Raw genomic sequence first — 48,104 nt, forward strand, 5'->3', positions numbered from 1 at the left:
TACTTAAGCAGTGAAGAGCCGCGCATTCTAACCACACTTCCTACTCTCGTCAAGATATTATTTCTATCCGCGCAAACTTTCTTTTACCTACTTGATAAACATGCTTGGCTGGCGCAGAAATTACCGCTTTGGGATCTTCCAGTTTTTCACCATCAATTTTTACCGCACCCTGCTTAATCAGCCGCAAGGCCTCAGAAGTGCTTTCCACCAACCCTGCATTTTTTAGCACATTAGCAATTGGCATTCCCTTGTCATCCACCCTAATTTGAACATCCTCTATATCGTCCGGCAATGCGCCACGCTGAAACCGCGCCTCAAAATTCTCCAGCGCCGTCTTTGCAGCGAGTAGCCCATGAAACCTAGCAACAATCTCCTGAGCAAGCGCTACTTTGTAATATCTAGGATTTTCACCCCCTTCGCAAGCAGCGCGCCAACCTTCTATTTCTAGCATTGACTTAAAGCTCAACAACTTAAAATAACGCCACATCAGTTCATCGGAAATCGACATAATTTTACCAAACATATCATCAGGCGCGTCCGCAATCCCTATATAGTTATTAAGCGACTTGGACATTTTCTGCACGCCATCAAGCCCTTCCAAGATCGGCATTGTCAACACGACCTGTGGTTTTTGCCCATAACCTTCCTGCAATTGCCGCCCCATCAACAAGTTAAACTTCTGATCGGTACCGCCCAGTTCAACATCGGCTTTCATTACCACCGAGTCATAGCCCTGTATTAATGGGTATAGGAATTCGTGAATCGCAATAGGCTGACCACCCTTATATCGCTTACTAAAATCATCGCGTTCCAGCATTCTGGCGACGGTATTTCTGGCCGCCAACTGAATTAATTCGGCACTCGTCATCGCCCCCATCCATGCCGAATTGAATTTAACCTCGGTTTTATCCGGATCAAGGATCTTAAAGACCTGTGCCTGATAGGTTTTTGCGTTTTCCGCCACCTCTTCACGGCTCAAAGGCTTACGCGTGACGTTTTTGCCAGTCGGATCGCCTATCATTGCGGTAAAATCGCCAATCAAAAATTGCACGTTATGACCGGCATCCTGAAACTGCTTCAGCTTATTAATGAGCACCGTGTGCCCCAGATGCAAATCGGGTGCTGTAGGATCGAATCCAGCCTTAATGGTTAAAGGCCGATTTTCCTCCAGCTTTTTGATCAAATCAGATTCCAGCAAAATTTCTTCAGCGCCGTAACGCAACTGAGCCAAGGTTTCTTGCAACAATTTATTCTCCCGATAGCCTTAAGTTTTGGGCGCGCATTATAAGTGATGCAATTGTACGGAAGGATAAAAAATGGCCTTTTGTTGGCCTTATGCACCAAAATTGCCTACAATGAAACGCTCGACAAACAATGAAGTGTGATTACTGTGAAGAACAGAATACTCAAGTCGGTGCTGTTAGGCACCTGCACCGTTGTTGCCGCAAGCGCAAGTTACGGATTGATACCGCATAAAGGTTTTGAAGACGCAAAGACCCTGGAGCAAGACAGACTGATCTCATCCAAGATCAACCAATACACCAAATACGTAGCACCACCCGAAGTACAACATCTCGATATAACCGAAGAACTGGAACATACCGTCAAATCGGGTGAAAACCTTTCCAGCATTTTCTCAGCCTTAAATCTTAGCCGAGAAGATTTGCACAAGATTATCCACGCCAACGCCACAGGCAAGCAGTTCGCCGATGTCGAACCTGGCCAAGACGTTGTCGCCACCCTGAATGCATCCGGCGAGCTGGAACAACTGACTTATAGTAAAAATCCTTTCGAAACATTGATCGCCACGCGGCACGATGACGGATTTGACGTGGAATTGCTGAGCAAAAAAGTCGATTACCAACTCGCCAGCAGCAAAGGCACGATTGATTCTTCGCTATTCGAAGACGGCAAGGAAGCAGGCCTACCGGAAAAACTAATCCTGAAACTAGCCGACATTTTTGCCTGGGACATCGATTTTGCATTGAATTTAAGAGATGGCGACCAATTTACTGTCGTCTATGAAAAACTGTTTGTGGACGGCAAAGAGTTTGACACCGGTGAAATTCTCTCGGTTGAATTCGTCAACCAGGGTAAAACATACACCGCCGTGCGTTTCGAAGATAACCAAGGCAATACCGGCTATTACACCCCTGACGGCAACGGTTTGCGTAAAGCCTTCCTGCAAACCCCAATGGACTTCGCCAAAATCAGCTCGCATTTTGATTTGCACCGCAAGCATCCGATTCTGAACACCATCCGCGCTCACAAAGGTGTCGATTATTCCGCGGCCATTGGTACACCGGTTAAAACCACCGGGGACGGCAAAATCGTCTTCCGCGGCGTGAAAAACGGCTACGGCAATGTAGTGGAGATCGAACACGGCCAAAAATACTCGACTTTGTACGCTCATTTGTCCGGCTTCAAGTCCGGTCAAAAACTGGGTAGTGCTATCAAACAGGGGGATGTGATTGGTTACGTCGGTAAGACCGGCTTGGCCACCGGTCCGCATTTGCATTATGAATTCCGCATTGGCGGCGAGCACGTTAATCCGGTTACCGCGAAAATACCGCGCTCTATGCCCATGGATAACGCTTTACTAGCAAAATTCAAAGCACAAACTCAGCCGTTTATAGCGCAACTGAAGCAAGCCAAAGGCGACGCGTTGGTAGCTCAAAACTAAAACAGTGTCCGAGCTTTATATTGGCTTAATGTCAGGGACCAGCATCGATGGTATTGATGCTGGCCTCGTCGATTTTAGCGACGGCAAGATACAACTTATCGCTTTCCATTACCAACCATTTTCCGCCGAACTCCGGCAAAAAATTCACCATCTTAGTCAACCGGGCCAACTTATTCTGCTAACGGATTACGGCTCGCTCGATAGCCAGATCGGCCGCCTATTTGGCGAAGCCGCGCAGGCTCTACTGGATAATGCCAATATTCCGGCCAGTTCGATCAAGGCAATAGGCAGTCACGGCCAAACCGTTTATCACGCGCCTGAGACTGACAATGGCTTTTCTCTACAAATCGGCGACCCGAATCGCATCGCCGAAATAACCGGCATCACCACCGTCGCAGACTTCCGCCGCCGCGACATCGCCGTCGGCGGCCAAGGCGCTCCATTAGTTCCAGCCTTTCATCAAGCAGTTTTTAACGATGTCACGCAAGCTAGGGTGATCGTCAATATTGGCGGTATTGCCAACATAACGGTATTGAACGATAAACCGGTCATCGGCTTCGATACTGGTCCCGGCAATGGCTTGATGGACTGGTGGTGTCAAGAAAACTGCAATCAGCCTTATGACCGCAATGGCAACTGGGCAGCCACGGGTAAACCTTATCCAGCCCTGCTCGACGCATTAAAAGACGACGACTATTTCCGACTGACGCCACCGAAAAGTACCGGTAAGGAATATTTCTCGTCAGCGTGGCTAAAACAAAAACTCCGCTTATTCAACAATCTTAAGCCGGAAGATATTCAAGCCACGCTCTGCCAGTTCAGCGCCGAGACCATCGCCGATGCCATTCGCCAATATGCACCCGACACCCTGCAAACATTGGTCTGCGGCGGCGGCGCGCATAACGGTCAATTGATGACTCTGTTGCGGAAAGGCCTGAATATGCCGGTAATTTCAACAGCGGAAAATGGAATCGATCCGGACCATGTAGAAGCAATTGCGTTTGCCTGGCTGGCACGACAAACCTTGAATAATTTGCCGGGAAATTTGTGTAACGTCACGGGCGCTAGTACGCCCGTGGTTTTGGGTGGGATTTATCCGGGTAAAAACGGATTAAGCTGAGAAAGACGAGCCGCAACCGCAGGTCGTCGTCGCGTTTGGATTGCGAATCACGAATTGCGCACCAGACAAGTCTTCCTTGTAATCGATTTCGGCACCGCTAAGGTACTGGATACTCATCGAATCGATCAGCACCGTCACGCCGTCTTTGACGATTTGCGTATCGTCTTCATTGACATCTTCGTCAAAGGTAAAACCATACTGAAATCCGGAACAGCCGCCACCGCTAATATAAACTCTGAGCTTAAGATTATCGTTACCCTCTTCCTGAATTAAACCCGCAACTTTATGAGCGGCACTGTCGGTAAAAACAATAGGATCGGACATATAAAACTCTATAAGCAATTGAAAGACTGAATGATTATGACTATACCCAGTAATTCAGTCAAGAATTATCAACTATATTTTCCAGGCCAGCGATTAAAGCCCTAACGAAGCAACAACTGAGCTAATATTTGCGCTAGATTTAGTTGGAACTTTATAACAAACTTCATAGCTTCGCCTAAAACCAGAAAGTGTCGATAGTCTAAAGACCCCAGTCAAAATCGTCCGACAAGGAGACGTACCATGCTTATCACTTTCCTCAGACACGCTACCGCAGAAGATGGCGGCTTATCGATACCCGATGCGGATAGAGCCTTAATCGATAAAGGCGAAAAGCAGGTGAAACGCTTGGCGGCATTTTGTTTAGCCAACGGCTTGGTTCCGGGATCGATTTATTGTAGCCCGCTGCTACGCGCTCAACAAACCGCAAGGATACTCAACCAACGCCTGCCCGACAGTCCTGCACCCCAGACCGTTGAGTGGCTGGGCATCGATACTTCTGCATCAACCATACTCAGAGAGCTTGCCAAACTAGCCGAGCAAGGTCTGGACGACGTTTGGTTGGTCGGGCACGAGCCGGACTTCTCGGTTACCATTTCCGGTTTGTTAGGCACCGCTACCGACAGCATTGTCATCAAAAAAGCCTCCCTAACCCGCCTGGATGCCGATTTATCGGATCAAGCGTCCGCTAAATTGCTGTGGAGCATCCCCTGCTCATTGATGCGCTAAGGACCAGCCCAACCAAATTTCAAGCCAATTGTTCGCCCAGTTCCTTCAGTGCTGCCAGGGTTTCGGCATCGGTAACCGACTCCGCAATCCGCGTATGCAATTTCTCCGCATAGCGGGCTGATGCCAAACCAGCCTTAACCAAACCAAAGTCCTGAACAAAGCTATCGATTTGCCGCCAGTCGTCGCCGGTCAATATAGCCTTTTCCGTAGCAGAAGCCATCCTGGTCCAGCCATCAATGTCCCCGGCAAATTTTTTGTAAATAGCAATTTTTTCCAGATTAATCATTGCTCATCTCAGACTGCGCAAAGCACTCTAAGCGAAGATCTCTTCGTCCGCCAGATAACAACCAGGATCCTCGGCCCAAAAATCGCCAGTCATTTGTTGAGCGCGAACGCGGGTATTGCCGTTGCAGATACTTTGATAATGGCAATCACCGCAGCGGCCTTTCAGCGGCCGGGGCGATGCTTTCAATCCTGCCATCAGTGGATCAGTGATGTCCGGCCAGATTTCAGAGAACGGTCTTTTGCGGACGTTGCCCAAGCCGTAATGCCACCAGAACGTGTCCGGATGGACATTGCCCAAATTGTCGATATTGGCAACGTTTACGCCAGAAGCATTGCCGCCCCATTGCTGTAATTTGGCCCGCATATGCTCCGTTCGCTCGGGAAAACGGCGCTTGACCCAGTGCAGAAAATACACTGCATCGGCGTCGTTGTTGCCGGTCACCACTTCGCGATGCAAACCTTGCTGCTCCCAGCTTAACGACTTTTCGAACAAGCTGTCCATGACCTTGCGGGTTAATTGAAACTCGGCGTCGTCCTTACGATTCTTATTGCCCCGACCGCCGTAATTTAAATGCGACAGGTAGAATTTGTCGATGTCTTCGTCGTCCATCAATTGCAACAGACCTTCGAAATCGTGAGCGTTGTCTTGGGTCAGCGTAAACCTGACGCCGGCTTTGATGTTGTGTTCCCGGCATAAACGAATACCGGCCAGCGACGCGTCGAACGAACCTTGTTTCTGGCGGAATGAGTCATGAGTCTGACCAATGCCATCCAGGCTGACGCCGATGTATTGGTAGTCGATAGCGGCGATTTGCTCGATGTTACTTTCGTCAATCAACGTACCGTTGCTGGACAAGGCCACATAAAAACCCATGTCGCGGGCCCGCTGCGAGATGGCAAAAATGTCCGGATGCAGCAACGGCTCGCCACCGGACAGGATCAATACCGGCACTTTGAAAGCCTTCAAGTCGTCCATCACCGTGTAAATTTCCGGCGTACTCAGCTCGCCAGGGAAATTGATGTCGGCCGACGTGGTATAGCAGTGTTTGCAGGTCAGATTGCAGCGGCGAATCAAATTCCAGATCACCACCGGCCCCGAGGGCTTGCGCGGTGCGGTCAGCGGGGTTGGATGCAGCAGTTCGCGCATGTATTGGCTCAGTCTGAACATACTCTATCCCCCGATTCGCAAACCGGTCTTTTTTAAAATTTTGGTGCTGTACAGCACCTCGTGGCGGTGCGCCTGCTCACCCAATAATTCGGCGATGATTGCTATTTGCTGTTCGGCGTCAGCTTCAACTTTGCCGTGCACCATGGCGAACAGATTGTACGGCCAATCAGGCCAATGTCGGGGGCGCTGGTAACAGTGGCTGACAAACGGCAGTTTTGCCACCTTTTGCCCAAGTTCGTCGACATAGCTATCGTCCACATCCCAAACCGTCATACCGTTGTAGCGATAACCCAGTTTGTAATGGTTGGGCACTGCGGCAATACGGCGGATGACCCCGGTCTGCTGCATCTCGGCAATGTGCAACATCACAGCTTGGGCAGACAAACCCAGTTGCTCGGCAACGGCTTGATACGGTTCGCTAACCAGCGGTAAGCCGGCCTGGGTGGCCTGGATAATTTGTCGGTCTGTCTCATCGATTGACATCAGGCTTCCAATTGCAAACCAACGAAATATTCGCTGATTTTCGGCATGTTGTAGACCGGCAATCCGGTCTGCCGCTCGATTTCGGCAATCACACTTTGCACCTGTTCCGGCTTTTCGGTAGCCAGCACAAACCACATGTTGAGTAAATGATTACGGGCATAGTTATGCGCCACTTCCGGGAAGGCGTTGACGATTTCGGTGACTTCGTCGAAACGTTCGTCAGGCACTTTCAGCGCTGCCAAAGTCAGAGCCCCACCCATTTGTTCGGCGTGATACATCGGCCCAAACCGCGATAGCACTCCGTCGGCCAACATGGCTTGCAATCTGGACAGCAATTCGGCTTCCGGAAGGCTCAATTCCTCGGCAACCCGCTGGTAGGGCGATGCGCAGATAGGAAAACCTTGCTGCAAGCGGTTGACGATGGCTTTGTCTATGGCGTCCATGATTAGGCGAAGTGCACGCCGAAAGACAGTTTGTTTTTAATCTCCTCAGCCCTACTCTGTCCAGCAAGAGAGGGGCTTAGCCCATCGCCATTTGCAATGGGGCGAGCATATAAAGCCCCGCGCTGCTTGAAGCAACGCCGACTAAACAAGACTTCAAATGGATATTCACATAAATTGCAGGCATGCCGCAGCTCTGCCCATTGTTCCAACACCACTTCCCGGCTCTTGCCGTGGATCATGCAATACAGGTTGTAGGGCCAGACTTCACCTTGGCGCGGGCGTTGATAACACAGATTCACGCAAGCCTGCTGGCTGATCAAAGCACCAACCCGAGCCACCCACTCGTCGGGCACATCCATCACGATCATGGCATTAGCCCGATAGCCGAGCTGACGATGCTTGACCACTACTCCCCAACGCTTGATCAAACCCTGAGTCTTCAAGCGTGCAAGGCGCTCGATTACGTCCTGCTCGGTGATTGCCAATTGCTCGGCTATCGCCGCATACGGCCTCGCTGCAATCGGTAATCCCGCTTGCACGGCGGCAATCAGTTGAAAATCGATAGCGTCAATCATGCAAATTCAGCTCAAATCCCAGGTTGATGAAATAGTCGGCCAACATCGGCAGCAACATCGCAGGATAACCGGTTTGGGTTTCGATATCCGCAATAACGGCTTTAAGATGGGGTTCGCTATCGGCAATCAACACAAACCACAAATTGAAACGATTTTCGCGCTCGTAGTTGTGATTGACTTCCGGATAGGCACTGACCAATTCGGCAACTCGCGCCAAGTCTGTGTCCGGCACAGCCATCGCCACCAACGCGCTGTTACCTATGCTATTGGGCGCGATCACCGGACCGATGCGGCTGATCATCTGCTGCTCGGATAAGGTTTGAAACGCATTCAGCACCTCGTCCTCGCTAACCCCGAGCTGCTCGGCGATGTCTCGGTAAGGGGTCGGACTCAACGGAAAATCCTGCTGATAGTCGTTGAGCAGACGTTTATGCAAGGGGGCTAGCATGTTTTACCAGCCTATGCGATTGGCGCGATCAGTGAAAAAAATCCCGCTGGGTTTTTGCACCGGCAGACGGGCCGTCTCTTGAAAAGTTTCGGTATCGTAGACCATCACCCTATCCTCATCGCGCACCGCCAGCCAGACCGATTCACCGCGAGGACTGAATTCCATGTGCAACACAGCCTTGCCGGGTTGCAGGGTTTTAACGACATTAAAGTCTTTCAAATCGATCACTTGCACGATCTGATTGTCCGGGAAGGCGAAATTCACCCACACCTGCCGCCCGTCAGGCCGCGACGTGACGAATACCGGCTGGCCGGCCACCGGGATGCGTTTCACCAACTCCCACTCGCGGGTATCGATCACCAACACTTCATGCAGCCCCACAGCCGGCACCAGCAACCAATCGCCGGCGACTGTCCAGCCTTCCAAGTGCGGCATTTTGTAAACCGGCATTTGCTCGTCGTCCTTGCCGTAATCTTCCAGAATATGTTCGACACCTTTTTCCGGTTGCCACAGATCCAGCAAGGACAAACCTTTTTCGCCGAACAAACCGGCGGCATAGAAATGACCGTCCGGCGTCAATAAAGCGTCGTAAGGTTGTTTGCCGATGTCTTTAAATTTTTTCACAACGGGCTGACGCGGATTTTTAGCGTCGATAAGCCAGATTTCGTTGCCTTCGAACAGACTGCACACGAAGCGCTGGCCCGGCGCATCGACCAAACCGACCACTTTGGATAATTTATTGTCTTCGCCATAAACCGCAGGAATCTCGGCCAGTTGCTCCAAGGTATCCGCCGAGAAAATCTTCACGCCGCCCGGTGTGTAGTTAGACACGGCGATTAATTTGCCATCCTGAGAAATTGCCCCGCCGATACTGTTGCCGGCCTGAATCACCCGTTTATCGATTTTATCTTGGAGTAAATCGATCTTGGTCAAGCCGCCGTCGCGACCGAAAACATAGGCATAACGCTGATCGCGGGAGAACACCACCGAGGCATGAGACAAGTCGCCTAAGCCTTCGATACGGCTCAACGAGGCTGGTTTGGTGGTATTGACAATCTGGATGCTGCCGGTTTCGCGTTCTATCACTACGCCGAGATCGCCGGTGGCTCTAAGCTCCGCATGACTGGGTAACGCAGACGACAACAAGAAAATCAGGAGACACCGGGAATAAGAAAGTTTCATAGGGCGCGTGTTATTTAGCGACGATCATTCAAGAAGTCAATCTGCCATTAGGTTGTTAACCTACTAACTGCGAAAACAGATACCGGCTATCAGCGCTTTCTTAGTTGTTGAATCAGCCAAGCAGTTTCATCGACTGTCAGAAAGTTCTTCCAGGGCGGCATCGCCGTCCCAGCTCGGCCGTTTTGGATAGCATCTATCAACAATGCATCGCTTTTGTCTGCCAATACTTCCGGCATCAACGATGGCCCCAAGCCGCCTTTCGGTGGCAGGCCGTGACAAGAGCCGCAATCATGCTTGAGCATATTCAACAACTCCTGCTGCCTTTGCGGATTAGGTTGGTCCGCAAAGGCGCAGGTTGACAGCAAGCCGAGCAACAGCCAGCGATAACCCATTATTTAAGGTTTAACGCTGCCGTAATACGCGGCGATGTCGTTGATTTCCGCATCGGTCAAGGAACCGGCAATTGCGTTCATGATGTCGGATTTCCGCGTCTTGTCGCGATATTGTTTGATCGCGGTTTTCAAATACTCGGGATCGCGGCCGCCCAACGGTGGAAACGGCGCGTCGGCGCTGGGCATCCGGATACCGTGACATTGCGCGCAGACCGCGCCAGCCTTGGCTTGACCGACATACAAACTGGTAGCCTGTGCGCTACCGGTAGCCATCAGTCCCGCCAGCAGCGACACGATAAAATGAGTCATCTTCATTTTGATTGCTCCATTTCGTCAGGTGACAAGCCGCGAGTCATGTATTTAACCCGGCCGCGGGAGAAGATACCCGCCGGACTTTCCATCGGCACGCTTGCGACTTTTTGCAAGGTGTTGGAATCGTACACCACCACTTCGTCACCGTTGTAACCGGCGCTGATATACAGGAATTTACCGTCGGCGCTATATTCCGGGAAGTAAGCGTGACCGCCAACATCCAGCGTTCTAGCAACTTCCAGGGTTTTCTTGTCAATCAACTGCACAGTGCGGGCGCGTCTGTCTTTGCTGATGATGTCAACCGCGACATAAGGCGCGTTGGCATGTGCAGCCGGCGATTCGGTGCCGCCGGAAACAGGTACTTGTTTGACTACTTCCATTTTGTCCAAATCCCAAACGCTGACCACGGTTTTATCGCAATCGCCGAAGTTGGTACCGAAGCCTAAGGTACGGCCGTCAACTTTCACCGCTGAACCGCCGCCAACGTGCGGTACGCAGCCGGCTTCCAGTTTTTTGATAATCTCGCGTTTTTCCAGATCGATGGCCGCAACGATGCTGTCGTCGTAGGACGCGATCATCAATTTTTTGCCGCCGTGAGTCAGGAAGGCGTCGTGCAAATGCCGACCCACTTTCTCGATACGGGTAACCGGGAAACCTTCTTTATTCAAATCAATCACCCAAACCTGACCGGCATTTTCCAACGCAATCGCGAAAATATCGGCATATGGTGTACCGATGATCATGCCGGAGTCGGAAGATACATGTTTACCGTCGGGATCGATGCCTTCCAATTCGAAGGTTTTTAGCGGCTCCAAGGTATCGGCATTCAGAATCACGGCGTTATGCGGTACGAAAGAACCGGCCATGATGTATTTACCGTCGCGAGATACGCCCATGCCCGGGCCGTTCCAGCCGGTTTTGATGCTGCGCACCGCTTGCATGGAATATAAATCCACTTTAAAAATCTCGGCGGTATCGGTTTTGACATAAGCCCAACGCGGATTGGCCGGGTTAAAGTCAATGATATGCGCGGCGGTGCCTGTGGGTACTTCCCCAACTTTTTGATGGGTAGAGCTGTTGATGAAGATGGCTTTGGAGCCTTCGCCGCGACCGTATTTGCCGCGAGCGGCCACGCCAATCAAGTTTTCGAATTTATCGTCGATTTGGAAGGTTGGCTTGGTTGGCAGCGTGCTTTCATCTTTAACATAGACTTTAAGCGACTTTTTCATGTCGTCGATAGTCCAGGCCGGGTTAGGCTGTTTGGGGGTTTCTTGCAGATGCTTAATCACGCCGCGAATTTCGTCGTCATCGAGCCTGCCGTAGAACGGAGGCATCAAGGTATCGAAGCTTCCGGCCATCACAATGGTCCGCAACGCGGTGGGACTGCGACCCTTCAAGGTGGCCGAGTTCAACGCCGGCGCCAAATAACCGCCGTGATCGGAACCGTGGCAGCTGGCACAATTGTCTTGATAGAGTTTGTGGAAGTCGTCGGATTTTGCCAGCGCCATTCCGGATGACAACAGCATGGCGATGGAACTCGCCAGTAGGGATTTATTCAGCATTTTTATAGTATTTTTCATTTAAAATTCCTGCCACCCGCAAGTTAAAAAAAAGAGCCAACTTGGTGCATTAAACCATAAAAGACCAGGACGAACAGCCACCCGATTTAGCATGGTAAAATAACAGCTTGTTGACTCCAGGCCGATGTTATAAAGTAAAGTTTCGATTCGCTATCAATTTACTCCTTAATCCATAGCCTTGTCAACCTAGTGGGTCACGATGAGAATGCAATTTATGCAACAAACTGATATTTACGAACTTATTGAGTGCATGACCACATTGATTCGCTCCGAGGAGCGAAAAAAATGTACGGAGCTGGGCTTGCAGCCGGTACACTTCCAGGTGCTCAATTACCTCTCGCGCTGCAATAAATACAGCAACACCCCTGCGGCTGTTGCCAATTATTTGGGTATGACTCGCGGCACTGTGTCGCAATCGCTGATTATTCTGGAAAAGAAGGGTTATATCGGCAAAACCCCGGATGCCAACGATAAACGCGTGGTGCATTTACAGTTGCTGCCGGACGGCGCAGCCATACTTAAGCAAGCGCGACCGTCTGATTTATTCCACGGCGCCACCGCCATCTTGCAAAGCAGCGATTCGCCGCCGTCAGACGCCAATGTCTTTCAGCAAGCTCTTACCGCGTTGCAAAAGGCGAATCAGTCGCAATCGTTCGGCGTGTGCAAAACCTGCCGCAATTTCAGCGAAAAAGACGGCGGATTTTTCTGTCAGCTTACTCAGGAAAAGCTCAGCACAGACGATAGCGAACAAATTTGCCAGGAACACAACCCTGTTTGACTATCCGAACGGACCGCAGATAGACAATAAACAAATCTTGGCGCAGTTTATAGTCCGCCATTCATGAGTTCGCTTTGAGATTTAATATGTCTATACCTCGCATCGCGTTGACTCCCGGCGAACCGGCCGGCATCGGTCCGGACTTGTGCATACAACTGGCACAGCAGGAACAAGCTTGCCAACTCATTGCCATTGCCGATCCGAAATTATTGCAGCAGCGGGCGGAACAACTCGGCTTGTCGCTGACAATTCAACTTTTCGACATCGATCAAAACGTCAACAAACAGCAAGCCGGCACGATAACCGTACTGCCAATCAGCTTAAGCGAATCAGCCGTTTGCGGACGGCTCAATCCGGCCAATAGCCGATACGTTCTGGAAACCATCCGCCAAGCGACCTTGGGCTGCATGAGTGGCACATTCGCGGCCATGGTAACCGGGCCAGTGCATAAAGGCGTAATCAACGACACCGGCATTCCCTTCAGCGGCCACACCGAATTTATCGCCGAAATCACCGGCGGAACCCCAGTCATGATGCTGGCCACACCCGGCCTGCGCGTCGCTTTGGCAACCACTCACTTACCTTTGTCAGAAGTAAGCGCGGCAATCACCCTGGATTCACTGGAGACGGTCATCCGTTTGCTGAACCGCGATCTAAGGCAACGCTTTGCGATAGAGAAACCGAAAATATTGGTCTGCGGCCTCAATCCGCATGCCGGCGAAAGCGGGCATCTGGGCCGCGAGGAAATCGACATCATCGAACCGACATTGGAACGCTTGCGCTGCGAAGGCATCAACCTTTACGGCCCATTACCCGCCGACACCTTGTTTACCCCTAAATACCTGGAAACCGCCGACGCCGTATTGGCGATGTATCACGATCAAGGCCTGCCGGTATTGAAATACAAAGGCTTCGGCCAGGCCGTAAATATCACGCTCGGCCTGCCCATCGTCCGCACCTCGGTTGACCACGGCACCGCTCTTGAATTGGCTGGTACCGGCAAAGCCAATCTCGGCAGTTTGCAGTTTGCGTTGCGGACTGCGCTGGATATGATCCCCCACTTATAAAACTAAAAATGACCCACACCGCCCGCAAACGCTTCGGCCAGAATTTTCTGCACGATCACAGCATCATTTACAACATTCTAGCCAGTGCCCATCCGCTGGCTGGCGAACATTGGGTGGAAATCGGCCCCGGCCTGGGTGCGCTAACCCTGCCCTTGCTGGAATCCGGCGCTAAACTCGATGTCGTTGAGTTGGACCGGGACTTGGTCAACCGTCTGCAAAAACAGTTCACCAGCCATAGCAACTTAACTGTGCACAGCGCGGATGCCTTGGACTTCGATTTCGCCGCACTGGCGCAAGCCGGCGAGAAGCTGCGCATCATCGGCAACCTGCCTTACAACATTTCCACGCCGCTGATGTTTCACCTCTTGGAAACCACCGATTGCGTGGAAGACATGCTGTTCATGCTGCAAAAAGAAGTCGTGGAGCGGATTTGCGCCGAGCCGGGCAGTAAGAAATACGGCCGGCTGAGCGTGATGATGCAGTATTACTGCGAAACCGAGTTGTTATTCGAGGTGCCGCCGGAAAGCTTCGATCCGATTCCGCAAGTGATGTCGGCCATTGTCCGGCTAACCCCGCACGCCCAGCCGCCGGTCGAGATTGCGGATCTGAAAAGCTTTAGCCAATTGGTGACTCAGGCTTTTTCGCAACGCCGGAAAACCATCCGCAACTCACTGAAAAACTTCATCTCAGAGCAGCAGATCATCGACTTGGGAATCGACGCCAATCTGCGCGCGGAATCGATCAGTCTGGCCGAGTTCGCACTGCTCAGCGCACACAGCCAAGCCAACACCACCAGCTAGATTCACAACGCCCCACGCCGCCGACTCGACAAGATTTGACGGCATTCACAGGGCAAGTGCGATAAAATGCCGGATTTTTCCGCCAGGCTCACGAACTGATGCGCTTGAGCCGGCTCTCTTTATATAGCAAGGCAACCAGCCTGATTCATACACTGGAGTGATTGATATGCGCATTATCCTGTTAGGCAGCCCCGGTTCGGGCAAAGGCACCCAAGCCCAGTTCATCACGGAGAAGTTCGCGATTCCGCAAATTTCCACCGGCGACATGCTGCGCGCCGCCGTCCGCGAAGGTACGCCTCTGGGTGTCGAAGCCAAGAAAGTAATGGATGCCGGCGGATTGGTGTCCGACGAGATCATTCTCGGGCTGATTAAAGAACGTATCGCCCAGGACGACTGCAAAAACGGCTTTTTGCTGGACGGTTTCCCTCGCACCATCGCTCAGGCTGAAGGCTTGGCGAACATGGGTGTGGAGCTGGATTATGTGATCGAAATTGCCGTGGACGATGAGGAAATCATCAAACGCATGAGCGGCAGACGCGTGCATATGGCGTCGGGCCGCACCTACCATGTAGTGTTCAATCCGCCCAAGCAGGAGGGCCTGGACGACGCCACCGGCGAGCCTTTAATTCAACGCGACGATGACAAGGAAGAAACAGTGCGCAAACGCCTGAGCGTTTATCACGAACAAACCAAACCGCTGGTCGGCTTTTATTCGGCAACCGCTCCCGGCGTTGCCCTATCTCCTGCATCCATGCAGTCGTCCGCACCCGGTCAAAACGCTAAATTCGCGTCGATTGCCGGCGTTGGCTCGGTCAGCGACATCACCACTAAATTGCTCGCCATTTTGGGCTGAGCAGTATTGTTAACTTCTTTATCGGAAACTTAGATGGCTGGTAAAACCTTATACGACAAACTCTGGGACGACCACGTCGTCCATACCGAAGACGACGGCTCCTGCCTGATTTACATCGACCGGCAGTTGCTGCACGAAGTGACTTCGCCGCAAGCTTTCGACGGCTTACGCCTGTCCGGTCGCCAACCTTGGCGTATCGCCAGAAACCTGGCGGTTGCCGACCACAACGTGCCGACCACCGACCGTGACAAAGGCATCGCCGATCCGGTTTCAAGATTGCAAGTGGAAACGCTGGAAAACAACTGCAAAGAGTACGGCATTACCGAATTTGATATGGCCGATATTCGCCAAGGCATCGTGCATGTGATCGGCCCGGAACAAGGCGCCACCCTGCCCGGCATGACCATAGTCTGCGGCGACTCGCACACCTCCACCCACGGCGCTTCTGCGGCGTTGGCGTTTGGTATCGGCACCTCGGAAGTTGAGCACGCGTTGGCAACTCAATGCTTGGTGCAGAAAAAAGCCAAAAACATGTTGATTAGAGTCAACGGCAAAACCGGTCCGGGCGTCACCGCCAAGGACATCGTACTGTCCATCATCGGCCAAATCGGTACGGCTGGCGGCAATGGTTACACCATCGAATTCGGCGGCGACGCGATCTGGTCTTTGTCCATGGAAGGCAGGATGACGGTCTGCAACATGGCTATCGAAGCGGGCGCTCGCGCCGGTTTGATCGCAGTCGACGACATTACTATCGATTATTACCAAGGCCGTCCTTATGCACCCAAAGGCGACGACTGGAACATGGCGGTACGTTATTGGCAAAATCTGCGTTCCGACAGCTACAGCGGCGATTTATTCGATAAAGTCATCGACATCGATGCCGCTGGGATTAAACCGCAAGTCAGCTGGGGTACTTCGCCGGAAATGGTGGTGGCAGTCGATGCCAATGTACCCGATCCGGCCCAAGAAGCCGATCCGGTCAAGCGCCAAAGCATTGAGCGAGCCTTGCAATATATGGGCTTGCAAGCCGGCCAGAAAATTACTGATATCAAGCTGGACAAAGTTTTTATCGGTTCCTGCACCAATTCGCGCATCGAAGACTTGCGTGCCGCTGCGGCTGTCATTAAAGGCCGCAAAAAGGCCGCTTCAGTGAAACAGGTATTAATCGTGCCCGGCTCGGGCTTGATCAAACAACAAGCCGAAGCAGAAGGTCTGGATAAAATCTTCACCGCAGCCGATTTCGAATGGCGCGATCCCGGTTGCTCCATGTGTCTGGCGATGAACGCCGACCGTCTGGAAGCCGGCGAGCATTGCGCGTCGACTTCGAATCGTAATTTCGAAGGCCGACAAGGCTACGGTGGCCGCACCCACTTGGTCAGCCCTGCCATGGCAGCCGCGGCGGCGATTGCCGGCCACTTTGTTAACATTGCGGAGGATGTCGCATGAAAGCTTTTACTACCTTGACCGCTTTGGTTGCTCCACTGGACCGCGCCAATATCGATACCGATGCGATCATCCCCAAACAGTTTTTAAAGTCCATCCGCCGTGCCGGTTTCGGCCCGTATCTGTTTGACGAATGGCGCTATCTGGATAGAGGCGAACCGGAAATGGATTGCACCAACCGGCCGCTTAACAAAGACTTCGTGTTGAACCAGGCAAAATATCAAGGCGCGCAAATCCTGCTGACCCGTGAAAACTTCGGTTGCGGTTCCTCGCGCGAGCATGCGCCTTGGGCTTTGGAAGATTACGGTTTCCGGGCGATTATCGCACCGAGCTTTGCCGACATTTTCTTTAACAACTGCTTCAAGAACGGCATTTTGCCTATCGTGTTGCCAGCCGAAACCGTCGATCAGTTGTTCAAAGAAGTGGTCGATGGTTATCAGTTAACCATCGATTTGCAAGCGCAAACCATCACGACGCCCAGCGGTCAAAATATTGGCTTTACCGTCGACGAAAACCGCCGCTTCCGCCTGATGAATGGTTTGGACGATATTGCGCTGTCGCTACAACACGCCGACAAAATCAAAACCTACGAAACCGAGCGCGCCAAACGCGCACCGTGGTTGTTCAAAGACGCGTAAGCTCCATTGAAAGGTAAAAAAATGCCCCAAAAAATTGCAGTCCTGGCCGGTGACGGCATCGGACCGGAAATTGTTGCCGAAGCGATCAAAGTCTTGAGTTTTATCAACACCGACATGAATCTGGGTTTGGTATTCGAGAACGCGTTGATAGGCGGCGCCGCTTACGACGCTTTCGGTACGCCGCTACCGCAAACCACGCTGAATCTGTGCAAAAACGCCGACGCAGTGTTGCTGGGTGCTGTGGGTGGTCCTAAGTGGGAACCGCTGGCACATGCGGTACGTCCGGAACGCGGTTTATTGGGCATTCGCTCAGAGCTAAATTTGTTCTCCAATCTGCGCCCGGCGATTTTGTATCCGCAACTGGTCGACGCCTCGACCTTGAAACCGGAAGTCGTCTCGGGTCTGGACATCATGATTGTGCGCGAACTGACCGGGGGCATTTATTTCGGCCAGCCGCGCGGCGTGCACGTGGCGGAAAACGGCGAAAGAGTCGGCATCAACACCAAGATTTACAGCGAATCGGAAATCCGCCGCATCGCGCATTCCGCGTTCAAGATTGCGCAAAAACGTCACAAAAAACTATGTTCGGTGGACAAAGCCAATGTGCTGGAAGTAACAGAATTGTGGCGTAGCGTGATGACCGAAGTGGGTAAGGACTATCCGGACGTGCAATTGAGCCATATGTATGTCGACAACGCCGCGATGCAGCTGGTGCGGGCACCGAAACAATTCGACGTGATCGTTACCAGTAATATGTTCGGCGATATTTTGTCCGACATCGCGGCGATGCTGACCGGCTCTATCGGCATGTTGCCGTCTGCTTCGTTGGACGCCAATGCCAAAGGCATGTACGAACCCATTCACGGTTCCGCGCCGGACATAGCAGGCCAAGGCATTGCCAATCCCCTGGCAACCATTTTGTCGGTGGCGATGATGCTGCGTTACACCTTTAACCAACCGGAAGCCGCCGAGCGTATTGAACGAGCGGTGAACACCGCATTAGATAGTAAAGTCAGAACTGCGGACATTTACTCGGAAGGGATGATCAAAGTCAGCACTTCCGGCATGGGCGATGCCGTACTCAACGCCTTAAAAGGATAAGCAATATGTCTAAAACTTATGATGTAGCAGTCGTAGGCGCCACTGGCGCGGTCGGCGAAACCATGATTTCCATCCTGGAAGAACGCAATTTTCCGGTCGGCAAAGTCTATGCCTTGGCCAGCGAACGCTCGGCCGGCAAACGTATACCCTTTAAGGGCGGCTCGCTAGTAGTGGAAGATCTGGCCAGTTTCGATTTTTCCAAAGTGCAGATCGGCCTATTTTCGCCGGGTGCATCCGTATCGGCGGAATACGCACCAAAAGCCGCAGCGGCAGGTTGCGTGGTGATCGACAACACTTCGCAATTTCGTTACGACGACGACATTCCGCTGGTGGTGCCGGAAGTCAATCCGGAAAAAGTCGCCGAATACAAAAATCGCGGCATTATCGCCAATCCCAACTGCTCGACCATTCAAATGTTGGTGGCGCTGAAACCGATTTACGACGCCGTCGGCATCAGCCGGATTAACGTCGCCACCTATCAAGCCGTTTCCGGCACCGGCAAGGAAGCAATCGAGGAACTGGCGACGCAAACCGCCAATCTGTTGAACGCCAAACCGGTAACAGCCAACGTCTATCCAAAACAGATTGCTTTCAATGTGTTGCCGCAAATCGACGTATTTATGGACAATGGCTACACCAAGGAAGAAATGAAAATGGTTTGGGAAACTCGAAAAATCCTCGGCGATGCCGATATCCAAGTTAATCCGACTGCGGTTCGAGTACCGGTGTTTTTCGGTCACTCGGAAGCCGTGCATATCGAAACTAAACAGAAGATCTCCGCAGAGCAGGTTCGCGAACTGTTGGCCGCAGCCCCCGGCGTCACTTTGTTGGATGAGCGCGAGAACGGCGGCTACCCGACGGCGGTAACCGAATCGTCCGGTAATGACGACGTGTTTGTCGGCAGAATTCGCGAGGATATTTCTCATCCGACCGGCATCGATCTATGGGTCGTTAGTGATAACGTCAGAAAAGGAGCTGCTTTAAACAGCGTGCAAATAGCCGAAGTGCTGGTAAAAAGCTACATCTAGTCTACGCTTAGCTCTGTGTTTTATAGTGGGTCAGTAAGTACCGAGGTATTACAAGTGAAGGAAAGCAATGTGAGCAATTTAACTAAAGCCTTAGCGGTTGTGTCGTTACTGGCACCAGTCAGTGCCCAACCCTTAGGTATCGGCGAAATTGAATTACATTCTGCCCTAAACCAAAAACTCAATGCCGAAATCAGACTGAGCGTAGCACCGGGGGAAAACCCGGCCGATGTCACGGTGAAATTGGCCCCGCCGGAAAAGTTCGACCAAGCCGGCGTGGTGTGGAATTATTTTCTTTCCAAGATCAAGCTGGAACCGGTGGTCCAATCAAACGGTTCTATCATTGTAAAAGTGTCCTCGCGAGAAGCATTGACCGAGCCGTTTCTGGATTTCCTACTGGAAGTGACGTGGCCGCAAGGCAGCATGATGCGCGAGTTCACCTTACTCATCGACCCGCCGACGGCTTATAACCAGCCGGTCACTCCTGTCGCGGAAACTAGCGGTTACAGCGCCGAACCCATTGAGCCATTAGAGCGCCCGGTAAGGAAAACTCGAACCGCACCCAAACGCGCAGTGCGTGCCGCTCCTGCCGACAACATTACCCCACAAACGCCCACCAGCGGCGAATTTGGCCCGATCCAAAAATCAGACACTTTGTGGAGTATCGCCACCCAAGTGGGCCAGGAAAAGAACATTCCGACCCAAAAAATGCTGACCGCTTTGTACAGAGCCAATCCGGACGCATTTAACAACGGCAATATCAATTCCTTGAAAGAAGGTGCAACGTTAAAGATTCCTGAGCCGGATGCAATTATGAATCCGGCACAAAGACAAGCACAAAATGAGCGAAAAGTGACCAATAAGCAGGTCAAGCCGGAAACCGCTCAAGCCGAAACGACCAAGAAAGCGCTTGAATTAGTAGCCCCCACCGAAGCCAAGGCTGCCGGTACCGGTTCGACAAAAACCGAACAAAACTCGGCTGCGGCAGCTAATCCGGCTTTAACTAGCGCTGCTGATCAAACCAGCGATGGGAAAGATCTGGAGCTGCAAGCTCGCATCGAAAAACTGGAACAACAACTGGGAATGATGCAACAATTGCTGGCCTTAAAAGATCAGCAACTGGCCACTTTACAAAACAACAAACCAGCACAGGCCGAGCCTAGCCCGCAGCCCGCGCAACCGACTCCTCAGCCGCCAGTCGTCAGCCCCGAGCCCCCAACGCCGGCCGTAACGCCCACGCCGCAACCACCGGTTTCCGAACCTGCCGTCGTGACACCACCGGCGCCCAAACCCATTGCTCCGCCCGCGCCTAAGGTTACCCCACCGCCACCTCCACCGGTTGTTGCGGAAGACGAAGGCTTATTTGGCTCGGACGCTTATTACTGGGTTGCCGGCACCTTAGGCACTGGTATTTTTGGCTTGCTGGGCTGGTTACTATGGCGCAAACGTAAAATCGACGAGCGCACCAACACCGAAAGCATGTTCGCCTCGGCCAGCCAAATTCGGCTGCCCGATTCGGAAAGCAGCCTTTCCGTACCGATTATGGACATCAGCAGTACCGACGAATACGACGTCGGCACTGTAGGCGAAAGTTCGTTTATCAGCGACTTTACCCCTAGCGATTTCGATGCCTTCGATACCGATCAAAACGAAGTCGACCCCATCTCGGAAGCCGACGTTTATTTGGCATATGGCCGCTACCAACAAGCGGAAGAACTGATTCGTCATGCGATAAGCGAACAGCCTAACCGCGACGAATGCAAACTGAAATTACTGGAAATCTATTACGCCAGTGAAAACAAAGACAGTTTTGCCAGTTATGCGCAAGAACTAGCCGATGCCGGTAAACAAGCAGATAAGCCATTCTGGAAAAAAGTCACGGACATGGCTAAAGAAATCGCCCCTGATTTAGCCTTGTTTGGCGGCAGTTTTGCCGCTACCGCTGCTCCCACCAGCAACAGCGATACTAGCTTGGGCTTAGCGAGCTCCACTGCGGCCGATACGGAAATTATCGATTTAGATAAAAGCTTTGCTTTGCTTGATGACGATTTGTCGGATCTGGATATCGATAAGGATTTGGCGCTCGAGGATAACGGACTGGATTTTGACTTGGGAAGCTTCGGCGGCAGCGCTAAATCACCGGATCAAAGCAAGCAAGCTGATGCGAATATCGAGAGTATCGATTTCGATCAGCCATCTGCTTCCAAATCTGCTGCGGATAGTGCCGAAACAATTGAAAGTATCGCGGTTTTCGGCAACGGCGACATAGAGTCGTTCGACTTCGACTTTGCGCTAGATACTGACTCGGAAAAAGCCGAAGCGGATTCGGCTGCCTTGGAACTGGAATCTCTGGATTTCACCAATTTTGCAGGAATAGGTGCAGATACTGAATCCGGACCTGCTGACAGCGCCGAGGACATAGAAACAAAATCGCCTAGTGCGCTGGACGCTTTAGAGAGTTTCGATTTTAACTTCGATATTGACAATGCCGACCACGTAGCAACAGCCGACAAAACCAACGCGGATGCCTCAAATGCCGAGACACCAACAGCTTTAGAGTCATTCGACTTTAGCGATTTCGATGACATCAAAAAGACCGCTTCAGACCTTTCGGATAAAAGCGCAGAAGCCCTGCCGGACGCAGAAAGTTTCGATTTCGACTTCGACAGTATTAGCTCCAAAACATCCGCTGACGATAGCCTAAGCGTCGAACCGGAGCTGAATTTAGAATCGCAGTTGAAACTGGAAACATTCGATTTTTCCGATTTTGACAATATTACCCCTAAATCAGCGCAATCTTCAGACAAAGCTTTGGAAACGCCTGCGCAATCAAGCGGCGAGTTTGATTTTAACTTCGACTTCGACGCGCCAATAATCAGTACCACGGACAACAACGAGTTTGAATTGGGAGTTTCCGATTTGACCGATATGGACGAATTCGAAACCAAAATCGATTTGGCTAAAGCTTATATCGACATGGGCGATACCGAGGCGGCAAAATTGATAGCTGAAGATGTATTGTCCAAAGGCTCAAAACAACAACAGCAAGCCGCACAGGCTTTACTTGACGAACTTAAATAAGCATCGATTACAAACCGATTTTTTTTGAATTGTTAGATCCCGTATTTTAGGAAAAATCGGTTGCTGCTTAGTTATTTCACAGGCTGATTACCACTAGCGTTTTATCCCCTAACTATCGCCGGTCTAAGCAGACCTCGCCAAAGCCGGCAACATAATTCACCCTGCCGACCTGATACGGCCTAGCGTTTTCAGCGCGAGGCCACGTTCCAAAACAGCTTGCAGTATTAAGTCGCCTGCGCTTGCCGACGTGCCACGAGCTGCTTCCAGCATCAAAATTGGTGCTATGCTGGCACATTAAACCAATCAAGACGCAATCCGCCATTCATAAGACATGCCCAGCATCGTTATCACCACTCTCAACGCCCGCTATATTCATACTGCTTTTGGCTTACGCTATCTCTACGCCAACATGGGTACCTCACAAACTGACACAGCCTTATTAGAATTCGGCATCCAGCAGCGCCCGATCGAAATTGCCGAAAAACTCCTGCAACAACAAGCGCGGATTATTGGCTTTGGTGTTTATATCTGGAACGTGGCGGAAATCAGCGCGGTGGTAGCCATCCTGAAACAAGTCGCACCGGAAATTATCATCGTACTTGGCGGTCCAGAAGTCAGTCATCCGCCGGATTTACCGAGCGTTGCCGAATTAGCGGACTATATCGTCACCGGCAACGGCGAAATAAGCTTTCCGCAATTATGCCGACAATTGCTGTCAGGACTTAAACCAGCAGAAAAAATCGTGACCGGCGAAATGGCCGCATTGGACATCTTGGCATCGCCATATCCACACTATACCGACACCGACATCCGTCAACGAATTATCTACGTGGAAGCGTCGCGCGGATGCCCGTTCAAATGCGAATTCTGCCTGTCGTCCCTGGACACCACCGCCAAACCGTTTAATTTAAAAGGCTTTTTGCGTGAAATGGAAATTCTATACCAGCGCGGCGCGCGACATTTCAAATTCATCGACCGTACTTTCAATCTAAAAGTAGACAGCAGCGTCGCTATCCTCGAGTTTTTTTTGGCACGCTTGAGCGAAGATTTATATTTGCACTTTGAAGTGATTCCGGACAATTTGCCAGAGCGTCTGCAGCTGGCCATCAGGCAATTCCCGCCTGGTGTGCTGCAATTTGAAGTGGGCGTACAAACCTTCGATCCTGCCATTCAACATCTGATCAGCCGCAAACAGGATAACCAAAAGACCGAAGCCAATTTAAGCTGGCTCCGACAGCATTCCAACGCCCATATTCATGCCGATCTAATCGCCGGTCTGCCTGGCGACACCCTTGCCGGCTTCGGTGCCAGTTTCGATAAATTGTTTGCGCTGAATCCGCAAGAAATTCAGGTCGGGATTTTAAAACGCCTGCGTGGCGCGCCAATCAACCGACACAATGACGGCTACAAGCTACGTTATGACCCACAGCCGCCCTATGCCATTCTCTGCACCCACGACATAGGCTTTACCGACTTACAACGCATTACACGATTCGCCCGCTTTTGGGATTTGATCGGTAACTCCGGCCGTTTTGCCGCAACTTTACCGTTAATTGTCGCCGATCAACCGTTCGTCCGCTTTTTACAATTCAGCGATGCGCTATACGCCTTAACGGACAGCACCTGGCAAATTGCTTTGAAGCGCTTGTTCGAATTAACCTATTCCGTCATGACCGACACACTGCTTGTGCCAGCATCCGATGCAATGGCAGCTTTAGATCAGGACTATCGAAGAAGCGGCGAAAAAAGCCCACCGGCGTTCTTGCAACAAGCCACGACAGTGAATGCAACAAAGCGCGGCGTGGCGAATAAGCGGCAAAAACAATACCTATAGCTCTCGCCTATTAACCCGGCCCGTAAATACCGTCGCTCCCGCGAAAGCGGGAGTCCAGCGACTATACTGAATTCGCTTCGCGGTCTAACGGCTCCCGCCTTCGCGGGCATGACGAATCCAGGGAATTTAAAGGCAATAATCTTGCATAGCATGGGTTTTACAAGGTGTTGACCTCAACCATCCGCACCCGGCAACGGACGTACGGTTGCATAGCCGTCCCGATAACTAGGATACAAAAAGCGGTAACCCAAAGCCTTGAGTCGGGTGTTGCGGCAGCGTTTGTTTTGCGGGGCATCCGGGGCTACTGACAACGGCGAAGGGTGAGGATAAGCAAATTGTTCGGACAACCAACTCATCACATCCCAAAGCGGGGCCGGCTCGTCATCGCTCGCCAGGTAACAAGGTTCCAAGGCTAAACCGGCGAGTTGTTTTTCCAGTAAAAATAGCAAAACCGCCACACAATCCTCGGCGTGAATGCGGTTGGTATAACTGGGCGGTTGTTGCTGAACGCTCTCCCCTTGCTCCGCTCGGCGCACCAACCAATCACGACCGGGCCCGTAAATACCGGAAAAGCGCACGACGCAATTGCGATTACTCGCAGCCCACAACCGTTTCTCCGCCGCTACCAGCCACCGGCTAGTCGCGCTAACCGGCTCAGCCATACTGGTTTCATCGACCCATTCACCGCGATTCTGCTCGTAAACACTGGTTGAAGATACCATCAACCAACTCGGTGGCTGTTCAGCCGCCGCAAAATGCGCCAACAAATTGCTCAGACCGACATCGTACAGAGTCTGATACTCTTCGGCCTGTCGGCTATCGGGAGCCACTATAAATATCACCGCATCAAAACTGCTTGGCAAGGATACCAATGACGAGGCCGATCTTATATCGGCAATAAAAATCGGAAACGGAGTTGAGATAGCCGGCGCGCTGCGCTTCAGCGCGGTTACCTGATGCCCCTGCTGATGCAAGCGCAAAGCCACCGGATAGCCGATATCACCACAACCGATCACTAGTATTTTTGCCATAGTCTTACCCGGGAGAATCTTCATATCGCCTATTATGGCCTGCCACAGCAAGATAAATCCTATAAAAACCGTGCCCCGATACATTCGGGTTGATTTCACTGGGGTACCCGATTTCGCGAGAGCGGGGAGAATCGTATCGTTGGAAGTTCGCTAAAAAGATTTTCCTGTAGTGAAATATATTGCCGGTTTAGCTCACAGCATTTTTTAAAACGCTTCTGGCAGACCGGCCTGGAATTTTCAATAGGCATAAAAAAACCGGATGGAGTACTAGACTCCAACCGGCCTAAAAGCCCAATGACAACTTGGGTTTAAACGACCTGTTTACGACGACCGATATACAAAAAACCCAACATAGCACTAGTCATAAACCATACAGAGGCAGGGAGAGGTACGCCTGAGACAGGGTTTTGATTGGCCGCTGCTTGAATATCGACGCCATACAGAAACACCAAGTTATTAGTCAGCAAACCAGGTTTAAGAAAGCTTAACAGGTAATCATCACCCGCTAATGCAAGACTACCGGATTCGCTGATCCAACCGCTTGTGGTCCAAAGAGCCAACTTAAAAGGACTGGCGGATGCGTAACTTTTAAAACCGGTAAAGGTTTCCAAAGGTGTAGCACTGGCCAAACTAGCTCCTTCAGAAAAGATACCGAAGGTCTCTCCTGAGGGAAATAGGGAACCAGGAGCGAAAAACTCGCTATCCCCTGAAGTCGATTCCCAAATGACGCCTGCCGAACTTGCAGTCGAAACGGCAAGCAGGCAAACAGCAAGCCAAAGTTTTAAAGATAAAAGCGTTTTCATGGATTGTTCTCCATTTTTACTAACGTTAACAAACGGCTATCCTTTAGCCACCTTATACTCCGAAGCCGATATCGCAGAGCGACATCGGCTTTAGCAGAGTTCTGTCTGCTTACAACGAGTCTTTAACTCTTGTAAGCATCTATTGCCGAACATTCTTTAATCGCAAGGCAATAGCTTAAAATGGTTAATCCCTGAAACAGAGATCAAGTTCAATAGATGAATTGATATATTCAAACGAATTTACTGAAACGGCGCTTTTTACCCAACTACTTGAATAACCACCCTCGGCTACCTATGACGTATCGTCGCAGCGCACTGTTTCACGCATTGCCGCGAATCTTTACTCCGGTTTCTCCCGAGACTTATCCATATTTCAACCGTTACAAACAACTCAGTGCGAGCTCCACTGCCTGATATAAATCGCTTCCGACTCTACCGCGCAGCGTAATGCGCCACACCCCATTGCTATAACAGAAACCACCTTCAACTCTCTGAAGAGTCGTGCATCTGTCCGACAAATCGGTTGTTCAAGACTAAAAACTGTACTAGGAAATTGGTTATGCGTAGATTCTACAACCGGCAACTTAATCCTTTATTAACAAAAGATTAAGTTTTGATTAAAGCCTTCAGGATATGAAGTCCACAACTCGCGGATTAACAAAAACTCAACATGGTAGATGCCCCTTCTGTTTGCGGAAACCTAGGGCTGGTGGGTAAGAAACCTTCCATCAATACTCTCCCTTGTTACGCGAGGTTCGCTTAGCATGCATGCACAGGTATCATGCCACTTTATTTTGTTCCCGGAAGGTCTAGCCAGCTGGACAACAGCATCACCACCAAATGGAACATGGACCACTCTACCCACAACAAAATCGTCAGTTTTATCTGGTCTATTGCCGACGACTGCCTTAGGGATGTATTTGTGCGCGGAAAATATCGCGACGTCATCTTGCCAATGTTTGTCTTACGCCGCCTCGATTAACTGCTAGAGCCCAGCAAACAAGCCGTGCTAGAAGAAGTGCGCTTCCAACGCGAAGACACCGGCATGGCCGATCTCGATCCGATTGGTTTGCGCGATGCCTCGGGCTATGTGTTTTACAACACCTCCCGCTTTACCCTGAAAACCCTGCTCGGCAACCATTCGTAACTGGAAGCAAATTTAAAGAACTGCCTGGACGGCTTTTCCGACAACGTCAAAGGAATTGTCGTGGCCTGGAGCATTCCAAGCTGAATGTGCAGATTGGCCTGGACGACAGTGAAACCGAATTGGACCCGCAAAATCCTATTCTGCGCGGTGCTCGCACGGGCGGCAGCGATAAAAATCCGCTGGACGAAATCATCAAAGCCTTTAACGAACGTTACTTTGCCGACTGGAAAGCCCCCCCGGAAGAGCCGCGGGTGAAGATCATTAACATCGCCAAGCATGTCATGGATCATGCCGATTATAAGGCGCAGGCGGAAGACAGTCCTGATGCACAGAATCGGCAGCTGGCATTGGAGAAACTGATTCAGAATACGATCAGCATCGAACGACGGGAATTGGATTTGTATAAACTCTACGCCTCAGGCCCTGATTTCAAGCAGGCATTTGATTTGACGAGCGAGGGTGTTGTTCAGCCAAGGAAGCAGTCTGTAAGAGCTTTTATGGCGTCCCGGAGACGATTCGAACGTCCGACCTGTCCCTTAGGAGGGGACCGCTCTATCCTGCTGAGCTACCGGGACCTGGGTTGAAATTTTACCACAGGGCAAAAGGCTAAGCTTTCTGTTTTCTAATCTCTACGCGTTCAAGCGACGTGATGAAATAGGACAGCTTGGATTGGCTTTTTGAAGACAAATTTTCGAATAGTCCGCCGATTTGCACTTTGGCTGATGACGCCGACACCGGCTTTACAAAGCGCACGGACAGATCAAAATCCATTACATAATCTTCAAAAGTAATTTGACAGTTTTTGACGGTATCGCCGCGCTGCACTCGCGCTCTGTTAACGGGAACGGTAATACCCGCTCCGCCTCTGGATAAATCGAACAGACTACCTCCGACCGAAATACCTGTGCGTTGCACAACACCGGAAAACGGAATATCGATACTGCTTATTTCCAGACGCGGGGTACGCCGCCGCTGGGGATAAAACACCCGATCAGGAAAGGGGGCTTTGTAGTAATTGATTCCTCGTGAATGACCGACTTCGATTCCCGTCAGATTAAACGATAAATGGATACCTTTATGAAATGTAGAGAGTTTCAACGAGCGACTAAGCAACAAAAAATCGTTACCGTGTTTAGGCATCAGCTCGTCGAGAATAATGACTTTCTTATCCAGTTTGACTGCGAGTACAGAGGAACTAAAGTCCTCGCCCTCCACCTGAACGGTACATAGCGGCGAACTATTTTCAATTTCACCCAGCAACTTGGCAATCTTGTCGGGATCAGTAATAAAGTTGGGGTTCTCAAAACTTAATAGCTCGTCATCATCATCTTGAGCGGGCTCCGGTGGCAACGGTTTTGAAAATAAATGCTTGAGTTTTCGCAGCATATGAGCGACCTGTCTGGTTATTCGTCGCTCAGTCTACACCGAAATTAATGTATGCGAAAACAGCTCGTTGCGGGTGACGCCATCGGGCCCGTAGGTGGCGGCTAACGGCGACTTACCTCTTAAGATTTGCAGTGATCTTTGCGTATGTCGACTCAATAACGCGATGCTGGCACCGTTTTGTTCGTTAATTGCGCGACAGGTTTGGGAGAGTCTAACGATGTGATTCCAATAACTCCAGGACTCGGAAATATTGATGCCTGCGGCTTTGGCTTTGACAAGATAGGCTTTGATGCCATCGTTACTCACCACCAATTGCTCGGTGGCGAGCACCTGGCCTAATTGCTTGGTAAATTGCTCAAGCTGGGCAACCAGATCTTTTTTGTGTGTAGCGATTGCCGAAATGGCATCCGCATCGGTTTTTTGCTTCAGGCTTGCGGCTTCGGCGTTTAGTAGCTCCAGCAAACTTTGCGTCGCTTTTAAACCGTTATTTAGTAGTTTCTCGGTGATTTGGTAAGTTTTCTCTATCATGACGTTATGTGCTATTGCTTAGTTGACCTTCAAATTGCAACATTTTCTCGGCAACGCGCTCGGCGTTAACTTGATAGCTGCCGTCCTGTACGGCGGCTTTTATGGCCGCCACACGGTCTTCGTTCACCACGGAGGCGGCAGCGCTTGAAGCTGTGGCCGATTTAATGTCCAGAGCGGTCGCGGTGATGTTGACTGTGTCCGTGGAGGCGCCGGCGACGGGCTTCTCTTTAAACTCGGCCGAGTCCTTAACCGCTGATTTTGCCGGTAGCGGTGTGCTAACAGATTTGCTGGTGATAGGGTCGATAGCCATGACGGAATTCCTAAATTAGTTTTATCTGTAGCATTTAGCGGCATCATCATAAATTCCTTTAATGCTTTATCAAAAATAAACCGATACCTGACCGGAATCGACCACGGTCGCCTGGATTACGCGTTGCGAAGACAGGTTTTTTACATTGATTTTCTGACCTTTGGCGCCATCAGCCATCGCCGTGCCAACCGCGCTAATCATTACTCCGGCCTTGCCTGATTGAATATTTACCCGCTCGCCCCGCTTGACCAATGTCAACTCGGTAACATGCAGCTTGCTTAACACGCTGCCGGCGGGAATATTGCGTACCGCCTGCTTATCGACGACGTCATCCAGCTCGGTCAGATATCCCTGTTGCAACAAGCCGATATCGCGGGTTTCCGCACTCAAATACTCGGCACGAATCACATCGCTGCGCTGTAAAGATCGATTCAGGACTAATACGTCTTTAAATGACCTTACCGATACCATGCTGTAAATCGTCCAGCCTTTTTCGCCGTGACAACGCACTCCCACCGTATTCCTACCCGGCTTTATCTCGCCGGATTGGGTAAATACTTGCAAAGGTTGTTCGCACTGCGGCAATTGCAAACGCGGATCGATTTGCGCACCGCCAATTTCATACTTGCCACCAGGAGCGAGATTGGTGTTGATGTACTGGCTAACGGCATCCTGTATTAACGGCACCGATTGCACCGGTCCCGCTAACGTTGTTTCGCAAACCAACAGCAAAATCACTCTCAAATTTTTGATCTTCATTGCAGTCGCCATTTTTTTGACTTTTGCAAGGATAAAGCACGAAACATACCAGTAATTTTATAAAGTAAAAAAAAGCAAAGTGTCTATAATTGCAAGCAGCATATTTCAGGGGGTTTTATGGCCGGAGTCTTAGACGGAGTCGATCAGCGCACCAAACTGGCGGGGCACAACAGATTCGAACTCTTGTTGTTTAAACTTGTTAGTAAACAACGATTTGGAATTAATGTTTTCAAAGTTCAGGAAGTGATTCAATGCCCACCCTTAACTCAAATTCCCAATTCACATTCGGTGATTTGCGGGGTCGCGCACCTACGCGGCAAGACCATTCCCGTGCTGGATTTGTCCATGGCCATAGGCATGAGACCATTGGTGCGCGACGCCGGCTGCTACGTCATCGTCACAGAATACAACCGTTCCATTCAAGGCTTTCTGGTCGGCTCGGTAGACCGGATCATCAACATCGGCTGGGAACAAGTAAAAGCCCCACCCACCGGCACCGGTAAAGAAAGCTATCTAACCGCAGTGACTGAAATCGACGGCGAGTTGATCGAAGTTATTGACGTCGAAAAAGTGATGAAAGAAGTCATCGGCGGCCGCGAAGAAGCTTCCGCGGAAGTCATCGACATGGAAGTAACCAGCAAAAATGATCACATCCTGGTGGTGGACGATTCATCGGTAGCCAGAAACCAGGTTAAACGTGTCTGCCAACAAATCGGCATTGAGTGCACGCTGTTAAAAGACGGCCAAGAAGCCTGGGATCATTTAAACGCGTTGGTGGCGGACGGCATCGATATTCAAGACAAATACTCGATGATCATTTCCGATGTAGAAATGCCGCGCATGGACGGCTACACCCTGGCCACCAAAATAAAAGCCGACCCCAACATGAAGAAAATCTATTTGATTTTGCATACTTCATTAAGCGGGGTGTTTAACACGTCAATGGTCCAAAAAGTGGGTGCTAACGAATTTCTGGCCAAGTTTGATCCCGACTCGCTGATGAACTCCATCCAGCATCAACTCAAACTTTATCATGCCGCCCATTCCTGACCGACAATCAACGCGCCGCCTGCCCTCAAAACTCAGATATGTTGAACCAGGCTGAACCGGGTAGTCCGGCGGGTAAAATTATCGACATTTCCGCCGCGGAGTATCAAGCCATACAACAGTTCCTCAGCCAAAGTTGCGGCATTGAGTTGGGTGACAGCAAACAATACCTGGTAAAAAGCAGATTGTTGCCATTGATGGGCAAATTTGAATTCTCAAGCTTCGCCGAACTGGCCAACAGCCTGCAATCAGCTTCATTTTCCGCGCAAAAAATCAAAAGCGCCGTAGTCGACGCGATGACCACCAACGAGACCTTCTGGTTTCGCGACGAACGGCAATTCGTCGAACTAAAAGACAAAGTCTTACCCGGCTTGCTAAATAGCAAAAACGGCAACGTAAGAGTTTGGTCCGCCGCGTGCTCATCCGGTCAGGAACCCTACTCGATAGCCATCTGCGCACTGGAAGCAATCAAAGGCTCTACCAAATCACGCTCCGTGCAAATTATCGGCACGGACATCTCCGAAGCCATTCTTGAGGAAGCCAAGAGAGCAGTTTATTCGGAAGCCGCGCTGTCGCGTGGCATGGATAGCGCCGCAAAAGTGCGATATTTTCACAAAAATTACGACGGCTACTTACTTAGCCCCGAAGTCAGCCAACTCGTGCGTTTTCAACAATTCAATCTGCTCAAGTCATTCACTGCCTTGGGCCGTTTTGACCTGATCTTCTGTCGCAACGTCTTGATCTATTTCTCCGATCAAGTCAAACGCGACATTCTCACCCGCATGGCCGACAGTCTGGAACCGGGCGGCTATCTGTTCCTCAGCAGCACAGAAGCGATGCCGATAGGTTTGGACAGCTTTGAATTGGTTCGCTCCGGCTTAACCAGCTACTTCAAAAAAATCGGTTAGCCCTCTCGCCAGTTTATTGACGACTTAAGCAAGCGGCAGCATTTTGCCGCCACGCCTGAAACACTGTTTTTTGACACTCACGTCAGCCATTAAAATTGCTATACAAATGAAATAAAAGCATATTTATTTTATGGCACATATACTGCTTTTAGGTTTAAAAAACCCAAAGGTGGCAATTATGGCTATTAATTTCGACAGTGCCTTAGGCATACATCCGCAAGCGTTAGCGTTGCGCGAAAAGCGCAGCGAGATTCTGGCTTCAAACCTGGCCAACGCCGACACGCCCGATTACAAAGCCCGCGACCTGGACTTCAAATCGGTGTTTCAACAAGCCCTGGCCGGGGACGGCTCGGAACTGAAGCGCAGCCAGCAAGGCCATCTACCTAGTCACAATAATGTACTCGGCGCCGACCTGCTCTATCGCAATCCGCAACAAGCTTCGCTGGACGGTAATACCGTCGAATCGCACATCGAGCAAGCTAAATACGCGGAAAATGCCGTGCAGTACGAAGCCAGCTTGCGTTTTATCAACAATAAGTTTTCCGGGCTGATGTCGGCCATTAAAGGGGAATAACCATGTCTTCATTTCGCATCTTCGACGTCGCCGGCAGCGGCATGAACGCGCAAAACCTGAGACTTAATCTGGTAGCCAGCAATATTTCCAATGCCAGCAGCGTCAGCAGCAGCATCGACCAGGTCTACAAATCCCGCCAACCGGTGTTTGCGGCCGAACTGAAAAACGCGATGGACAAGAACAGCACCGCCAGCGGCGTCAACGTACTCGGCGTCGTCGAAAACCAGGCGCCGCCGGTGATGGAGTACGCCCCCAATCATCCGCTGGCGGACGCCACCGGCTACATCTATAAATCCAACGTCAACACCGTGGAAGAAATGGCCAATATGATGTCCGCTTCCCGCTCCTACGAGAACAATGTAGAGGTGTTGAACACCGCTAAAAACCTAATTCTGCAAACCCTGAAAATGGGACAGTGAGGCATTTATGAGCAGCGCAATCGATACATTTAATAGCCTCGGCTTGGCCACTACCGGTTCCGGCACGGCAAAAGGCGTGCAAAAACAAACCTTGGGACAAGATCAGTTTCTGAAACTGCTGACCACGCAAATGACCCATCAGGACCCGATGAAGCCCATGGACAACGGCGAATTTCTCGGCCAAATGGCCCAGTTCAGCACGGTATCCGGCATTCAGGATCTACAGGCTTCGTTCAAGGATTTCGCCAGCTCGCTCAGCTCCGACCAAGCCCTGCAAGCCGCCGGCTTGGTCGGACGCCATGTTTCGGCTCCCGCCAAGGAAGCCCTGCTTGGCGCCGGCGGCAGTGTCTCCGGCGACTTCGAAATGCCCAGCAGCTCGCCGAATGTCAGCGTGAAGATCATAAACCCGCAGACCGGCGCCATCGTTAGAGAACTCGATATGGGCGCACAAGCGGCCGGTACTACCACCTTCGAATGGGATGGCAAGGATAGCAGCAAGCAACTTGCCGATCCGGGCGTCTACAAAATTCAAGCTGAAGCCAAAATTGGCGGCGTCAATACGGTATTGGCCACCAACATCAAATCGCTAGTGAAAAGCGTGACGTTGGGCGGCGGCAGCGGCGGCCTGCAAGTCAATCTCGATGGCGTCGGCACCGTAAAATTCAGTCAAATCAAACAAATCTTGTGAAGGAGAAGGCATCATGGCTTTTACAACAGCATTAAGCGGCTTAAACGCCGCATCCAACAACCTGGCGGTGACCGGCAATAATATTGCCAACGCCAATACCGTGGGCTTTAAAAAATCACGCTCGGAATTCGCAGACGTTTATGCGTCCAGCCTGGGCGGCGTCAGCAACACCACTGCCGGCGCTGGCGTCAGAGTTGCCAACGTCGCCCAGCAATTCAATCAAGGCAGTTTGTCGTTCACCGACAACAATCTGGATTTGGCGATCAGCGGCGAAGGCTTCTTCACCATGGCCAAAAGCCCAACAGAAACCAATGACATTACTTATACTCGCTCCGGCGAATTCAAACTGGATAAGGACGGCTATCTGGTCAACAATCAGGGCAAATCGCTGATGGTCTACAAACCCAACGGCACTGCCGTCGCGGATGGTTTCAGCACCGGGGTAACACAGCCAGTTCAGATCAATACCCTTACCGGCCTGCCCAGCGCCACGGACACCGTATCGCTGGCGGTGAATCTCAATGCCAACGAAACAGTTCCGACGGTGACGCCGTTCGACCCAACCAACAATAACTCCTACAACTCGCAAACCTCGGTGACCGTTTATGATTCGCTGGGCTCGCCGCATATTCTGTCTACATACTATGTGAAAGGCGCCTCAACCGCCTCAACTACGGATTGGAGCGTTTACCACTATATGGCCGAACCGGCCACACCGACAGCCAGAACCTCGATCAATGCCGGCACCTATGGCACTGCGGTTGCCGCTCCGGCCACCCCCTCCACATTGCCGACGCCGGCCGTGATGACCTTCGACTCCTCCGGTAAATTACAAACCCCGGTATCCGGTAGGTTCGCCCTGAGTGACTACACCATATTGCCGGCAACCGGCGCGGCACCGGTTAAGGTGGGTACCATGGACTTCTTCGGATCCACTCAGGTTCAGGAAAAGTTCAGCGTGAATACGATGACGCAAAACGGCTTACCGGCCGGACGCTTGACGGGCATTGATATTGACGATGAAGGGGTAATATTTGCCCGTTTCAGTAACGGCGGCTCACAAACCATGGGTAAAGTCGCATTGACACGCTTCGCCAATACCAACGGCTTGGCCAAAATCGGCGATACCGCCTGGGGACAAAGCGCCAACTCCGGGGAACCGATTCCCGGTGAAGCAGGCGCGAATAACTTTGGTCTGATTCAGGCCGGCGCGTTGGAAAGCTCGAATGTCGAGTTATCCGCGCAATTGGTCAACCTTATCGTCGCCCAACAGCATTACCAGGCCAATGCCCAGACCATTACTACGGAAAACAGCATCATGCAAACCATTCTGCAAATTCGGTAATTCATAGGAAACCGCCATGGACCGTAGCCTTTATATCGCGATGAACGGCGCCAAGCAGACCTTGCTGGCGCAAGGCGCCAACGCCAATAATCTGGCCAACGCTCAAACCACCGGCTTCAAAGCCGATTTCGAGCAATTCCGCGCGATGCCGGCTTTCGGTCCCGGCTACCCCTCAAGGGTTTATTCGATGACCGAACGCCCCGGCACCAACATGGCTAGCGGCAGCATCCACACCACTGGCCGCGACCTGGACGTCGCGATCAACGGCCAGGGCTGGATCGCGGTGCGGAATACAGAGGGCCAGGAAGCCTATACCCGCGCCGGCGATCTTCGGCTAACCCCCGAAGGCTTATTGCAAAACGGCGCCGGACTCTCAGTGCTCGGCGAAGGCGGTGAACCGATCACCGTTCCGCCCGCTCAAAAAATGGAAATCGGCACCGACGGCACCATCTCCATCGTCCCGCAAGGTGTCAATGCCACCAATAGCGTCATTGTCGAACGGATCAAGCTGGTCAACCCCGATCCGGCCAATCTGGAAAAACGCGAAGACGGCTTGATGCACGCCAAGCAAGCCGGCGCCATCCCGCCCGACGCCAATGTCACGCTGATTCAAGGCTCGCTGGAATCCAGCAACGTCAATGCTTTGGCGGCAATGGTGGAAATGATAGAACTCTCTCGAAACTTCGAATTGCAATCCAAAGTCATGAAAAACATCGACGACACATCCGGCGCCAGCGCCAAGTTGATGCAAGTGGCATAGTTTCTGCATTACTCCTGATAAGACAAAAAATTGTCAGATTAGGAGATTGTCATGACAGAACGAGCATTATGGGTCGCAAAATCCGGTTTGGATGCCCAACAAACCCGCATGGCGGTTATTTCCAATAACCTGGCCAACGTCAACACCACCGGCTTCAAGAAAGCCAGACCTATTTTCGCCGACTTGATGTATCAAAACGTCCGTCAGGCCGGCGCGCAGTCCACCCAAAACACCCAATTACCCACCGGCTTGCAGCTTGGCACCGGGGTGCGTACGGTGGCTACCGAAAAACTGCACACCCAAGGCAATATTCTGCAAACCGGCAACTCGCTGGATATAGCGGTAAGCGGACGCGGTTTTATGCAGATTTTAATGCCCAACGGCGACATCAACTACACCCGCGACGGCTCGTTCAAAATGGATTCGACCGGTCAGGTGGTGACCTCCAACGGCATGCCGCTGGAACCCGCTATCACCATTCCGCAGGACGCGTTGAGCATCACGGTCGGCCAGGACGGCACGGTTTCAGTGACCCAACCGGGCGCCGCGGCAGCCAATCAGGTAGGACAGATTCAGATTGCCGACTTCATCAACACCGCAGGCCTTGAACCGATTGGCGACAACCTGTTCCGCGAAACCGTCGCCAGCGGCGCACCGATCATCGGCGCGCCCGGCGAAAACGAGCTGGGCACTTTGATACAAGGCTCTCTGGAGACCTCGAACGTCAACGTAGTGGAAGAACTGGTCAACATGATAGAAACCCAGCGCGCTTACGAGATGAACTCCAAAGCCATTTCCACCACCGACCAAATGCTGTCCTTTGTCACGCAACAACTTTAATTCAGGACAAAGCTCATGACCAAATTCATCACACGGCAAGCAGGCGGCAAAATTTTGCTGGTAGCGGCAATCGCGTTACTGGCAGGCTGCGATACTTTGCCGAAACGCGACCCCGACTTCGCTCCGGTACAACCCGCCGACCTGCGCCCGCCCCAACAAAGCAACGGCGCGATTTACCAGGCCGGCTACGACATGCGCTTATTCGAAGATCATGCCGCGCGCCGGGTTGGCGATATTTTGACCGTAACATTCGACGAGAACACCAACGCCACCAAGCAAGCCAACTCCAAAGCCAGCAAGAACAGCGATATTCAAGCGTCGGGCAGCGCCCCCACCATTTTTGGTTTAGCCAGTTCCGCGCTGCTGGGTCACGACCTGGCAACATCCATTGACTACAGCATGGACCGCAGCACTGAAGGCAAAGGCGACGCCCGGCAAAGTAACAGACTGACCGGTGGCATCAGTGTCACCGTGGTCGACGTACTCCCTAACGGCAATCTGCGCGTACGCGGCGAAAAACGCGTCACGCTGAACGACGGCAGCGAATATATTCGCCTGTCCGGCATAGTGCGTCCGATCGACATCAACGTCGCCAACACCCTGCCCTCCAGCAAAGTGGCCGACGCTACCATCATGTATACCGGCGACGGCGCCTTGGCAGACAGTAACAAACCCGGCTGGATTTCCAGGGTATTATCCAGCCCATGGTTTCCCTTCTAGCCTGAGCTGACGGAGAATGCAAATGAACAAAATATGTCTAATCGCCATGCTCTTATTAGCCAACGCCGCCCAGGCGGAACGCATCAAAGACATTGCCTCCATCGCCGGCGTGCGCAGCAACCAATTGGTGGGCTACGGCCTGGTCACCGGTCTGGATAAATCCGGCGACAAAACCAAATTTACCGGCCAAAGCTTGCGCAGCATGATGGGTAAGCTGGGCCTGACCTTGCCACCCGATACGGACCCCAAATCCAAAAACGTCGCGCTGGTCAGCGTTCACGCCGATCTGCCTGCTTTCGCCAAACCCGGTCAAAAAATTGACGTCACTGTATCGTCTATAGGCGATGCGAAAAGTCTGCGCGGCGGCTCGCTGTTGATGAGTCCGCTACGTGGTGCCGACGGCAATGTCTACGCGGTGGCGCAAGGTAATTTGGTGGTGGGCGGCCTTAGTGCCAGCGGCCAGGACGGTTCGAAAATTACCGTCAATAACCCTCTGGTGGGCCGGGTGCCTAACGGCGCCACGGTGGAACGCATCGTACCTAGCTCATTCGATCAAAGCGCTGACCTGGTTTTTAATTTGAATTCCTCGGATTTCACCACCGCACAGCGCATGGCGGACTCCATCAACAAGGCGCTGGGCGCCGAAACCGCGCAAGCCGTCGATGCCACCTCGGTCAGCGTCAGAGCACCGGTTAACCCCAACCAACGGGTCGGCTTTGCCTCGGTGATCGAAAACCTGGAATTGGCGCCCGACGATGCGCCCGCCAAAGTGATTGTCAACTCCCGCACCGGTACGGTCATTATCAACAGCAAAGTTAGAGTACAACCGGCAGCGGTTTCTCATGGCAGCTTGACCGTGACGATCAGCGAGAATCCACAAGTCAGCCAACCCAATCCATTATCGGGCGGCAGTACCGTAGTAACGCCGCAATCCAACGTCTCGGTAAATGAAGACAAGAACCACATGTTTGTCTTCAACCCCGGCGTGTCGCTAGACGAGATCGTCCAAGCGGTAAACGGTGTCGGCGCCGGCCCCAGCGACTTGGTGGCCATTTTGGAAGCATTGAAATCCGCCGGCGCGCTTAGAGCCGAGTTGATAGTGATTTAAAGAACGCAACAAAGCAGTGATTAGATGAATTATTGGAGATTCCCATGTTAAACGTAGACAGTGCTTCGGTGTATACCGACTTCAACGGCCTGGCGAAACTTAAACAAGGCGCCCGCGAGCAATCGCCCGAGGCGATCAAGGAAGTCGCCAAACAATTCGAGTCGGTGTTTTTAGGCATGGTCATGAAAAACATGCGTCAAGCTAAATTGGCCGACGGTATATTGGACAGCCAGCAAACCCAGTTTTATCAAGACATGTACGACCAACAAATGTCCGTGCATCTGGCCGGCAAACCCGGCATCGGTTTTGCGGATTTAATTGCCCAACAATTGTCGCCCAAACAAAACAAGGACGAAGAAAAGGACGAACAACTGTCCGCTAACGATTTCCTGAATCGCGCGGCCGGCACCGGCGCCAGCAATAACCCCGACAATCACCAGTCGCTGCGGGCCGGCGAGGAAACCGAAGAGCAAATGCCGCTGGATGCCTCCGGCTTAAGTAGCCTGGAGCGCAGCTTGGCCCGCTTGGAACGCAGCCAGAAAGTCCCGGCAGACCAATGGCAAACCTTGGACGATAACGTGCGAAACGGCAGTGATCGGCCGCTAACCTCTAGAGACGAGTTCGTTAACCAACTGCGGCCGCATGCCGAACAAGCCGCGCGCAGTCTGGGAGTCGATCCCAACGTGCTGTTGGCTCAAGCGGCACTGGAAACCGGCTGGGGCCAAGGCATGGTGAAAAATGCCCAAGGCGATAACAGCTTTAACTTGTTCAATATCAAGGCTGATAGGTCCTGGCAAGGCAAACAAGCCAAAACCATGACACTGGAATATGCCGGAGGTGTCGCCAAAAAAGAAATGGCCGGCTTCCGCGCTTACGAGTCCTACAAAGACAGCTTCGACGATTACGTGAACTTTATCAAAACCAATCCGCGTTACAGCGAAGCCTTGAAGAAAGCCGGCAACGCCGGACACTATTTACACGAACTGCAACAAGCCGGTTATGCCACCGATCCACGGTATGCCGAAAAAGTCATGACGATCTACCACAGCCAAACCGCGGCCCAGGTAGCAGCTCTGAAAAGCGCGGGTTAGGAGGCGAACATGGCTATTGGCATTCTCGGAAACGCATTATCGGGGCTGACCGCATTCCAGCGTTCGCTGGAAACCACCAGCAACAACATCAGCAACGCCAACACCGAAGGCTACAGCCGGCAACGCGTCGAACTGGCCACGCGCCCCGAGCAATTTACCGGCAACGGCTATATGGGCAATGGCGTCGAAGTTGCCAACATCACCCGCAGCTACGACCAATTCATCAGCAATCAAGTCCGTTCCAGCACCGCCACGTTTCACGATATAGACAGTTTTTACACCTTGTCGTCGCAAATCGACAACATCACCGCCGACGAAACCACCGGTCTGGCGCCGGCCATGAAAAGCTTTTTCGATGCGATAGACAGCGTTGCCAACGACCCCAGCTCGGTGGCAGCCCGCCAGGTAATGCTGACCGAAGCCGAATCCCTGACCCAGCAATTCAACACCATGAGCGCCCGCTTCGGCGACTTGCGCAAACGCGTTAACGATAACGTGACCAGCTCGGTGCAAGAGCTGAATGGCTTTGCCAAAACCCTGGCCGAACTGAACGTGAAGATCGTCTCGGACATCGGCCGCTCGTCCGGCAAGCAATTACCCAACGAGCTAATGGATCAACGCGATCTATTGCTGACCAAAATCGCCGAAAAAGCCGACGTTACCTATGTCAGCCAGGCCGATGGCTCATACAATGTGTTTATCGGTAAGGGCCAACCTTTGGTGCTGGGCAGCGCGGCTTCTACGCTGTCCGTGGTCGGCGACAGTAACGACGTCAATCAAAAGCTGATCATGCTGAACGGTCAGGATATTTCAAAACAGCTGTCCGGCGGCGAACTCTCCGGCAATCTGCGTTTTAGAGATCAAGTACTAGACCCCGCGCAACAACAGCTGGGTTTGCTGGCAACCGGTTTGGCTACCGAATTTAACAACATCCATAAAGCCGGCTACGACATCAACGGCAATACCAATGTGGCGCTTTTTGATTTGAATTCGCCAACTCCGCAAGTCAAAGCCACGGTCAGCGACAGTAGTTTGGTGGTTTCCAGCGCGTTTGTGGCACCGACATCGGCATCCGGCCTGGGCGCTTCCTATCGGCTAGACGTTACCGCAACCGTACCGGCCACAACCTTCACGTTAACTAATTTAAGCGACAACACCGCGACTGCCGGCTTAAGCGCCGCCACCCTGGCGACCACCGCCGCAACTAACGGTTTTAGTATCAGCTTTAGCGGCGGTTCGCTGACCATTGGCGACTCCTTTCAAATCAGCCCCAACTTTAACGCCGCCGCCAAAATCAAACTTAACTCGGCCATCACCAATCCAAGACAAATCGCCGCCGCCAGCGCCACCGGCCTACCCGGCGACAACAGTAATGCGCTGAAATTGGCTAATCTGGAAACCCAGGCAAAAATGTTCGGCGGTAAAGCCAGCTTTACTCAAGTTTACGGGCAAATGATCTCCGATGTCGGTTCGCAAACTCATGCCGCGTCGGTTGGCCGCACGGCCCAGGAAACCCTGTTAAAGCAAGCCACCAGCGCTAAAGAAAGCGTATCCGGCGTCAATCTGGATGAAGAAGCGGCCAATCTCATCAATTTTCAAAATTCGTATCAGGCGGCTGCCAAAGCCGTTTCGGTGGCTAATTCATTGTTCGACACCCTGATCGGGGCATTCCGCTAGGAGATTATTATGCGCATTTCAACTTCATGGAATAATCAGCTCGGCGTTAACGCCATGTTGGATCAACAATCCAAACTCAGCGAGACTCAGCTAAAACTATCATCCGGCAAGAAATACCTGAGCCCCTCCGAAAATGCGGTGGCCGCCACCAACATGATCGACCTGAATCACAACATTAAGGAAAATCAGCAATATCAGGTCAATATCGGCGCGGCGCGGCAAAGGCTGAACCTGGAAGAATCCGCACTGGATAACGCCGGCAGCGTGTTGCATAGAATCAGGGAATTGACCGTACAAGGCTTGAACGACAGCAACACCGCCACCAACCGTAAACAAATCTCTATGGAAATCGACGAACTGAACAAGCAATTGTTAAGCATCGCCAATACCAAAAATGCCAACGGCGAATATATTTTTTCCGGGTACAAAACCGACCAAGCCGCTTTTACCGACACCCCGGCATACGCCTATCAAGGTGATGCCAGCCAACGCAGTATCGCCATCGGCCCCAGCCGGCACGTCACCGACGGCGACCCCGGCGAAGCGGCGTTCGGCACCGTATCAGCCGCGCCGTTAACAGCCGGTAGCATTAGCAATGTGTTTCAAGCCGTCGCGCAAATATCCGCTGATTTAAAAGCCAACACGCCCAATAAAAATTCTTTGAACGATATGGATACCGCGCTGGTGCGCTTCGACACTATTCGCGCATCGGCCGGCGCTCGCTTGAACGCATTGGACGACCAGGAAAACTTAAACGCCGACTACATTCTGGACAACAAATCCACCGCCTCGGACATCGGCGATCTGGACTACGCGGAAGCGTTGAGCAAATTTAATCTGCAACAAATATCCCTGCAAGCCGCGCAACAGGCGTTTACCAAGGTGCAAAGTTTGTCTTTGTTCAATTACATTTCTTAAGTTTTTTGGCGCGGGACTTTAGACAGTCAGGTGATCACTTATATGGCCCGCATCGCCTTCCGATGTTAAGATTTCTTAGGGCTGACCAAAATCAAGCGGCAACGCGATGTAGGCCAAATAAGCTGATTTAGTGACGGAAGGAATGAAATGGCAAAAACCATGAGTTGGCACCGCATCACACTCTCGCGCCAGGAATACGAATCCGGTGAAATTTACGTGCTGTTAGGTGCGTTCCGAGCCGCCTACGTGGCGAGAAACGGCCCCGAGGGCATGGCGATGTTCGGCGGCTGGTCAGACGACGATACGGCCTTCCTGGTTTACACCACGCCTAGATCGGTACGCCACATCACACCAATCTTGGACGCCTATTCGGCCAAACAAATCAAAATACCTGATCCGTCCGGCCTATCGTTGATATACGGCGACGAGTCGGGCTTCTCTTCTTTCGAGATTGGCTTTGAGGCTTGATGTAGTTCCAGGACTTTTTGAACGATCTTATATCCTGTCGTAAGCCTGATTTTCCTGAGGGAGTTTTGAGCGGATCGATGGGCAAGTTTTGGCCACTTTGCGACATTCAGATAGTTGAAAAACATTGTTCAACAGAGGCTGGTTATGGTTTCAAAGCTGACTTTTAGGTTCTTATATACTCCGGATGTATAAGCTTTAGCTCACATCCCGACTGAATAAATCAAGCTCCACCTCTATTACCGAAACTCTTAGCCCTTCTATCCGTTTTCCCGAAAACGCCAACATCAACGACACAGCATTTAGTTAATTTTCTAAAGCAGAGTTTAGAGCCAAGTACTTTTCAAGAAAAACCAACTCATTCTTACATTGTAAAAATCTATTCGTTAAATCCATATATTCTATTTTACTATCCTAAAAACAAGCTTTACTCTCCTGTCACAATAAATTCGAATGTAATTAGCCCACCAGATTTGTGAGGCTTCAGCTTCTTCGGCGGCTAGAGGCGCTTTAGTTACGATTTTCCGCTCTACGAGGACAAAAGCCAGACCACCGATGGCGGTGAGGCCCGCTTCGGAGTCAACATTCTATTGGGGATCGACTGCCGAATTATTGCACGAGACTTTCCCAGATCAGATGCCCAATCGAAAGTCAATTCTACGATGCCCTAGACACAGCCAGTCTGCAATGGCCGGAATCGATACCTCTGGGACTGCAAGGCCGACAAACCGAAACCGAACTGGCTTTTCAGGGAAACCAGAGTAATCCGGCCCTCGATTTACAAGTCATCAGCGCCAAGGACGTTGGATGCAGTAAAACCATAATAAACCGCGATGAACTGCATCTTGGTCTAAACGTGGATATATAACGAAATTTAACCCGCGAAAGACATGAAAATCATTTCAACCATCCACGATGAATAACACGATGAACAACTCGCCGCCACCAATTTGGCATCATCTGCCCACCGAAACGCTGCCGAAACATTTGGGCGTGGATGCCGCGTCCGGCTTTTCCGAGCACGAAGCGGCGAATCGCCGCGAAAAATTCGGCCTCAATCGCTTAACCCCAAAAAAGGGCAAGAGCGCCATCGTGTTGTTTTTGTCCCAATTCCATCACTCGCTGATATACATCTTGCTGGTGTCGGGGTTCGTGACCGGATTTCTGAAGAGCTGGCTGGATGCTGGCGTGATCTTCGGCGTGGTCCTGGTCAATGCCGTCATCGGTTTCATTCAGGAAATGAACGCGCTAAAGGCCATTGCCGCCTTGGCGCACGCGCTTAGCGTCAGTGCCGCAGTATTGCGCGATGGGGTTCGCATTGTCATCGCTGCCGAAGACTTGGTGCCCGGCGACATCGTGTTTCTGCAGTCCGGCGATAAGGTGCCGGCTGACTTGCGTCTTTTGCGCAGCAGGGAATTGCAGATCGACGAATCGGCCTTGACCGGCGAGTCCGTACCGGTGGAAAAGCAGACTGAGCCATTGCCGAGCGACACCCTTTTGGCCGACCGCAGCAATCTGGCGTATTCCTCAACCTTGGTGACTTACGGCGCCGGCGTGGGCATCGTGATAGAAACCGGTGATCGCACCGAGATTGGCCGTATCAACCGCTTGATTAGCGAGGCCACCGAACTGGAAACTCCGCTGACCCAAAAAATTGCCAAATTCAGTGAATTCCTGATGTGGTTCATCATTGGTTTGGCCGCACTGACCTTTGTGGCCGGCTGGCTTCGTGGCGAAGCGCCGATTGATACCTTCATTGCTTCGGTGGCCTTGGCGGTCGCCGCCATCCCGGAAGGCTTGCCGGTAGCGGTTACCATTACCCTAGCCATCGGTGTCCGGCGCATGGCCAGGCGTCATGCCATCATCCGCAAACTACCGGCGGTCGAGACGCTGGGTGGTACTTCTATCATCTGTTCGGATAAGACCGGCACATTGACGCAAAATCAAATGACCGTGCAGGCTATTTATGCTGGCGGAGCCTGCTTCGAGGTTCGCGGCGCCGGCTACTCGCCTGAAGGTGATTTTTGTCTTGATCAGCAAACGGTCAAGCCCGCAGACCACGAAACACTAGTCGAAATCCTCAAGGCTGGTTTGTTGTGTAACGATGCGCGTCTGGTAGAGGATGCGGAGGGCTGGCGCATCGAGGGCGACCCTACCGAAGGCGCATTGCTGGTTGCCGCGCACAAAGCAGGCTTGCACCATGGTCTCCTGCAACAAACCCATCCACGCCTGGATGCCATTCCTTTCGAGTCGGCCTATCAGTTCATGGCGACTCTTCATCACAATCAGGCGTCGGATACCCGGCACATTTACCTGAAAGGCTCGGTGGAAAGCATTCTGAACCGCTGCGCAACCGCCTTCGACGCCAACCTGAACCCCGTCGCGCTGGAGCCTGACGCGATTCAGCAGCAGGTCAATGAATTGGCTGCGCGCGGGCTGAGAGTGTTGGCTTTTGCCCGCGGCGAGCGCGCCGCCGACGATCTGTCGCAAGTCAATCATGAGCATGTGGCTGAGGGCCTGACTTTTCTCGGACTACAAGCCATGATCGATCCGCCGAGGCCTGAGGTGATTGACGCCGTGGCGCACTGCCGCCGAGCCGGCATCCGGGTAAAGATGATTACCGGCGATCACATTGGCACTGCGATTGCCATCGCCAAACAAATTGGCCTGACCGGCGAGAATGAACCTTTGCTGGCGCTTGATGGGCGAGCGCTCGCGGAAATTCCGGATCAAGATTTTGCGGAAATCACCGACCATACCACCGTGTTCGCTCGGGTAGCCCCGGAACAAAAGCTGCGTTTGGTGACAGCCCTGCAGTCGCGCGGCCACATTGTGGCTATGACCGGGGATGGTGTCAACGATGCACCCGCGTTACGTCAGGCCAACATTGGCGTGGCTATGGGCATTACCGGCACCGAAGTGTCTAAGGAAGCTGCTGCGATGGTGTTGACCGACGACAACTTCGCCACCATCGCCGCCGCCGTGGAAGAAGGGCGGGGGGTTTACGATAACCTGGTGAAGTTTATTACCTGGACCTTGCCCACCAATATTGGCCAAGGCTTGGTGATCTTGATTGCGGTATTTGCCGGCATCGTCTTGCCCATCTTGCCCGGACAAGTGCTTTGGCTGAATATGACGACTGCCGTGCTGCTTGGATTGCCCCTGGCGTTCGAAACCAAGGAACCGGACATCATGAGACTACCGCCTCGTCAGCCGGAGCAGCCAATTTTGACCGGATTATTGATGTTTCGGACTTTGCTGGTGGGCTTGATGCTGGCGGCCTGTGCCTTTGCTCTGTTTGAGTGGGAACTGATGCACGACGAACCTGTCGAGAAAGCCCGTACCGCTGCGGTCAATGTGTTTGCCGTTGGGCAGGCCTTCTATCTGCTTAACTGCCGATCCCTGACCCACTCCATGTTCAAGCTTGGACTGTTTTCAAATCTTTGGGTCTGGGGTGGAATTGCCGCGATGATGTTGGCCCAGGTCGCCTTTATCTACCTGCCTACCATGAATTGGCTGTTCCATACCCAAGCGCTTGGCTACGAAGAATGGCTGCTGACGCTGGCCGGCGGGGTGGCAGTGTATCTAGTGATTGGGGTCGAGAAATTCCTTCGCGCTCGCTTGGCTAGCGCTGATCCGCAAGTAAAGCAAGTGAGTGGGTACCGGCATGAAGGGGGCGATCTTCTCGCGTATCGGGACAGCCTTATCGCATCGCAGCAAGCCCTTGTGTATTCGCGTTGGGCGCTGGGGTTTGCGGTGTTCGCGGCGCTGTTGAGCGTTGCCACGGCGATTTTGGTATTCCTGAACTGATACGGCACTAAGTCATGGCCTGGTGTGTTGCAGATTTCGATCTTCAAAATACGACGCACTGATTTACACCCAAGGCTTGCCGGCATAGGTATGTGGGGCAACCGAACATTTAAATATTTATAAATGCCTTAATGATCATGAAGATGCTTCATCACCCAAAAAAAGGCCTTTACCCAGGACTAGCCCTAGCCGCGAGTTAGGCCCATTAACGTTACAGTAACTTCAGGAGAGCCTCAAAAAGGTCCGGACAGTCCATCGCCCCGCGTCAATATAGTTGTCGCCCCAAATTTTAGAACCCTTTAAATTTGAGAAAAAATGAATCCTTCCAAGAAACTGTATTCTGACGAGTTCAGAGAGCAGGCCCTGGCAAAAGTCTGCAATCATGGGAAACGTCCCCATTAAAGAAATTGCCGACGAATCGAACCTCGCCAGTATTATTTTCTGGTCGTATGGCTACGGGGGTTCACAGGTTTTCGTAAATTGAAGGCACGAACCTATGCTGACAGATTAGTAATCTTTTTGACGTCGACGAATTCGTCGGTGCAGTAGTCCTTTGGCAAAGTAATACACTAGGATAAAACTGGGAACAGCCATCGTTAACCCCATGACTACTGCGCCCAGCCACAGGGGTTGCAATGCTTCCCAGAACTCAGCGGTGAGTAACGAAACGCCTTGATTCCAATCCATTTGATCGAAATTTTGCATTAATGCTTGAATTTCGGTATGGCTCAATGGTTTATGTTTACCGGGCATAATCCAAATACCCAGTCGATATCCAACATACCATATCGGCAGCGTAGTCAGCGGATTTGAGATCCATGTCCAAGGCAGACTGGCGATCACACTGGCTTTCAAGATACGAGCGGTGATCATGCCAATAAAGGTTTGACCAAATATGGGTAGCGCCGAACAAAAAATCCCACAGGCACAACCCATTGCAATGCGATAGGGGGTCTCATTTAGATGGATCAGCCGATGAATCCACCTATTAATCATGTATTGAGCGCGTCGGCTCCAATCCTTTTTCGTGGGCGGCGGAGAGCCCAAAAGCCTTCTCGGTACTAGGAGAGAAAACCTATGGATACTTTTAGACCAAAACCTTATTTCCATCTCGCTTAGTAAGGATCACGAAGACATATTAAGCATACACTAGAATCTTAAGAGGCGTTACGCTGAAACGCTAGCTACTCTGTCACGACTCAGACGAATGTGGGCTACAGTTTGCGAAGGTTAGTCATCTTCATCACTGTTGCGTTTTCCATCCCTATCGCGAATGTCATGTTCATTACCACTTCGGTGACACTCCACACAATTATCGAAATTGCGGATGCCTTCCTTAGACCGCTCCGATTAGCGATAGCGTAATCGGAGGAATGTTGGCTTCGAAATGTGCGATTACGCAAGCTAATCGCACCTTGTATTATCC

General features: G+C 51.8%; 49 protein-coding genes and 1 tRNA gene. 30 read left to right on the forward strand and 20 right to left on the reverse strand.

Going from position 1 to position 48,104, the window contains the following annotated elements; translation table 11 throughout:
- Window positions 1-49 precede the first annotated feature (49 nt).
- Window positions 50-1,243, reverse strand: coding sequence for a tyrosine--tRNA ligase (tyrS, locus tag A1332_RS19045; protein ID WP_419866000.1), 1,194 nt, complete (start codon window positions 1,241-1,243; stop codon window positions 50-52).
- Between the two features lie 147 nt (window positions 1,244-1,390).
- Between tyrS and A1332_RS19050 the strand changes: the two genes are divergently transcribed.
- Window positions 1,391-2,683 (forward strand): peptidoglycan DD-metalloendopeptidase family protein, encoded by a 1,293-nt coding sequence (locus A1332_RS19050; RefSeq protein ID WP_064010047.1) that lies wholly within the window; start codon window positions 1,391-1,393, stop codon window positions 2,681-2,683.
- A 4-nt stretch (window positions 2,684-2,687) separates the two neighbouring features.
- A complete protein-coding gene (locus A1332_RS19055; protein ID WP_064010009.1) occupies window positions 2,688-3,803 on the forward strand; it encodes an anhydro-N-acetylmuramic acid kinase in 1,116 nt (371 codons plus the stop codon).
- Here A1332_RS19055 and erpA read toward each other — a convergent pair.
- On the reverse strand, window positions 3,795-4,127 hold the full coding sequence (gene erpA, locus A1332_RS19060) for an iron-sulfur cluster insertion protein ErpA (protein WP_020483200.1): 333 nt from the start codon (window positions 4,125-4,127) through the stop codon (window positions 3,795-3,797). The two genes, A1332_RS19055 and erpA, sit on opposite strands and share 9 nt — an antisense overlap.
- A 240-nt stretch (window positions 4,128-4,367) precedes the next feature.
- Between erpA and A1332_RS19065 the strand changes: the two genes are divergently transcribed.
- Window positions 4,368-4,853, forward strand: coding sequence for a SixA phosphatase family protein (locus A1332_RS19065; protein WP_064010010.1), 486 nt, complete (start codon window positions 4,368-4,370; stop codon window positions 4,851-4,853).
- A 19-nt stretch (window positions 4,854-4,872) separates the two neighbouring features.
- Here A1332_RS19065 and A1332_RS19070 read toward each other — a convergent pair whose 3' ends face one another.
- From A1332_RS19070 to A1332_RS19115, 10 genes are all read right to left on the reverse strand, one after another.
- On the reverse strand, window positions 4,873-5,139 hold the full coding sequence (locus A1332_RS19070; RefSeq protein WP_064010011.1) for a hypothetical protein: 267 nt from the start codon (window positions 5,137-5,139) through the stop codon (window positions 4,873-4,875).
- 27 nt (window positions 5,140-5,166) lie between these two features.
- A complete protein-coding gene (gene nirJ / locus A1332_RS19075; protein ID WP_064010012.1) occupies window positions 5,167-6,306 on the reverse strand; it encodes a heme d1 biosynthesis radical SAM protein NirJ in 1,140 nt (379 codons plus the stop codon).
- A gap of 3 nt (window positions 6,307-6,309) precedes the next feature.
- Window positions 6,310-6,789, reverse strand: a complete 480-nt coding sequence (locus A1332_RS19080) for an AsnC family transcriptional regulator (RefSeq protein WP_064010013.1) — start codon at window positions 6,787-6,789, stop codon at window positions 6,310-6,312.
- A complete protein-coding gene (locus A1332_RS19085) occupies window positions 6,789-7,232 on the reverse strand; it encodes an Lrp/AsnC family transcriptional regulator (protein ID WP_064010014.1) in 444 nt (147 codons plus the stop codon). Before A1332_RS19085 ends, A1332_RS19080 begins: the two co-directional genes overlap by 1 nt.
- 2 nt (window positions 7,233-7,234) lie before the next feature.
- The gene (locus A1332_RS19090; RefSeq protein ID WP_064010015.1) at window positions 7,235-7,807 is read right to left on the reverse strand and encodes an AsnC family transcriptional regulator; all 573 of its coding nucleotides are present in this window, start codon (window positions 7,805-7,807) and stop codon (window positions 7,235-7,237) included.
- Window positions 7,800-8,255, reverse strand: a complete 456-nt coding sequence (locus tag A1332_RS19095) for an Lrp/AsnC family transcriptional regulator (protein ID WP_064010016.1) — start codon at window positions 8,253-8,255, stop codon at window positions 7,800-7,802. The genes A1332_RS19090 and A1332_RS19095 overlap by 8 nt, the downstream gene beginning before the upstream one ends.
- Window positions 8,256-8,258: 3 nt before the next feature.
- Window positions 8,259-9,437 (reverse strand): cytochrome D1 domain-containing protein, encoded by a 1,179-nt coding sequence (locus tag A1332_RS19100; protein WP_064010017.1) that lies wholly within the window; start codon window positions 9,435-9,437, stop codon window positions 8,259-8,261.
- Between the two features lie 89 nt (window positions 9,438-9,526).
- Window positions 9,527-9,739, reverse strand: coding sequence for a c-type cytochrome (locus A1332_RS19105; RefSeq protein WP_231886632.1), 213 nt, complete (start codon window positions 9,737-9,739; stop codon window positions 9,527-9,529).
- Between the two features lie 93 nt (window positions 9,740-9,832).
- A complete protein-coding gene (locus tag A1332_RS19110; RefSeq protein ID WP_064010019.1) occupies window positions 9,833-10,144 on the reverse strand; it encodes a c-type cytochrome in 312 nt (103 codons plus the stop codon).
- Entirely contained in the window at window positions 10,141-11,721 is a 1,581-nt protein-coding gene (locus A1332_RS19115; protein ID WP_082879782.1) for a nitrite reductase, read from the reverse strand. The genes A1332_RS19110 and A1332_RS19115 overlap by 4 nt, the downstream gene beginning before the upstream one ends.
- A 214-nt stretch (window positions 11,722-11,935) precedes the next feature.
- On the opposite strand from A1332_RS19115, the gene A1332_RS19120 reads away from it, so the two are divergent.
- The 10 genes from A1332_RS19120 (at window position 11,936) to A1332_RS19165 (ending at window position 24,344) form a co-directional block, all read left to right on the forward strand.
- Window positions 11,936-12,499 carry a MarR family winged helix-turn-helix transcriptional regulator gene (locus tag A1332_RS19120; protein ID WP_064010020.1) on the forward strand — a complete coding sequence of 188 codons (564 nt, stop codon included), beginning with the start codon at window positions 11,936-11,938 and terminating at the stop codon, window positions 12,497-12,499.
- A gap of 86 nt (window positions 12,500-12,585) precedes the next feature.
- Window positions 12,586-13,566, forward strand: a complete 981-nt coding sequence (gene pdxA / locus A1332_RS19125) for a 4-hydroxythreonine-4-phosphate dehydrogenase PdxA (RefSeq protein ID WP_064010021.1) — start codon at window positions 12,586-12,588, stop codon at window positions 13,564-13,566.
- 8 nt (window positions 13,567-13,574) lie between these two features.
- Window positions 13,575-14,366: a 16S rRNA (adenine(1518)-N(6)/adenine(1519)-N(6))-dimethyltransferase RsmA gene (gene rsmA / locus A1332_RS19130; RefSeq protein WP_064010022.1), complete on the forward strand. Its 792-nt coding sequence runs from the start codon at window positions 13,575-13,577 to the stop codon at window positions 14,364-14,366.
- Window positions 14,367-14,532: 166 nt separating this feature from the next.
- The gene (gene adk, locus A1332_RS19135; protein ID WP_064010023.1) at window positions 14,533-15,219 is read left to right on the forward strand and encodes an adenylate kinase; all 687 of its coding nucleotides are present in this window, start codon (window positions 14,533-14,535) and stop codon (window positions 15,217-15,219) included.
- 33 nt (window positions 15,220-15,252) lie between these two features.
- Window positions 15,253-16,668: a 3-isopropylmalate dehydratase large subunit gene (gene leuC / locus A1332_RS19140; protein WP_064010024.1), complete on the forward strand. Its 1,416-nt coding sequence runs from the start codon at window positions 15,253-15,255 to the stop codon at window positions 16,666-16,668.
- Complete coding sequence (leuD, locus tag A1332_RS19145) at window positions 16,665-17,303, forward strand: 3-isopropylmalate dehydratase small subunit (RefSeq protein WP_064010025.1); 639 nt, start codon at window positions 16,665-16,667, stop codon at window positions 17,301-17,303. Before leuC ends, leuD begins: the two co-directional genes overlap by 4 nt.
- A 21-nt stretch (window positions 17,304-17,324) precedes the next feature.
- Window positions 17,325-18,404 carry a 3-isopropylmalate dehydrogenase gene (leuB, locus tag A1332_RS19150; RefSeq protein ID WP_064010049.1) on the forward strand — a complete coding sequence of 360 codons (1,080 nt, stop codon included), beginning with the start codon at window positions 17,325-17,327 and terminating at the stop codon, window positions 18,402-18,404.
- 5 nt (window positions 18,405-18,409) lie between these two features.
- Window positions 18,410-19,432, forward strand: coding sequence for an aspartate-semialdehyde dehydrogenase (locus A1332_RS19155; protein ID WP_064010026.1), 1,023 nt, complete (start codon window positions 18,410-18,412; stop codon window positions 19,430-19,432).
- Between the two features lie 69 nt (window positions 19,433-19,501).
- Window positions 19,502-22,510 carry a FimV/HubP family polar landmark protein gene (locus A1332_RS26375; protein WP_269454671.1) on the forward strand — a complete coding sequence of 1,003 codons (3,009 nt, stop codon included), beginning with the start codon at window positions 19,502-19,504 and terminating at the stop codon, window positions 22,508-22,510.
- A gap of 331 nt (window positions 22,511-22,841) precedes the next feature.
- Window positions 22,842-24,344, forward strand: a complete 1,503-nt coding sequence (locus A1332_RS19165; RefSeq protein ID WP_064010028.1) for a B12-binding domain-containing radical SAM protein — start codon at window positions 22,842-22,844, stop codon at window positions 24,342-24,344.
- A 173-nt stretch (window positions 24,345-24,517) separates the two neighbouring features.
- On the opposite strand, the gene A1332_RS19170 is transcribed toward A1332_RS19165, so the two are convergent.
- Window positions 24,518-25,375, reverse strand: coding sequence for an SDR family oxidoreductase (locus tag A1332_RS19170; RefSeq protein WP_064010029.1), 858 nt, complete (start codon window positions 25,373-25,375; stop codon window positions 24,518-24,520).
- A gap of 308 nt (window positions 25,376-25,683) precedes the next feature.
- Complete coding sequence (locus tag A1332_RS19175) at window positions 25,684-26,178, reverse strand: hypothetical protein (protein WP_064010030.1); 495 nt, start codon at window positions 26,176-26,178, stop codon at window positions 25,684-25,686.
- 781 nt (window positions 26,179-26,959) lie between these two features.
- On the opposite strand from A1332_RS19175, the gene A1332_RS25760 reads away from it, so the two are divergent.
- Both A1332_RS25760 and A1332_RS25765 read left to right on the forward strand, forming a co-directional pair.
- A complete protein-coding gene (locus tag A1332_RS25760) occupies window positions 26,960-27,160 on the forward strand; it encodes a type I restriction-modification system subunit M N-terminal domain-containing protein (protein WP_197491515.1) in 201 nt (66 codons plus the stop codon).
- Between the two features lie 24 nt (window positions 27,161-27,184).
- A complete protein-coding gene (locus A1332_RS25765) occupies window positions 27,185-27,325 on the forward strand; it encodes a hypothetical protein (protein ID WP_197491516.1) in 141 nt (46 codons plus the stop codon).
- Between the two features lie 498 nt (window positions 27,326-27,823).
- On the opposite strand, the gene A1332_RS19185 is transcribed toward A1332_RS25765, so the two are convergent.
- The 5 genes from A1332_RS19185 to flgA form a co-directional block, all read right to left on the reverse strand.
- A tRNA-Arg gene (locus A1332_RS19185) sits at window positions 27,824-27,900 on the reverse strand.
- Window positions 27,901-27,931: 31 nt separating this feature from the next.
- Window positions 27,932-28,711: a flagellar brake protein gene (locus A1332_RS19190; protein WP_064010031.1), complete on the reverse strand. Its 780-nt coding sequence runs from the start codon at window positions 28,709-28,711 to the stop codon at window positions 27,932-27,934.
- 33 nt (window positions 28,712-28,744) lie between these two features.
- Window positions 28,745-29,239 (reverse strand): flagella synthesis protein FlgN, encoded by a 495-nt coding sequence (locus A1332_RS19195; protein WP_064010032.1) that lies wholly within the window; start codon window positions 29,237-29,239, stop codon window positions 28,745-28,747.
- Between the two features lie 4 nt (window positions 29,240-29,243).
- Window positions 29,244-29,549 carry a flagellar biosynthesis anti-sigma factor FlgM gene (gene flgM, locus A1332_RS19200; RefSeq protein ID WP_064010033.1) on the reverse strand — a complete coding sequence of 102 codons (306 nt, stop codon included), beginning with the start codon at window positions 29,547-29,549 and terminating at the stop codon, window positions 29,244-29,246.
- 69 nt (window positions 29,550-29,618) lie between these two features.
- Window positions 29,619-30,308 carry a flagellar basal body P-ring formation chaperone FlgA gene (flgA, locus tag A1332_RS19205; RefSeq protein WP_064010034.1) on the reverse strand — a complete coding sequence of 230 codons (690 nt, stop codon included), beginning with the start codon at window positions 30,306-30,308 and terminating at the stop codon, window positions 29,619-29,621.
- 117 nt (window positions 30,309-30,425) lie between these two features.
- Between flgA and A1332_RS19210 the strand changes: the two genes are divergently transcribed.
- The 15 genes from A1332_RS19210 (at window position 30,426) to A1332_RS19280 (ending at window position 46,678) form a co-directional block, all read left to right on the forward strand.
- Entirely contained in the window at window positions 30,426-31,358 is a 933-nt protein-coding gene (locus A1332_RS19210) for a chemotaxis protein CheV (protein ID WP_064010035.1), read from the forward strand.
- 38 nt (window positions 31,359-31,396) lie between these two features.
- Complete coding sequence (locus A1332_RS19215) at window positions 31,397-32,263, forward strand: CheR family methyltransferase (RefSeq protein WP_064010036.1); 867 nt, start codon at window positions 31,397-31,399, stop codon at window positions 32,261-32,263.
- 178 nt (window positions 32,264-32,441) lie between these two features.
- Entirely contained in the window at window positions 32,442-32,837 is a 396-nt protein-coding gene (gene flgB, locus A1332_RS19220; RefSeq protein ID WP_026603424.1) for a flagellar basal body rod protein FlgB, read from the forward strand.
- A gap of 2 nt (window positions 32,838-32,839) precedes the next feature.
- Complete coding sequence (flgC, locus tag A1332_RS19225) at window positions 32,840-33,256, forward strand: flagellar basal body rod protein FlgC (RefSeq protein WP_036275191.1); 417 nt, start codon at window positions 32,840-32,842, stop codon at window positions 33,254-33,256.
- Between the two features lie 7 nt (window positions 33,257-33,263).
- Complete coding sequence (locus A1332_RS19230; RefSeq protein WP_064010037.1) at window positions 33,264-33,944, forward strand: flagellar hook assembly protein FlgD; 681 nt, start codon at window positions 33,264-33,266, stop codon at window positions 33,942-33,944.
- Between the two features lie 13 nt (window positions 33,945-33,957).
- Window positions 33,958-35,289 (forward strand): flagellar hook protein FlgE, encoded by a 1,332-nt coding sequence (gene flgE / locus A1332_RS19235; RefSeq protein WP_020483241.1) that lies wholly within the window; start codon window positions 33,958-33,960, stop codon window positions 35,287-35,289.
- A gap of 16 nt (window positions 35,290-35,305) precedes the next feature.
- A complete protein-coding gene (gene flgF, locus A1332_RS19240) occupies window positions 35,306-36,049 on the forward strand; it encodes a flagellar basal-body rod protein FlgF (RefSeq protein ID WP_064010038.1) in 744 nt (247 codons plus the stop codon).
- Between the two features lie 51 nt (window positions 36,050-36,100).
- Window positions 36,101-36,889 (forward strand): flagellar basal-body rod protein FlgG, encoded by a 789-nt coding sequence (flgG, locus tag A1332_RS19245; protein ID WP_020483243.1) that lies wholly within the window; start codon window positions 36,101-36,103, stop codon window positions 36,887-36,889.
- Window positions 36,890-36,904: 15 nt separating this feature from the next.
- On the forward strand, window positions 36,905-37,609 hold the full coding sequence (flgH, locus tag A1332_RS19250) for a flagellar basal body L-ring protein FlgH (RefSeq protein ID WP_064010039.1): 705 nt from the start codon (window positions 36,905-36,907) through the stop codon (window positions 37,607-37,609).
- A 22-nt stretch (window positions 37,610-37,631) separates the two neighbouring features.
- Window positions 37,632-38,717: a flagellar basal body P-ring protein FlgI gene (locus A1332_RS19255; protein ID WP_064010040.1), complete on the forward strand. Its 1,086-nt coding sequence runs from the start codon at window positions 37,632-37,634 to the stop codon at window positions 38,715-38,717.
- Between the two features lie 44 nt (window positions 38,718-38,761).
- Window positions 38,762-39,808: a flagellar assembly peptidoglycan hydrolase FlgJ gene (gene flgJ, locus A1332_RS19260; RefSeq protein WP_064010041.1), complete on the forward strand. Its 1,047-nt coding sequence runs from the start codon at window positions 38,762-38,764 to the stop codon at window positions 39,806-39,808.
- A gap of 9 nt (window positions 39,809-39,817) precedes the next feature.
- Window positions 39,818-41,485 (forward strand): flagellar hook-associated protein FlgK, encoded by a 1,668-nt coding sequence (gene flgK, locus A1332_RS19265; protein ID WP_064010042.1) that lies wholly within the window; start codon window positions 39,818-39,820, stop codon window positions 41,483-41,485.
- A gap of 9 nt (window positions 41,486-41,494) precedes the next feature.
- Window positions 41,495-42,403 carry a flagellar hook-associated protein FlgL gene (gene flgL, locus A1332_RS19270; protein ID WP_064010043.1) on the forward strand — a complete coding sequence of 303 codons (909 nt, stop codon included), beginning with the start codon at window positions 41,495-41,497 and terminating at the stop codon, window positions 42,401-42,403.
- Window positions 42,404-42,550: 147 nt separating this feature from the next.
- The gene (locus tag A1332_RS19275; RefSeq protein WP_231886486.1) at window positions 42,551-42,871 is read left to right on the forward strand and encodes a hypothetical protein; all 321 of its coding nucleotides are present in this window, start codon (window positions 42,551-42,553) and stop codon (window positions 42,869-42,871) included.
- 924 nt (window positions 42,872-43,795) lie between these two features.
- Window positions 43,796-46,678, forward strand: a complete 2,883-nt coding sequence (locus tag A1332_RS19280) for a cation-transporting P-type ATPase (RefSeq protein ID WP_082879786.1) — start codon at window positions 43,796-43,798, stop codon at window positions 46,676-46,678.
- A gap of 507 nt (window positions 46,679-47,185) precedes the next feature.
- On the opposite strand, the gene A1332_RS25040 is transcribed toward A1332_RS19280, so the two are convergent.
- A complete protein-coding gene (locus A1332_RS25040) occupies window positions 47,186-47,674 on the reverse strand; it encodes a DUF2062 domain-containing protein (RefSeq protein WP_197491517.1) in 489 nt (162 codons plus the stop codon).
- Window positions 47,675-48,104 lie beyond the last annotated feature (430 nt).

This window comes from Methylomonas methanica (assembly GCF_001644035.1).
Lineage (GTDB): Bacteria > Pseudomonadota > Gammaproteobacteria > Methylococcales > Methylomonadaceae > Methylomonas > Methylomonas methanica_A.

What these genes read in the sequence shown, in the direction of transcription:
- A1332_RS19110 (WP_064010019.1), bottom strand. Translation starts at nt 10,144, where the DNA reads ATGAAGATGACTCATTTTATCGTGTCGCTGCTGGCGGGACTGATGGCT.
- A1332_RS19165 (WP_064010028.1), top strand. Translation starts at nt 22,842, where the DNA reads ATGCCCAGCATCGTTATCACCACTCTCAACGCCCGCTATATTCATACT.
- adk (WP_064010023.1), top strand. Translation starts at nt 14,533, where the DNA reads ATGCGCATTATCCTGTTAGGCAGCCCCGGTTCGGGCAAAGGCACCCAA.
- A1332_RS19210 (WP_064010035.1), top strand. Translation starts at nt 30,426, where the DNA reads ATGGCCGGAGTCTTAGACGGAGTCGATCAGCGCACCAAACTGGCGGGG.
- A1332_RS25760 (WP_197491515.1), top strand. Translation starts at nt 26,960, where the DNA reads ATGCCACTTTATTTTGTTCCCGGAAGGTCTAGCCAGCTGGACAACAGC.
- A1332_RS25040 (WP_197491517.1), bottom strand. Translation starts at nt 47,674, where the DNA reads ATGATTAATAGGTGGATTCATCGGCTGATCCATCTAAATGAGACCCCC.
- leuC (WP_064010024.1), top strand. Translation starts at nt 15,253, where the DNA reads ATGGCTGGTAAAACCTTATACGACAAACTCTGGGACGACCACGTCGTC.
- flgJ (WP_064010041.1), top strand. Translation starts at nt 38,762, where the DNA reads ATGTTAAACGTAGACAGTGCTTCGGTGTATACCGACTTCAACGGCCTG.
- A1332_RS19230 (WP_064010037.1), top strand. Translation starts at nt 33,264, where the DNA reads ATGAGCAGCGCAATCGATACATTTAATAGCCTCGGCTTGGCCACTACC.
- A1332_RS19100 (WP_064010017.1), bottom strand. Translation starts at nt 9,437, where the DNA reads ATGAAACTTTCTTATTCCCGGTGTCTCCTGATTTTCTTGTTGTCGTCT.
- erpA (WP_020483200.1), bottom strand. Translation starts at nt 4,127, where the DNA reads ATGTCCGATCCTATTGTTTTTACCGACAGTGCCGCTCATAAAGTTGCG.
- A1332_RS19195 (WP_064010032.1), bottom strand. Translation starts at nt 29,239, where the DNA reads ATGATAGAGAAAACTTACCAAATCACCGAGAAACTACTAAATAACGGT.
- A1332_RS19275 (WP_231886486.1), top strand. Translation starts at nt 42,551, where the DNA reads ATGGCAAAAACCATGAGTTGGCACCGCATCACACTCTCGCGCCAGGAA.
- A1332_RS19080 (WP_064010013.1), bottom strand. Translation starts at nt 6,789, where the DNA reads ATGTCAATCGATGAGACAGACCGACAAATTATCCAGGCCACCCAGGCC.
- A1332_RS19090 (WP_064010015.1), bottom strand. Translation starts at nt 7,807, where the DNA reads ATGATTGACGCTATCGATTTTCAACTGATTGCCGCCGTGCAAGCGGGA.
- flgE (WP_020483241.1), top strand. Translation starts at nt 33,958, where the DNA reads ATGGCTTTTACAACAGCATTAAGCGGCTTAAACGCCGCATCCAACAAC.
- A1332_RS19065 (WP_064010010.1), top strand. Translation starts at nt 4,368, where the DNA reads ATGCTTATCACTTTCCTCAGACACGCTACCGCAGAAGATGGCGGCTTA.
- A1332_RS19190 (WP_064010031.1), bottom strand. Translation starts at nt 28,711, where the DNA reads ATGCTGCGAAAACTCAAGCATTTATTTTCAAAACCGTTGCCACCGGAG.
- A1332_RS19105 (WP_231886632.1), bottom strand. Translation starts at nt 9,739, where the DNA reads ATGCTCAAGCATGATTGCGGCTCTTGTCACGGCCTGCCACCGAAAGGC.
- A1332_RS19155 (WP_064010026.1), top strand. Translation starts at nt 18,410, where the DNA reads ATGTCTAAAACTTATGATGTAGCAGTCGTAGGCGCCACTGGCGCGGTC.
- A1332_RS19280 (WP_082879786.1), top strand. Translation starts at nt 43,796, where the DNA reads ATGAACAACTCGCCGCCACCAATTTGGCATCATCTGCCCACCGAAACG.
- leuD (WP_064010025.1), top strand. Translation starts at nt 16,665, where the DNA reads ATGAAAGCTTTTACTACCTTGACCGCTTTGGTTGCTCCACTGGACCGC.
- flgM (WP_064010033.1), bottom strand. Translation starts at nt 29,549, where the DNA reads ATGGCTATCGACCCTATCACCAGCAAATCTGTTAGCACACCGCTACCG.
- leuB (WP_064010049.1), top strand. Translation starts at nt 17,325, where the DNA reads ATGCCCCAAAAAATTGCAGTCCTGGCCGGTGACGGCATCGGACCGGAA.
- A1332_RS19115 (WP_082879782.1), bottom strand. Translation starts at nt 11,721, where the DNA reads ATGAAAAATACTATAAAAATGCTGAATAAATCCCTACTGGCGAGTTCC.
- flgC (WP_036275191.1), top strand. Translation starts at nt 32,840, where the DNA reads ATGTCTTCATTTCGCATCTTCGACGTCGCCGGCAGCGGCATGAACGCG.
- A1332_RS19070 (WP_064010011.1), bottom strand. Translation starts at nt 5,139, where the DNA reads ATGATTAATCTGGAAAAAATTGCTATTTACAAAAAATTTGCCGGGGAC.
- A1332_RS19170 (WP_064010029.1), bottom strand. Translation starts at nt 25,375, where the DNA reads ATGGCAAAAATACTAGTGATCGGTTGTGGTGATATCGGCTATCCGGTG.
- A1332_RS19215 (WP_064010036.1), top strand. Translation starts at nt 31,397, where the DNA reads ATGTTGAACCAGGCTGAACCGGGTAGTCCGGCGGGTAAAATTATCGAC.
- A1332_RS19120 (WP_064010020.1), top strand. Translation starts at nt 11,936, where the DNA reads ATGCAACAAACTGATATTTACGAACTTATTGAGTGCATGACCACATTG.
- A1332_RS19255 (WP_064010040.1), top strand. Translation starts at nt 37,632, where the DNA reads ATGAACAAAATATGTCTAATCGCCATGCTCTTATTAGCCAACGCCGCC.
- flgH (WP_064010039.1), top strand. Translation starts at nt 36,905, where the DNA reads ATGACCAAATTCATCACACGGCAAGCAGGCGGCAAAATTTTGCTGGTA.
- A1332_RS19085 (WP_064010014.1), bottom strand. Translation starts at nt 7,232, where the DNA reads ATGGACGCCATAGACAAAGCCATCGTCAACCGCTTGCAGCAAGGTTTT.
- flgF (WP_064010038.1), top strand. Translation starts at nt 35,306, where the DNA reads ATGGACCGTAGCCTTTATATCGCGATGAACGGCGCCAAGCAGACCTTG.
- flgK (WP_064010042.1), top strand. Translation starts at nt 39,818, where the DNA reads ATGGCTATTGGCATTCTCGGAAACGCATTATCGGGGCTGACCGCATTC.
- flgL (WP_064010043.1), top strand. Translation starts at nt 41,495, where the DNA reads ATGCGCATTTCAACTTCATGGAATAATCAGCTCGGCGTTAACGCCATG.
- flgA (WP_064010034.1), bottom strand. Translation starts at nt 30,308, where the DNA reads ATGAAGATCAAAAATTTGAGAGTGATTTTGCTGTTGGTTTGCGAAACA.
- A1332_RS19095 (WP_064010016.1), bottom strand. Translation starts at nt 8,255, where the DNA reads ATGCTAGCCCCCTTGCATAAACGTCTGCTCAACGACTATCAGCAGGAT.
- flgB (WP_026603424.1), top strand. Translation starts at nt 32,442, where the DNA reads ATGGCTATTAATTTCGACAGTGCCTTAGGCATACATCCGCAAGCGTTA.
- A1332_RS19175 (WP_064010030.1), bottom strand. Translation starts at nt 26,178, where the DNA reads ATGAAAACGCTTTTATCTTTAAAACTTTGGCTTGCTGTTTGCCTGCTT.
- flgG (WP_020483243.1), top strand. Translation starts at nt 36,101, where the DNA reads ATGACAGAACGAGCATTATGGGTCGCAAAATCCGGTTTGGATGCCCAA.
- rsmA (WP_064010022.1), top strand. Translation starts at nt 13,575, where the DNA reads ATGACCCACACCGCCCGCAAACGCTTCGGCCAGAATTTTCTGCACGAT.
- nirJ (WP_064010012.1), bottom strand. Translation starts at nt 6,306, where the DNA reads ATGTTCAGACTGAGCCAATACATGCGCGAACTGCTGCATCCAACCCCG.
- pdxA (WP_064010021.1), top strand. Translation starts at nt 12,586, where the DNA reads ATGTCTATACCTCGCATCGCGTTGACTCCCGGCGAACCGGCCGGCATC.